69 protein-coding genes, 1 pseudogene and 1 other annotated feature (1 of these 71 running past the window's edge) are annotated in these 55,399 nt (G+C 49.2%); of the genes and pseudogenes, 2 read left to right on the forward strand and 68 right to left on the reverse strand.

The window, feature by feature from the left end; translation table 11 throughout:
- Positions 1-38, reverse strand: partial view of a stage II sporulation protein M gene (locus P0X86_RS29465; RefSeq protein ID WP_009589220.1) — the 5' end (the start) only. 571 nt of this gene lie to the left of the window's left edge; 38 of the gene's 609 nt are visible here — the first part of the coding sequence; the start codon lies at positions 36-38; the stop codon falls past the left edge of the window.
- Positions 39-133: 95 nt separating this feature from the next.
- On the opposite strand from P0X86_RS29465, the gene pdaB reads away from it, so the two are divergent.
- A complete protein-coding gene (pdaB, locus tag P0X86_RS29470; protein WP_277747133.1) occupies positions 134-937 on the forward strand; it encodes a polysaccharide deacetylase family sporulation protein PdaB in 804 nt (267 codons plus the stop codon).
- A 53-nt stretch (positions 938-990) separates the two neighbouring features.
- Here the strand turns inward: pdaB and P0X86_RS29475 are convergent, their stop codons facing one another.
- A complete protein-coding gene (locus P0X86_RS29475; protein ID WP_096777166.1) occupies positions 991-1,584 on the reverse strand; it encodes a KinB-signaling pathway activation protein in 594 nt (197 codons plus the stop codon).
- A 193-nt stretch (positions 1,585-1,777) separates the two neighbouring features.
- On the opposite strand from P0X86_RS29475, the gene gerD reads away from it, so the two are divergent.
- On the forward strand, positions 1,778-2,494 hold the full coding sequence (gene gerD, locus P0X86_RS29480) for a spore germination lipoprotein GerD (protein ID WP_213580997.1): 717 nt from the start codon (positions 1,778-1,780) through the stop codon (positions 2,492-2,494).
- 70 nt (positions 2,495-2,564) lie between these two features.
- On the opposite strand, the gene P0X86_RS29485 is transcribed toward gerD, so the two are convergent.
- The 66 genes and pseudogenes from P0X86_RS29485 to P0X86_RS29810 form a co-directional block, all read right to left on the reverse strand.
- Entirely contained in the window at positions 2,565-3,659 is a 1,095-nt protein-coding gene (locus tag P0X86_RS29485) for an Mrp/NBP35 family ATP-binding protein (RefSeq protein ID WP_015737614.1), read from the reverse strand.
- A gap of 63 nt (positions 3,660-3,722) precedes the next feature.
- Positions 3,723-4,496: an N-acetylmuramoyl-L-alanine amidase CwlD gene (gene cwlD, locus P0X86_RS29490; protein ID WP_009589216.1), complete on the reverse strand. Its 774-nt coding sequence runs from the start codon at positions 4,494-4,496 to the stop codon at positions 3,723-3,725.
- A 70-nt stretch (positions 4,497-4,566) separates the two neighbouring features.
- Positions 4,567-5,736: a sulfate adenylyltransferase gene (gene sat, locus P0X86_RS29495; protein ID WP_015737616.1), complete on the reverse strand. Its 1,170-nt coding sequence runs from the start codon at positions 5,734-5,736 to the stop codon at positions 4,567-4,569.
- 56 nt (positions 5,737-5,792) lie between these two features.
- On the reverse strand, positions 5,793-6,485 hold the full coding sequence (locus P0X86_RS29500; RefSeq protein ID WP_277747134.1) for a phosphoadenylyl-sulfate reductase: 693 nt from the start codon (positions 6,483-6,485) through the stop codon (positions 5,793-5,795).
- A 196-nt stretch (positions 6,486-6,681) separates the two neighbouring features.
- Positions 6,682-8,328: a DHA2 family efflux MFS transporter permease subunit gene (locus P0X86_RS29505; RefSeq protein ID WP_096777169.1), complete on the reverse strand. Its 1,647-nt coding sequence runs from the start codon at positions 8,326-8,328 to the stop codon at positions 6,682-6,684.
- 9 nt (positions 8,329-8,337) lie between these two features.
- Complete coding sequence (locus P0X86_RS29510; RefSeq protein WP_096777170.1) at positions 8,338-8,787, reverse strand: MarR family winged helix-turn-helix transcriptional regulator; 450 nt, start codon at positions 8,785-8,787, stop codon at positions 8,338-8,340.
- Between the two features lie 429 nt (positions 8,788-9,216).
- Positions 9,217-9,609, reverse strand: coding sequence for a 30S ribosomal protein S9 (gene rpsI, locus P0X86_RS29515; RefSeq protein ID WP_006212891.1), 393 nt, complete (start codon positions 9,607-9,609; stop codon positions 9,217-9,219).
- A 20-nt stretch (positions 9,610-9,629) separates the two neighbouring features.
- Positions 9,630-10,067: a 50S ribosomal protein L13 gene (rplM, locus tag P0X86_RS29520; protein ID WP_009589234.1), complete on the reverse strand. Its 438-nt coding sequence runs from the start codon at positions 10,065-10,067 to the stop codon at positions 9,630-9,632.
- Positions 10,068-10,368: 301 nt separating this feature from the next.
- Complete coding sequence (gene truA, locus P0X86_RS29525) at positions 10,369-11,160, reverse strand: tRNA pseudouridine(38-40) synthase TruA (RefSeq protein ID WP_192570481.1); 792 nt, start codon at positions 11,158-11,160, stop codon at positions 10,369-10,371.
- A gap of 326 nt (positions 11,161-11,486) precedes the next feature.
- Complete coding sequence (gene rplQ, locus P0X86_RS29530; RefSeq protein ID WP_009589203.1) at positions 11,487-11,852, reverse strand: 50S ribosomal protein L17; 366 nt, start codon at positions 11,850-11,852, stop codon at positions 11,487-11,489.
- Between the two features lie 37 nt (positions 11,853-11,889).
- Positions 11,890-12,834 (reverse strand): DNA-directed RNA polymerase subunit alpha, encoded by a 945-nt coding sequence (locus tag P0X86_RS29535; RefSeq protein WP_006212895.1) that lies wholly within the window; start codon positions 12,832-12,834, stop codon positions 11,890-11,892.
- A 134-nt stretch (positions 12,835-12,968) separates the two neighbouring features.
- On the reverse strand, positions 12,969-13,364 hold the full coding sequence (rpsK, locus tag P0X86_RS29540; protein ID WP_009589209.1) for a 30S ribosomal protein S11: 396 nt from the start codon (positions 13,362-13,364) through the stop codon (positions 12,969-12,971).
- A gap of 19 nt (positions 13,365-13,383) precedes the next feature.
- The gene (rpsM, locus tag P0X86_RS29545) at positions 13,384-13,752 is read right to left on the reverse strand and encodes a 30S ribosomal protein S13 (RefSeq protein WP_006212897.1); all 369 of its coding nucleotides are present in this window, start codon (positions 13,750-13,752) and stop codon (positions 13,384-13,386) included.
- Positions 13,753-13,772: 20 nt separating this feature from the next.
- Positions 13,773-13,886 (reverse strand): 50S ribosomal protein L36, encoded by a 114-nt coding sequence (gene rpmJ, locus P0X86_RS29550; RefSeq protein WP_003333770.1) that lies wholly within the window; start codon positions 13,884-13,886, stop codon positions 13,773-13,775.
- Between the two features lie 131 nt (positions 13,887-14,017).
- The gene (gene infA, locus P0X86_RS29555; RefSeq protein ID WP_006212898.1) at positions 14,018-14,233 is read right to left on the reverse strand and encodes a translation initiation factor IF-1; all 216 of its coding nucleotides are present in this window, start codon (positions 14,231-14,233) and stop codon (positions 14,018-14,020) included.
- A gap of 2 nt (positions 14,234-14,235) precedes the next feature.
- Entirely contained in the window at positions 14,236-14,547 is a 312-nt protein-coding gene (locus P0X86_RS29560) for a KOW domain-containing RNA-binding protein (RefSeq protein ID WP_015737620.1), read from the reverse strand.
- 4 nt (positions 14,548-14,551) lie between these two features.
- The gene (gene map, locus P0X86_RS29565; RefSeq protein ID WP_277747135.1) at positions 14,552-15,304 is read right to left on the reverse strand and encodes a type I methionyl aminopeptidase; all 753 of its coding nucleotides are present in this window, start codon (positions 15,302-15,304) and stop codon (positions 14,552-14,554) included.
- Between the two features lie 5 nt (positions 15,305-15,309).
- Positions 15,310-15,954, reverse strand: a complete 645-nt coding sequence (locus tag P0X86_RS29570; protein WP_009589204.1) for an adenylate kinase — start codon at positions 15,952-15,954, stop codon at positions 15,310-15,312.
- A gap of 89 nt (positions 15,955-16,043) precedes the next feature.
- Positions 16,044-17,342, reverse strand: a complete 1,299-nt coding sequence (gene secY / locus P0X86_RS29575; RefSeq protein WP_277747136.1) for a preprotein translocase subunit SecY — start codon at positions 17,340-17,342, stop codon at positions 16,044-16,046.
- Positions 17,342-17,782: a 50S ribosomal protein L15 gene (gene rplO / locus P0X86_RS29580; protein WP_006212903.1), complete on the reverse strand. Its 441-nt coding sequence runs from the start codon at positions 17,780-17,782 to the stop codon at positions 17,342-17,344. The genes secY and rplO overlap by 1 nt, the downstream gene beginning before the upstream one ends.
- A 46-nt stretch (positions 17,783-17,828) precedes the next feature.
- On the reverse strand, positions 17,829-18,014 hold the full coding sequence (gene rpmD / locus P0X86_RS29585) for a 50S ribosomal protein L30 (protein WP_006212904.1): 186 nt from the start codon (positions 18,012-18,014) through the stop codon (positions 17,829-17,831).
- Between the two features lie 12 nt (positions 18,015-18,026).
- Positions 18,027-18,524, reverse strand: a complete 498-nt coding sequence (rpsE, locus tag P0X86_RS29590) for a 30S ribosomal protein S5 (protein ID WP_009589212.1) — start codon at positions 18,522-18,524, stop codon at positions 18,027-18,029.
- Positions 18,525-18,550: 26 nt separating this feature from the next.
- Entirely contained in the window at positions 18,551-18,919 is a 369-nt protein-coding gene (gene rplR, locus P0X86_RS29595) for a 50S ribosomal protein L18 (RefSeq protein WP_009589217.1), read from the reverse strand.
- Between the two features lie 112 nt (positions 18,920-19,031).
- The gene (gene rplF, locus P0X86_RS29600; RefSeq protein ID WP_071221018.1) at positions 19,032-19,574 is read right to left on the reverse strand and encodes a 50S ribosomal protein L6; all 543 of its coding nucleotides are present in this window, start codon (positions 19,572-19,574) and stop codon (positions 19,032-19,034) included.
- 29 nt (positions 19,575-19,603) lie between these two features.
- Positions 19,604-20,002 (reverse strand): 30S ribosomal protein S8, encoded by a 399-nt coding sequence (gene rpsH / locus P0X86_RS29605; protein ID WP_006212908.1) that lies wholly within the window; start codon positions 20,000-20,002, stop codon positions 19,604-19,606.
- A gap of 33 nt (positions 20,003-20,035) precedes the next feature.
- Positions 20,036-20,221, reverse strand: coding sequence for a type Z 30S ribosomal protein S14 (locus P0X86_RS29610; RefSeq protein ID WP_013312154.1), 186 nt, complete (start codon positions 20,219-20,221; stop codon positions 20,036-20,038).
- A 46-nt stretch (positions 20,222-20,267) separates the two neighbouring features.
- Positions 20,268-20,810, reverse strand: coding sequence for a 50S ribosomal protein L5 (gene rplE / locus P0X86_RS29615; protein WP_007132558.1), 543 nt, complete (start codon positions 20,808-20,810; stop codon positions 20,268-20,270).
- Between the two features lie 28 nt (positions 20,811-20,838).
- A pseudogene (gene rplX, locus P0X86_RS29620) lies at positions 20,839-21,196 on the reverse strand (50S ribosomal protein L24).
- Positions 21,197-21,273: 77 nt separating this feature from the next.
- Positions 21,274-21,642: a 50S ribosomal protein L14 gene (gene rplN, locus P0X86_RS29625; RefSeq protein ID WP_006212911.1), complete on the reverse strand. Its 369-nt coding sequence runs from the start codon at positions 21,640-21,642 to the stop codon at positions 21,274-21,276.
- Positions 21,643-21,678: 36 nt separating this feature from the next.
- Positions 21,679-21,945: a 30S ribosomal protein S17 gene (gene rpsQ, locus P0X86_RS29630; RefSeq protein ID WP_009589223.1), complete on the reverse strand. Its 267-nt coding sequence runs from the start codon at positions 21,943-21,945 to the stop codon at positions 21,679-21,681.
- A 44-nt stretch (positions 21,946-21,989) separates the two neighbouring features.
- Positions 21,990-22,187 (reverse strand): 50S ribosomal protein L29, encoded by a 198-nt coding sequence (gene rpmC, locus P0X86_RS29635; RefSeq protein ID WP_007132561.1) that lies wholly within the window; start codon positions 22,185-22,187, stop codon positions 21,990-21,992.
- Positions 22,177-22,611, reverse strand: a complete 435-nt coding sequence (gene rplP, locus P0X86_RS29640) for a 50S ribosomal protein L16 (protein ID WP_009589221.1) — start codon at positions 22,609-22,611, stop codon at positions 22,177-22,179. Before rplP ends, rpmC begins: the two co-directional genes overlap by 11 nt.
- 2 nt (positions 22,612-22,613) lie before the next feature.
- A complete protein-coding gene (rpsC, locus tag P0X86_RS29645) occupies positions 22,614-23,279 on the reverse strand; it encodes a 30S ribosomal protein S3 (protein WP_006212915.1) in 666 nt (221 codons plus the stop codon).
- 13 nt (positions 23,280-23,292) lie between these two features.
- On the reverse strand, positions 23,293-23,625 hold the full coding sequence (rplV, locus tag P0X86_RS29650; RefSeq protein WP_015737624.1) for a 50S ribosomal protein L22: 333 nt from the start codon (positions 23,623-23,625) through the stop codon (positions 23,293-23,295).
- Positions 23,626-23,661: 36 nt separating this feature from the next.
- Positions 23,662-23,937, reverse strand: a complete 276-nt coding sequence (gene rpsS / locus P0X86_RS29655; protein WP_006212917.1) for a 30S ribosomal protein S19 — start codon at positions 23,935-23,937, stop codon at positions 23,662-23,664.
- Positions 23,938-24,010: 73 nt separating this feature from the next.
- Entirely contained in the window at positions 24,011-24,841 is an 831-nt protein-coding gene (rplB, locus tag P0X86_RS29660) for a 50S ribosomal protein L2 (protein ID WP_009589218.1), read from the reverse strand.
- A 29-nt stretch (positions 24,842-24,870) separates the two neighbouring features.
- Entirely contained in the window at positions 24,871-25,164 is a 294-nt protein-coding gene (gene rplW, locus P0X86_RS29665) for a 50S ribosomal protein L23 (RefSeq protein ID WP_006212919.1), read from the reverse strand.
- Entirely contained in the window at positions 25,164-25,787 is a 624-nt protein-coding gene (gene rplD, locus P0X86_RS29670) for a 50S ribosomal protein L4 (protein ID WP_277747137.1), read from the reverse strand. The genes rplW and rplD overlap by 1 nt, the downstream gene beginning before the upstream one ends.
- 26 nt (positions 25,788-25,813) lie before the next feature.
- On the reverse strand, positions 25,814-26,437 hold the full coding sequence (rplC, locus tag P0X86_RS29675; protein WP_009589211.1) for a 50S ribosomal protein L3: 624 nt from the start codon (positions 26,435-26,437) through the stop codon (positions 25,814-25,816).
- Positions 26,438-26,478: 41 nt separating this feature from the next.
- Positions 26,479-26,787, reverse strand: coding sequence for a 30S ribosomal protein S10 (gene rpsJ / locus P0X86_RS29680; RefSeq protein ID WP_009589214.1), 309 nt, complete (start codon positions 26,785-26,787; stop codon positions 26,479-26,481).
- Between the two features lie 192 nt (positions 26,788-26,979).
- Positions 26,980-28,299 carry a globin-coupled sensor protein gene (locus tag P0X86_RS29685; protein ID WP_277747138.1) on the reverse strand — a complete coding sequence of 440 codons (1,320 nt, stop codon included), beginning with the start codon at positions 28,297-28,299 and terminating at the stop codon, positions 26,980-26,982.
- A gap of 314 nt (positions 28,300-28,613) precedes the next feature.
- Positions 28,614-29,804, reverse strand: coding sequence for an elongation factor Tu (gene tuf, locus P0X86_RS29690; RefSeq protein ID WP_009591967.1), 1,191 nt, complete (start codon positions 29,802-29,804; stop codon positions 28,614-28,616).
- Between the two features lie 97 nt (positions 29,805-29,901).
- The gene (gene fusA, locus P0X86_RS29695; RefSeq protein ID WP_009591969.1) at positions 29,902-31,983 is read right to left on the reverse strand and encodes an elongation factor G; all 2,082 of its coding nucleotides are present in this window, start codon (positions 31,981-31,983) and stop codon (positions 29,902-29,904) included.
- Positions 31,984-32,031: 48 nt separating this feature from the next.
- Positions 32,032-32,502 carry a 30S ribosomal protein S7 gene (gene rpsG, locus P0X86_RS29700; protein ID WP_006212929.1) on the reverse strand — a complete coding sequence of 157 codons (471 nt, stop codon included), beginning with the start codon at positions 32,500-32,502 and terminating at the stop codon, positions 32,032-32,034.
- A 53-nt stretch (positions 32,503-32,555) separates the two neighbouring features.
- The gene (rpsL, locus tag P0X86_RS29705; protein ID WP_006212930.1) at positions 32,556-32,975 is read right to left on the reverse strand and encodes a 30S ribosomal protein S12; all 420 of its coding nucleotides are present in this window, start codon (positions 32,973-32,975) and stop codon (positions 32,556-32,558) included.
- A 139-nt stretch (positions 32,976-33,114) separates the two neighbouring features.
- On the reverse strand, positions 33,115-33,366 hold the full coding sequence (locus P0X86_RS29710) for a ribosomal L7Ae/L30e/S12e/Gadd45 family protein (RefSeq protein ID WP_277747139.1): 252 nt from the start codon (positions 33,364-33,366) through the stop codon (positions 33,115-33,117).
- A 168-nt stretch (positions 33,367-33,534) separates the two neighbouring features.
- Complete coding sequence (gene rpoC, locus P0X86_RS29715) at positions 33,535-37,149, reverse strand: DNA-directed RNA polymerase subunit beta' (RefSeq protein ID WP_096777174.1); 3,615 nt, start codon at positions 37,147-37,149, stop codon at positions 33,535-33,537.
- 93 nt (positions 37,150-37,242) lie between these two features.
- Positions 37,243-40,788, reverse strand: coding sequence for a DNA-directed RNA polymerase subunit beta (rpoB, locus tag P0X86_RS29720; RefSeq protein WP_036662748.1), 3,546 nt, complete (start codon positions 40,786-40,788; stop codon positions 37,243-37,245).
- Between the two features lie 348 nt (positions 40,789-41,136).
- The gene (locus tag P0X86_RS29725; protein WP_192572746.1) at positions 41,137-41,742 is read right to left on the reverse strand and encodes a class I SAM-dependent methyltransferase; all 606 of its coding nucleotides are present in this window, start codon (positions 41,740-41,742) and stop codon (positions 41,137-41,139) included.
- Positions 41,743-41,926: 184 nt separating this feature from the next.
- On the reverse strand, positions 41,927-42,289 hold the full coding sequence (gene rplL, locus P0X86_RS29730) for a 50S ribosomal protein L7/L12 (RefSeq protein WP_009591984.1): 363 nt from the start codon (positions 42,287-42,289) through the stop codon (positions 41,927-41,929).
- A 68-nt stretch (positions 42,290-42,357) separates the two neighbouring features.
- On the reverse strand, positions 42,358-42,861 hold the full coding sequence (gene rplJ / locus P0X86_RS29735) for a 50S ribosomal protein L10 (RefSeq protein WP_009591975.1): 504 nt from the start codon (positions 42,859-42,861) through the stop codon (positions 42,358-42,360).
- A gap of 58 nt (positions 42,862-42,919) precedes the next feature.
- Positions 42,920-43,078: a sequence feature (ribosomal protein L10 leader region), on the reverse strand.
- 69 nt (positions 43,079-43,147) lie between these two features.
- Positions 43,148-43,840, reverse strand: a complete 693-nt coding sequence (gene rplA / locus P0X86_RS29740; RefSeq protein WP_009591966.1) for a 50S ribosomal protein L1 — start codon at positions 43,838-43,840, stop codon at positions 43,148-43,150.
- Positions 43,841-43,920: 80 nt separating this feature from the next.
- Positions 43,921-44,346: a 50S ribosomal protein L11 gene (rplK, locus tag P0X86_RS29745; RefSeq protein ID WP_006212938.1), complete on the reverse strand. Its 426-nt coding sequence runs from the start codon at positions 44,344-44,346 to the stop codon at positions 43,921-43,923.
- 72 nt (positions 44,347-44,418) lie between these two features.
- On the reverse strand, positions 44,419-44,952 hold the full coding sequence (gene nusG / locus P0X86_RS29750) for a transcription termination/antitermination protein NusG (RefSeq protein ID WP_006212939.1): 534 nt from the start codon (positions 44,950-44,952) through the stop codon (positions 44,419-44,421).
- 21 nt (positions 44,953-44,973) lie between these two features.
- On the reverse strand, positions 44,974-45,165 hold the full coding sequence (secE, locus tag P0X86_RS29755) for a preprotein translocase subunit SecE (RefSeq protein WP_006212940.1): 192 nt from the start codon (positions 45,163-45,165) through the stop codon (positions 44,974-44,976).
- A gap of 24 nt (positions 45,166-45,189) precedes the next feature.
- Positions 45,190-45,339, reverse strand: a complete 150-nt coding sequence (gene rpmG / locus P0X86_RS29760; RefSeq protein WP_006212941.1) for a 50S ribosomal protein L33 — start codon at positions 45,337-45,339, stop codon at positions 45,190-45,192.
- A gap of 560 nt (positions 45,340-45,899) precedes the next feature.
- Positions 45,900-46,544: an RNA polymerase sporulation sigma factor SigH gene (sigH, locus tag P0X86_RS29765; RefSeq protein WP_006212942.1), complete on the reverse strand. Its 645-nt coding sequence runs from the start codon at positions 46,542-46,544 to the stop codon at positions 45,900-45,902.
- Between the two features lie 205 nt (positions 46,545-46,749).
- Positions 46,750-47,268, reverse strand: a complete 519-nt coding sequence (locus tag P0X86_RS29770) for an NYN domain-containing protein (protein WP_036662755.1) — start codon at positions 47,266-47,268, stop codon at positions 46,750-46,752.
- A 5-nt stretch (positions 47,269-47,273) separates the two neighbouring features.
- Positions 47,274-48,026, reverse strand: coding sequence for a 23S rRNA (guanosine(2251)-2'-O)-methyltransferase RlmB (gene rlmB, locus P0X86_RS29775; protein WP_096777192.1), 753 nt, complete (start codon positions 48,024-48,026; stop codon positions 47,274-47,276).
- Between the two features lie 92 nt (positions 48,027-48,118).
- A complete protein-coding gene (locus P0X86_RS29780) occupies positions 48,119-48,562 on the reverse strand; it encodes a Mini-ribonuclease 3 (protein ID WP_009591968.1) in 444 nt (147 codons plus the stop codon).
- On the reverse strand, positions 48,559-49,965 hold the full coding sequence (gene cysS, locus P0X86_RS29785; RefSeq protein WP_277747140.1) for a cysteine--tRNA ligase: 1,407 nt from the start codon (positions 49,963-49,965) through the stop codon (positions 48,559-48,561). The genes P0X86_RS29780 and cysS overlap by 4 nt, the downstream gene beginning before the upstream one ends.
- Before the next feature lie 154 nt (positions 49,966-50,119).
- Positions 50,120-50,809 (reverse strand): serine O-acetyltransferase, encoded by a 690-nt coding sequence (gene cysE / locus P0X86_RS29790; protein WP_277747141.1) that lies wholly within the window; start codon positions 50,807-50,809, stop codon positions 50,120-50,122.
- Between the two features lie 690 nt (positions 50,810-51,499).
- Complete coding sequence (gene gltX, locus P0X86_RS29795; protein WP_192570476.1) at positions 51,500-52,963, reverse strand: glutamate--tRNA ligase; 1,464 nt, start codon at positions 52,961-52,963, stop codon at positions 51,500-51,502.
- A 68-nt stretch (positions 52,964-53,031) separates the two neighbouring features.
- Positions 53,032-53,520 (reverse strand): 2-C-methyl-D-erythritol 2,4-cyclodiphosphate synthase, encoded by a 489-nt coding sequence (ispF, locus tag P0X86_RS29800; protein WP_009591976.1) that lies wholly within the window; start codon positions 53,518-53,520, stop codon positions 53,032-53,034.
- Positions 53,517-54,212 (reverse strand): 2-C-methyl-D-erythritol 4-phosphate cytidylyltransferase, encoded by a 696-nt coding sequence (gene ispD / locus P0X86_RS29805; RefSeq protein WP_277747142.1) that lies wholly within the window; start codon positions 54,210-54,212, stop codon positions 53,517-53,519. The genes ispF and ispD overlap by 4 nt, the downstream gene beginning before the upstream one ends.
- Before the next feature lie 76 nt (positions 54,213-54,288).
- The gene (locus P0X86_RS29810; protein ID WP_015737636.1) at positions 54,289-55,377 is read right to left on the reverse strand and encodes a PIN/TRAM domain-containing protein; all 1,089 of its coding nucleotides are present in this window, start codon (positions 55,375-55,377) and stop codon (positions 54,289-54,291) included.
- Positions 55,378-55,399: the final 22 nt, after the last annotated feature.

A 55,399-nucleotide genomic window follows, 5' to 3' on the forward strand; every position in this document is an offset into this window, starting at 1 on the left:
GATCTTAAATCTCTAAGAAAAATGCTAAAACGTAACATTCGAGAACCTCCTAAATTGGTATAACTCGCAAGTACGAGCATATGTTGAAAGTAAACAAGCTATTGCACACTGAAGGGAGAGGGGCGCACGTATTATGAATTCTTTTTATGTATTCAACGGCAGAAAGATTAAGCGGTTTTTCTTCGTTCTTGCCGCGGCGATCTTTGGAATCGGCGTTATTTATGTGGAGAGTGACAACATCTCGGTCTTCTCCGAGGACAACCCGTCAGCGATTTACAGCGTGTCTACGGACAAGAAACAGATTGCGTTGACCTTTGACATCAGCTGGGGCGAAAAACGCGCAGAGCCCATTTTACAGGCCTTAAAGGACAATGGAGTTCAAAAGGCAACCTTCTTCCTGTCTGCGCCATGGAGCAAAACGCATCCCGATATCGTGAATGCCATCAAGGAAAGCGGATATGAAATCGGGAGCCACGGCTTCAAGCACGATAATTACAGCACGCTCACCGACGAGGAAATACGCAAGCAGATTTCTTCGGCACACACTATTTTAACCGCAATGACCGGACAAGAACCCAAATTGATACGGATGCCGAACGGGGATTTTGACAAAAGAGTCCTCAGCATCGCCCAAAGCCTGAACTACACGGTGATCCAGTGGGATACCGACTCCAGGGATTGGAAGAACATCGGCGTCGAGAAAATCGTCGATCGCGTCGTCTCCAAAGCCCATCCGGGAGATATCGTGCTGATGCACGCCAGCGATTCGGTGAAGCAAACCCATGAAGCGCTGCCTCTCATCATCAAGGAACTTCGCAATCAAGGCTACGAGTTCGTCACGGTCACCGATCTGCTTCAACAGGGCAGCACCCAAGGCACCGAGGTCCGCGATCACGCTTCATTGCAGAAGAGCATCGAAGACGCAGGCGGGCTATGACTCATGAAGACCCTTAACATTAAATAATGCTTAACAAAAAAAGAGCTAAGGCGTTAGCTCTTTTTTTCGTCTTGTGTAACTTTATGAAGCGTCAGAATCTGGTATGCATTACAGATCAGCAACGGTACAACCATAAAAATCGTGGCGTTGCTCACTCCGATTTGCAGCACGCCGATAATCTCTACGATGGAAATGGCCATCATGAAGAACAGCGTCGGGATCCATGCGTTGGCATTTGTGCTCTTTACTTTGAGGTAAGCAACGACAATGGCAATGACCAGTATGGAGATACCCAGAATCAAATCCTGCTGCAGGCTGGTGGATCCGCCGACAAACGTACGGAAGAACATCAGCTCCAGCAATGCCAGTACAGCCAACACGATCTGAATGTATTGCCAAGTCTTTCTTCGGAATATGCCAATCCCCATATAATTTAACGTCAGGTATGCAAAAAAGCCCATCTGGGAGTATACGCTCACCAGCGCCCCAGAGCCTAACAAAATCAGCGGGTATATCAATAAATCGGCCATTCCCGTGAACTCGATAGCGCCATTAAACAACTGCAGGACCAGACCTACGATCAATGCCGCCACTGCCCCGACGAGCAGCGTTTTCAAAAACAATTTGGACCACTTACGTAAGCTCAACTAACTTCCACCCCCACAGATCATTATTTTACCAACGTTCACAATAAAAAACCATTCTGAATCCGACATATTTCTGCAAATCCATCGCATACTATGCGAAGACCCGTAAGAAAAATGACATTCAACTTACTTTCACGAAAAGACAGACCGCACGCAGAAGGATTTTTCTTGCGAAAAAAGGAGGACAACGGTAATGAAGTGGCCGTTATTTCGTTTATGTATTATCGTCTTCGTTGCTGCCATGGTGCTTACCGCTTGTGGCGTAGAACAAAGCTCGTCCCCGCAGCTTGGCTATAAAGAAATCAAGTCTATGGTGGTCGACATTCTGAAAACCGACGAAGGCAAAAAAGCGGTGGAAGAAGCGATGGGGGGCGGAGCCGGCGGTTCCTCAGGCAGCGGAGGCTCAATGGGAATGCGGATGATGTCCGCCCAATCTGGCGATCAAATTCGGATGGCTGTTAAGGATACGCTGGTGTCGGATGAATATAAGAAGGAAATTGAGAAGATCATGACCGATCCGCAATTCGCCGGCGATTTTGCCAAAGCCATTAATTCCGAGAGCAAGCGGCTGCATATGCAGCTGATCAAGGACCCTACGTATCAAAAGGCTATTCAGGATATGTTAAAATCACCGGATGTGATGAAATCGTTTCTTGAATTGACCAATACGCCGGACTATCGCAAACAGTCCATGACCGTGATGCAGGAAGCTATGCAAAATCCGCTGTTCCGCATGGAGGTTCTGGAACTGCTCAAAACGGTCGTGAAAGATGAACTTCAGCCTAAAGTGGAAAAGAAAAAACAAGGCGAGGGACAAGGCCAAGAAGAGCAAGGCGGTGGCGGCGGTGAAGGTAGCAGTGAAAGCGGCGGCGGGGAAGAAGGCGGCGGTGATGGCGGCGGCGGCGGTTAAAGCATCCATTCCGAAAAATAGAACAAGCTCCCTGCAGAGGGAGCTTGTTTCGTCATATTATGAGTTGGTCTTAAACGGATCCTTCAAGCTTAGCCGCGATTCGTGAGGCGATCTCTTCGTAAATCGCTGCGCTCTCGGTCCCCGGTTTATAAACCGATGGCGAGAAATCCGGCTCCGAAGGGTGATTATCCGGGGCCCCCAACGGAAGCTGCGCGAGAAGCTCCGTATGAAGCGTCTCGGCAAGCTTGCCTCCGCCTCCACGACCGAACACATAATCCTTCTCACCGCCATGGGAGCAGACATAATAGGACATGTTCTCGACGACGCCTAGAATTTCATGATCGGTCTGCAAGGCCATCGCACCCGCTCTGGCGGCAACAAACGCCGCCGTAGCATGCGGGGTGGTTACGATGATCTCTTTGCTCTGCGGAATCATCTGATGCACGTCCAGCGCCACGTCACCGGTTCCTGGCGGCAGATCAAGCAGCATGTAGTCCAAATCCCCCCAAGCGACATCGGTGAAAAATTGACGCAGCATTTTGCCAAGCATCGGTCCGCGCCAAATCACCGGACTGTTCTCACGGATGAAGAAGCCCATCGACATGACCTTGACGCCAAAGCGCTCAACCGGGTGAATGACGCCGTCTTCGGTTACGGAGGGCCCTTCCTCAATACCCATCATGTCCGGCACGCTGAATCCGTAAATATCCGCGTCGATCAGACCGACCCTCTTCCCTTGTCGGGCCAAAGCTGCGGCTAAATTCACCGTAACGGTGGATTTGCCGACGCCGCCTTTGCCGCTTGCGATCGCAATGAAATGAACGCCGGATTGTTCGCTTAGAAGCGTATTCTGCTCCATGCCGGCAGCATGCCCTTTTGTCAGCTTGTCGCGATCGTTGGCTTCCTCGCGGTTCGCTTGGTTTGAGGCATTGTCCAGGGGACGCATGCGGATATGAATATCCTCTGCCCCCATCGCCTCCAGAATTTCTCTGATCTGCGCTTCCAGGGAAGCGCGTACATCTTCGCTGCTGTACGTCACGGATAGTCGAACCGTGCGTTCCTTGACTACAATATCTCGAATACGCTGGAGCTCCATCAGGCTCTTCCCGGTTTCGGGATCACGTAAAGGCTGGAGTATCTCCTGTACCGTTTCTCTAGTCAGCATATAAGCACCTCTGCTCTATGTAATGGAATAGACAATGTTTCGTTATTCGTGTCTATTATACCATTACTCTGCAGCTTGTGACGACTCGCTGATGGACTCTCCGGAGGTATACCGCAAAATGCCGTTATACACGGAAGCTGCGACCTTCCTCTGGTATTTCTCGTCCCGAAGCAATTCGGATTCCTGCGGGTGGGACAAGAAACCGACCTCGACCAGGGCGGATGGCATGCGCAGGGCTTGGAGCAAATATATCTTGTCGTCCGTTTTGGCCAGACGCTGCGTATTCTCCAGGTTATGCCTAATTTCAGCTTGGATCAATTCGGCAAGTTTCTTGCTGTCCTCGTTATTCGGCGGGAAAAAGGTCTGCGCGCCTCTCCACCGATTGGACGGAATGCTGTTCAGATGCATGCTGATAAACAGGTCGGCCTTGCTGTCCTCGATCATCCGCACGCGTTGTTTGAGGTCTTCCGTTTTCCGCTTGGAATATCCCTTGGTGCTTTCCGCCGCCAGGTCGTAGTCTCCTTCTCTTGTCATAATGACAAGCGCGCCTGCTTGCTGCAAGTAATCACGTAGATACAAGGTGATGGCCAGGTTTACATCCTTCTCTATGACGCCTTGGCGGCTTACTGCTCCCCCGTCTGGCCCGCCATGGCCTGCATCAAGGGCAATGACTTTGCCGGCAAGCGGCAGGCTCCAGGTATTGGACGTTTTGGCAGAGGGGATTTCGTACGTCACTACGATAATGAGCAGTGCCAGTAGTACGGCACCAATCAGGGTTTGTTTGATTCTCTTCAACGATATCCATACCGTAACCTTGTCCGTTCTCCGCCTGGACATAACAAAACCACCTCGTCCCATGAGTTGTTCTACTCCATCATATGGGACAAGGTGGTTATTTATGCCTTCGTTATACCGTGATCTGCTCTTTCATGCCTTCGATCAGTACTTGCGCAACTTCCGGGCGCGTAAATTCCGGCGGCGGGCACTGCCCCTCGCGAAGCAAGCCGCGAACCTTCGTTCCCGACAAGGTCAGATGGTCCTCCTTAGGATGCGGGCATGTTTTGCTCGAGGCCATGTTTCCGCACGTTGTGCAGAAGAAGCTGTGCTCGAAGAACAGCGGGGTAATGCCTAACTCTTCCGCAGTGAAATTCTTGAAAATTTCCTGTGCCTCGTAAGTGCCGTAGTAATCGCCGACTCCGGCGTGATCCCGGCCCACGATAAAATGAGTGCATCCATAATTTTTACGAACCATGGCATGGAATATGGCTTCCCTTGGGCCTGCATAACGCATGGCAGCCGGAAATACGCCCAGGAAGGTACGATCCGCGGGGTAATAGTTCTCTAGCAAGGTGAGGTAGCTCTTCATCCGCACGTTGGCAGGAACGTCATCCGATTTGGTCTCTCCCACGAGCGGATTGAGGAATAGCGCATCTACGATTTCCATTGCGCTTTTCTGAATGTACTCATGTGCACGGTGGACCGGATTTCGGGTCTGAAAGCCGACAACCGTATTCCAGCCCTTGGCTTTAAAATGTGCGCGTGTTTCTGCCGGATCAAAATAAAACTCGCCAAAACGTTCCGGCTGTGGACGATTCAATACTTGAATCGGACCTCCAACATACGTCGCAGGTCGTTCCAAAAGCTTTTTCACGCCTGGATGTTCCGGATCATCGGTCTTGAATACTTGTACAGCCTCGACTTGCTGATCGACCTGGTAGACGCTCTCGACATCGATGACGCCATAAACGACGCCGTCTTCTTCTCCTACAAGCGCCGCCTTCTCGCCGACTACGAGCTTCGCCGCCGTGTCTTCATCTACGGCCAGCGTGACCGGTATGCTCCACACCGTTCCGTCAGATAAACGCATATTGGAAACGACCGATTTGTAGTCCTGCTCGTTCAGAAATCCCTGCAATGGCGAAAATGCTCCGACCCCGATTAGATCCAAGTCCGAAATGCTCCAGGCGTTTACAGGGATCTTATGAAAGGTGTCAACCTGCTTCAACAAAGCTTCACGTTCTTCTCCTTGGGCTACCCGCTGTACCAGCGTACCGCCATGAGGGAGTATGGCTGTCATGAATAATTCCTCCTTCTTATGCTGCAACTGTGATAAGGCAAGTGGTTCTTATCTGTTTATTTATGAAGCCCGCACTCCGTCTTCTCATGCCCGGACCAGCGTCCTGCACGTGGATCTTCTCCCGGCATGACCTGCCGCGTGCAGTATTCGCAGCCAATGCTCGGATAATTCTGATCATGCAGCGGGTTGTAGATGATCTCGTTCGTGCGGATGTAATTCCACACATCCTCACTCGTCCAGCCCGCGATCGGATTGAACTTCACCAAACCGAACTTGGTATCATATTCAATCTTCTTCGAGTTCGCCCGGGTAGGGGCTTGATCTCTTCGTATGCCTGTGATCCAAGCCTCGTATTGAGACAGAATCCGGGTCAACGGCTCTACCTTGCGGATGTTGCAGCATTCGTTCGGGCTGACGCTCCATAATGCTTCGCCATGCTGAGCCGCTTGCTCTTCCGGCGTGATGAGCGGAGATACGCGCACAAATTCCAGCCCATAACGTTCTGCCATACGATCCCGCGTTTCATATGTCTCCTTGAAATGAAAGTCGGTATCCAGATAAAAAATATCCGTCGACGGACTGATCTTCTGAATCATATCGACCAATACCACATCTTCTGCTCCAAAGCTGCAAGCAAACGTTATGTTAGGAAACGTCTTGATAGCATATTCGATGACTTCCTCAGCCGATGCGTGCTCAAGCTCTTCAGCTTGCACTCTGATCAGATCTTCTTTCTCCAGCAAATTCATGATTGGATGCCTCCCCCATTTTTCATTAATCCCGATAATCCTACTGAAATAATATGAATTAAATACAGTATAAAACATTCCTAATAAATGTCAACCATCAAATCGTTACCATAAAAAACGAAAAAACCCTTCCTGCGCAAGCAGGAAGGGGCTTCTCTCTATTCTATTTTCCAAACATTATGACAAGTCTTGGACCTTACTCCGATGCTACGGATACCTCTTTGGCTCTCATGCCTGCACCGGCACTTTTTCCTTCCGAATCCTCGGACTTGGGAGCCGATGCCTGATTCGTTGTCCGCAGCGGAATTTCCTTCAAGAAGAATACGAGCAGCAATGCGACCACAAGCACCAGCATCCCGGTAAGGAATACCATGGATAGCGTATTTCCGAGCGCATCGCGAATGCTGTCTATCATCTGCAGGAATAATGGCTGCACATCTGCAGGAAGGCTTGCTTGCGTCTGTTCGATCAACGGCTTATTCATCAGCGTCTGCGGATTCGCGAACGATAGCATCTGCTGGGCCATCTGCGGATCCAAGGAGCTGAAGTCAGGCGCGCTCTCCGACTGAAGTGCATCCTTCAAATTCTTCGTCAGGTTATTCGACATAACCGTACCCATAACCGCGATACCGATCGTACCGCCAAGATTACGGAACAATTGGGAAGAAGCCGTCGCTACGCCAAGCTCTTTGTGCGATACCGCATTTTGCGTGGCCAGCGAGAATACCGGCATGCCCAAACCAAGACCGACACCGAAAATGATGGTACTGACCACGGTCAGCCACAGGTTATCCATGAATACCATGATACCCATGCCCACAATCATGATCGGTACGCCAAGCAGCGCGTAACGTTTGTACTTGCCGCTCTTCGCGATCAGCTGGCCCACGACGGCGCTCATTCCCATCATGAAGACCGACATCGGAATCGTTACATACCCGGCATAGGTAGGCGAAATGCCGAGTACGCCCTGCACGTAGAACGAGATGTAAATCATCGCGCCCATCAAACCGAAGTTCATAATGAATCCAATCAGATTGGAAACCGTAACGACGCTGTTCTTAAACAAACTCAGCGGCAAAACCGGTTCCTTGGCCTTTGTCTCAACAAATATAAAGATGATGGCCGATACGACCGAAGCCGCTATGAGACCGATAATCTCCGGCGATCCCCAAGGATATTCCGTACCTGCCCAAGAAAAGGCAAGCAGCAACGGAACGATGGCCGTTGTCAGGAATAAGGAGCCCAAATAATCGATGGATTGACCCGGTTTGCGTTCGACCTTAGGGAACAATGTCATGATCATGATAAAGGCAACGACGCCCAGCGGCAGGAAGATCCAGAATAACCAGCGCCATTCAATGTTATCGACCAGGTAACCGCCAAGCGTAGGACCCAGGACACTGGAAAAACCGAATACCGCCGTCATCAGGCCCATCCATTTACCACGTTCCCGCGGCGGGAATAAGTCCCCGACCGACATAAATGCCGTTGACTGGATAATGCCGGCACCGATACCTTGAATACCGCGATAAATGATAAACTGATACACGTCTGTTGAAGTACCCGTCAGGAAAGCCCCTAACATGAAAAACAATATACCTATCATTATAAACGGCTTACGTCCGAACATGTCGGACAGCTTGCCAACCAGTATGGTAGCGATCGTTGATGTTAACAAATAAATGTTGATGGTCCATGTATAATAATCCATGCCATCGAGAATGGCGATAATCCGCGGCATCGCGGTGCTTGTTATCGTCTGGTTAATGGCTGCGAAGAACATCGCAGCCATGATCGCGATCATAATCGAAACTTTACGTTTAAGCGTTAAATGCTCCATGCTCCACCTCTACCCGTTGTGATTGTTTTTATCTATGTTTGACAGCATCAAGGAGAAGATTCTTCTTAAATGCTGAATGTCTTCCTCTGAGAGGAAGTCAAAAAATCCCTGGATCATTTCTTTTTGATCCTTCTTCACTTTCTTAATGATCTCAAGCCCCGGTTCCAAGAGCGTGATGTTGACAACTCTGCGGTCATCCTCGGCGCGTTCTTTCTGCAGATATCCTTCTGCAACCAATTTATCCGTCAGTCCGGTTATAGCCGGCGGCGTCAAAGACAAAACTTCAGCAAGCTCCGAGACCTTTAGAGGTCCTCTCATCTTTAATACATACAGCACCTGAAATTGAGGGAAACTTAAATTGTATTTCCCGGCGCTCGACTTGTTCCATTCTTGAGAAATGTTCTTCAGCAGCGCCCGGAACATCGACGACACCTTAAAAATCTCTTCATTGCGATCCAACCATATCACCCCTTACTGCTCCAAGAAATTACTTATCTAATTAATGATTAAATATTAATTATTTAAGTGCTTAATTAATTTGCAATTAATAATATATCTCTATTTACATATGAAGTCAAGTGGTTAACGATGTCAGATGATCATGCTCGGAAGCCAGCTTCATTCTTTCTATCCTCAACCTGTGCACATGATGTGAACAACATGCCCCAAAACACGCGAACGTATCCCTAATGTGCTCACCATGATGTGCATATCTTTGTGGACAACCTGACTACAATTGTCTTGTCCACTTTTCCAACACAGTAGACAGACTTCGTGCAGAGGACGGTGTGTTGCCATAACCGGGAGACCTATGCTTCGAGAATTATGCTTTCAGACACCACAAAAAAGCCCTTGACCGTAATGGCCAAGGGCTTGGTAAATCGAATATTAACGTTTGGAGAACTGAGGCGCGCGACGAGCTGCTTTAAGACCGTATTTCTTACGTTCTTTCATACGAGGGTCGCGAGTCAGGAATCCAGCTCTTTTCAGAGAAGGACGGAATTCAGGATCTGCTTTCAGAAGAGCACGGGAGATACCGTGACGGATTGCTCCAGCTTGACCGGAGATGCCGCCACCGTGAGCGATGACAAGCACGTCATATTTGCCCAGTGTTTCTGTCAGATTCAAAGGTTGTTTAACGATCAGTTTGAGTGTTTCCAAACCGAAATATTCATTGATATCACGTTTATTGATGACAATGCGTCCTTCACCCGGTACGAGGCGTACACGTGCTACCGAGTGTTTACGACGACCTGTCCCATAGTATTGTACTTGTGCCATGAAACTGTCCTCCTTTTTAATTAACCGCGAAGTTCGTAAACTTCTGGTTTTTGTGCTTCATGTGGATGTGCCGTGCCTGCGTATGCTTTCAGTCTCAGCTTCATTTTCTCGCCCATGCGAGTTTTAGGAAGCATGCCGTGAACCGCGCTTTCGATTACACGCTCTGGGAATTTAGCAATCAGGTCTTGAGCTGAAGTTACTTTCAATCCACCTGGATGCAGGGAGTGACGATAGTATTTCTTGTTCTCCATCTTTTTGCCAGTGAGGTGGATTTTCTCGGCGTTGATAACAACCACGAAATCCCCTGTGTCAACATGTGGAGTGAATTGAGGCTTATGTTTGCCGCGGATCAGAGCCGCAACTTCACTTGCCAAACGGCCAAGCGTTTTGCCTTCGGCATCAACGATGTACCATTTGCGCTCAACTTCATTTGGCTTCGCCATATAGGTGGTACGCATGTATAGTTCCTCCTTGTATTCGTCCGAAAATCATCATTAATTTTCATCATTTATCTTCGTTCATGTGTAAAGCATTTTCATGGTGTTGCTGTCTTGCTATTGGCATTCTCTTAACCGGGGCTGTGGGAGAGCCGTTAAGAAAACACAACTTATATAATACAGGATTACGCCCACTTCCGCAAGTGTTTTTTGCTTTTCTAGCTTACACCCTGCGGTTTGATTCAAACAAGCCGCCAAACGCATCCCGAACGCTTTCCGGTTCTTTGGGGAACAGCCGTCTGCGTGGCACGTATCGCGTCAGTCATTGCAGCTTCTCTTGGCCGGCGATATCGTAATCCACTTCCCATAACATCAAGCCCTTGCCCATCGCTGTGGGACCGGCTGCCGCCCGATTTTGGGCTTCCAATATGACCTTCATATCATCCGGATGGCGCTTGCCTTCCCCTACCTCAATCAACGTTCCCATAATGATCCGGACCATGTGCTGCAGAAACCCGTTCCCGGATATGAACGTATGAATGATTCCTTGATCTCTGGTGCCTGGACGGCACATGGATGTATCCTTCTCGATCCAAGCATCAAAAATCGTACGGACATGGGACGGCTTCGTCGACTTTCGTGACGCAAACGTTGTAAAGTCATGCGTTCCGATCAGATGAGAAAGTCCCTGCTCCATCGCTGCGATATCCAGTTTTCCATGATGATGGATCTGGTACCGCCGGTTGAATAGATCCGGATATTGATTCGCATTGATGGTAAAACGATAGGTTTTGCGTTTCGCTGCATGGCGGGAATGGAATTCCATCGGTACCTCCATTGCATCCGAAACCACGATATCTTCCGGCAGCCAAGTGTTTAATGCCATGCACCAACGCTCCACGGGAATGGGGGAAGCCGTGTAAAAATTAAATACCTGGGCGCGGGCATGCACCCCGGCATCTGTCCGGCCGGAAGCCGTAATCTTGAGCTGCTCTCCGGACAAGCGGCGAATGGCTTCCTCCAAATAGTCCTGAATCGTGTGGCCACCGGGCTGGGTCTGAAAGCCGTTATAATCGGTACCGTCGTAACTGACCTTCATCAGAAGATTACGCATTGCTTGCCTCCTGCGTGCTTTCATCGAATGATTCCGCAACGAAACTTGCGATTTAGAACCTCATCAGCTTCGCTGATAACTCATGAGTTCCATATCTATCAAAAAAAGAGCCCCATAGGAGCTCCTTTTCATCATGTTAAGCCGAACCCTTCGAGTCAGCCACATGACTAGAAGGTCCCCGTTATCGTAGCCCATGGAGTAGTCGAGACGAGTCGAACCAAATGATCGACTATATCTCGCACCACTTCCCGTTCATGGCCCCTAGAATAAACATCTGATGAGCCGGGCATACATAACTTCAGTCACTTCAATGGAACAAAACGAAATTACGCGCGATCTACCAGTTCCAAATAAACCATTGGAGCTGCGTCACCACGACGAGGACCCAGTTTCAGGATACGCGTGTATCCGCCTGGACGCTCTACGTAGCGAGGAGCGATTTCGGAGAACAATTTTTGGATTGCATCTTGTTCACCGTCAACCGTTTCACGACGCACGAATGCAGCTACTTGACGACGAGCGTGCAGATCACCTTTTTTTGCTTTTGTGATCAGTCTCTCAGCGATCGAACGAACTTCTTTCGCTTTGGCTTCAGTCGTTTGAATACGCTCATATAAGAAAAGGTCGGTTACCAGGTCACGGAACAACGCTTTACGCGCACTGGAATCGCGGCCCAACTTTTGGTATGCCATGTGTTTTTCCCTCCTTTGCTAAGCTAAGCCGAATCTGTTATTCTTCCGTACGAAGTCCCAGGCCCAACTCTTCGAGCTTCTCTTGAACTTCCTCCAAGGATTTGCGTCCGAGGTTCCGGACTTTCATCATATCCTCTTCGGTTTTCGTAGTCAGCTCTTGTACCGTATTAATGCCGGCACGTTTCAAGCAGTTGTAGGAACGAACGGAAAGATCCAGCTCTTCGATCGTCATTTCAAGCACTTTTTCTTTCTTGTCTTCTTCTTTCTCGACCATGATCTCCGCATCCTTCGCTTCGTCGGTCAGACCCACGAAGAGGAACAGATGCTCAGTCAAGATTTTCGCGCCGAGACTAACGGCTTCTTCTGGGCGGATGCTGCCATCCGTCCAAATTTCAAGCGTCAGTTTGTCGTAGTTGGTTACTTGGCCAACACGCGTATTTTCCACGCCGTAGTTAACACGGCTAATCGGAGTGTAGATCGAATCGACGGGAATGACGCCGATAGGCTGGTCATCGCGTTTGTTCCGATCCGCCTGGACATAGCCACGACCGCGACTGGCAAAAATACGCATATGAAGTCTTGCACCAGGGCCCAGCGTCGCAATATGAAGATCCGGATTCAGAATCTCCACATCACTATCCGCACGGATGTCACCAGCAGTAACAACCCCTTCACCCTCCGCATCAATCTCGAACACTTTCTCTTCATCGGAATGAATTTTCAGAGACAAAGCTTTCAGGTTCAGGATGACCTCGGTCACGTCTTCCATGACACCCGGAATCGTGGAGAATTCATGAAGCACGCCATCGATTTGAATCGATGTGACGGCTGCACCCGGGAGTGAGGATAACAAGATGCGGCGAAGCGAGTTCCCCAGCGTCGTGCCATATCCTCTCTCTAGAGGCTCAACAACGAATTTCCCATAGGTTCCTTCTTCATTGACATCAACGGTCTCAATTTTCGGCTTTTCGATTTCAATCACGCAAGTACCCCTCCTTCAAACGTCGCTCCTATATGAAACTGTCATCTTATCCAGTAATCCATGTAGTAGTATGCCTAAACAACCATTATTAGCAGATTGCAACGGATTTATACCACATTAACAGGATGACTTCATTATACGCGACGACGTTTTGGTGGGCGGCATCCGTTATGTGGAATTGGTGTTACGTCTTTGATCAGGTTCACTTCGAGACCTGCTGCTTGCAGGGAACGAATTGCTGCTTCACGACCAGCACCAGGACCTTTAACCATGACTTCCACCGCTTTCATACCGTGTTCCATAGCCGCTTTGGCAGCTGTTTCAGCAGCCATTTGCGCAGCGAACGGGGTCGACTTACGGGAACCTTTAAATCCAAGGCCGCCGGAGCTTGCCCAAGAAATCGCGTTTCCGTGAGGATCCGTAATCGTTACGATTGTATTGTTGAACGTGGAGCGGATATGAGCCACGCCACTTTCAATATTTTTGCGGTCACGACGTTTAGTACGTACGACTTTTTTTGGTTTAGCCATTGTCTATTATCCCCCTTTCTTATTTCTTCTTGTTCGCTACGGTACGACGAGGACCTTTACGTGTACGAGCATTCGTTTTAGTACGTTGACCACGAACAGGCAATCCACGACGGTGACGAATACCGCGGTAGCAACCGATCTCCGTGAGACGTTTAATATTTAAGGAAATTTCACGACGCAGGTCACCTTCTACCTTAACCATACCATCGATCGTTTCGCGCAATTTGCTGACTTCATCTTCTGTCAAATCACGGACACGAGTGTCTGCATTGATTCCAGTTTCTTTCAATACTTTCTGGGAAGTCGTTTTACCGATTCCGAAAATGTAAGTCAAGGCGATCTCAACGCGTTTGTCACGTGGCAAATCCACACCAGCTATACGAGCCATTTTACGCTACACCCCCTTCTTTAACCTTGTTTTTGTTTGTGTTTCGGATTTTCACAGATAACCATTACGTTCCCTTTGCGGCGAATGACTTTGCATTTTTCGCAAATAGGCTTTACAGAAGGTCTTACCTTCATGCTAATTACCTCCTCCAAGTTTTACGTTGTAAAACCAGCTTCGAAACTAAAGTAGTTTGTTACCGCTGCTGAGTTTTACGTCAGTAAAACCGCTTCGCAGCTTTCCTTGATTCCCCGGGGGAACCTTGAATCTATTTACGGTACGTGATACGACCTTTGGTTAAATCGTACGGCGAGAGTTGAACAACCACTTTGTCTCCTGTAAGGATACGGATAAAGTGCATCCGCAGCTTTCCGGAAACATGAGCGAGAATCTGGTGACCATTCTCCAGCTCGACTTTAAAGGTAGCATTCGGCAACGGCTCGATGACCGTTCCTTCGACTTCAATGACATCTTCTTTAGCCACAGTTAGTCTCCTTTCTGATCTGCCTTGGATTTATCGGATACAAATTGGCCAAGTGCGAAACGCAGTTTACCGTTTGTAACCCGACCGCTTTCTTGCAAACTGTTTACCACTTCACTGCTAATGTAGGATTGAGGTTCAAGATGAAGAACATTCTTCTTCTTGGCCCCGTCAAACTTGCGTTTGTCCCCATCCGCGATCCACACGAACCTGCTGTCCTCAATCGAAACGATAACGGCATACTGTCCGGCATCTCTGCCCTTCAGTATCTTAACAATCTGACCGGGTTGAAGCGTGATTTCATGATTCAATGTCATCACCCTATTCCGGCAGCTTCGTCAAAATTTCCATGCCATCCGGCGTGACTGCTACCGTATGCTCGAAGTGAGCACATAGTGAGCCGTCAACCGTAACAACCGTCCAGTTGTCTTCCAGCGTCTTGACATGCCGTTTCCCGGCATTGACCATCGGCTCAATCGCGAGCACCATGCCCGGTTTGAGTCTTGGTCCGCGGTCAGGAATGCCATAGTTCGGAATTTGCGGATCCTCATGCAGATCGGTACCCACGCCATGACCAACGTACTCCCGGACGACAGAGAAACCTGCATCCTCGATATGACGCTGAATGGCATGAGAGATTGTAAACAAGCGGACATCGGGTTTGACTAGCGCAATTCCAGCATAGAGCGATCCTTCCGTAACGTCCAGCAAACGCTGGGCCTCTTCGGAAATTTCTCCTACAGCGTAGGTCCATGCCGAGTCACCATGGTAACCCTGGTATTGCGCGCCGATATCAAACGTAACGATATCGCCCTCGATCAATTTGCGTTTGCCTGGAAATCCATGCACCAATTCTTCGTTGACTGATGCGCAAATGCTGGAAGGAAATCCGTTGTAGCCTTTAAAAGATGGCACAGCGCCTTGGCTTCGAATGAACTTGTCGGCCATCAGGTCCAGTTCCCCGGTCGTAATGCCCGGTTCAACATGAGCGGCAAGGAGTTTGTGGCATTCCGCCACGATCCTTCCTGCTTCTCTCATCAAGCTCAGTTCCGTTTCGGATTTACAAATGATCATTATACTTAACCTCTCAGTATAGACGCAATTTGTGATGAAACCGCGTCGATTTCCTGATCACCATCGATTTGACGCAAAAGACCTTTGTTCTCATAAAACGTGAGGAGTGGTGCTGTTTTGTTGATATATTCGTCTAAACGAATGCCGACGCTCTCTTCGTTATCATCGGAGCGCTGGTACAATTCGCCGCCGCATTTATCACAAATGCCTTCCTGTTTAGGAGGATTAAAGATCACATGATAAGTCGAACCGCAGTTTTTGCAAATCCGGCGGCCGGTTAGGCGGGCCAGAAGCTTCTCCCGATCCACTTTCAGGTTGATGACGTGATCGAGACCAGTATTCAAGCGGGCGAGAATGTCATCCAGCGCTTCCGCTTGCGAAAGGGTTCTTGGAAAGCCGTCCAATAAAAAACCTTTTTCGCAATCGGACTGTTGCAGACGCTCTTCCACAATACCAATCGTTACGTCATCCGGTACCAGCAGACCCTGATCCATGAATTCCTTCGCTTTAATCCCGATGGGAGTTCCTTGTTTGATCGCGAGACGAAATGCATCGCCCGTTGAAATATGAGGAATACCGAATTCATTCACGATGTTTTCTGCTTGCGTTCCTTTTCCTGCCCCAGGAGGACCCATGAATAAGATGTTCACCTTACGTCACTCCCTCCCCTAGATTGACTAGCAAGAACAACACAATAGGCGCCGGGAAGCGATACAGACCACTCGCCGGAACCTATCGCCTATTTATTGATAAAACCTTTGTAATGACGTTTGATCAGTTGGCTTTCGATCTGCTTCATCGTATCCAGTGCAACACCGACCACGATCAAGATGGACGTACCACCAATCTGAACCGTACGAGGAAGACCTGCAAGTGATCCGAAGAACACCGGAAGTACGGAGATCACGGCCAGGAACAGAGCCCCTGTCATGGTCAGACGGGTCATAACCCGGGTCAGATACTTCTCGGTAGCTTTACCAGGACGAATGCCCGGCACATAGCCGCCGTTCTTCTTCATATTATCAGCCATTTGGTTCGGATTCATCTGCACGAAGGTGTAGAAGAACGTGAAACCAATGATCATGAGTACATACAGTACCATTCCAAGCGGGCTGTCATAAGCCAGGTTCGCCGTAACCCATTTCGCCCAATTCTGGTGTCCCCAGAAGCTGGCCAGGATAACCGGAAACTGCAGCAGTGACATCGCAAAGATGACCGGAATAACGCCTGCTCCGTTAATCTTGAGCGGAATGTGTGTGTTCTGTCCACCGTACATTTTGTTTCCTACAACACGCTTCGCGTATTGAACCGGAATTTTACGGATACCTTGCTGAATGAATACAACACCGGTAATGATCAGAACCAAAATCAAGAGGATGATGACACCCTTCAGAATGTTCATGAAGACCTGACCATCCTGAATGAAGTTCGATTCAATCGTTGTCCGAATGTGCATCGGAATACCAGCAGCGATACCTGCAAAGATAATGATCGAAATACCGTTACCGATTCCGCGTTCCGTAATCTGTTCGCCGAGCCACATCAAGAATGATGTACCTGCAGTAAGAACGATCGCGATCACGACGAAATCGATAAACGTTGCTCCAGGAACCATATCCATGCCATATATACGGTTAAACCCGATGGACATTGCGAATGCCTGGATCAAACCCAATATTACCGTACCATAACGAGTAATTTGAGCCAACTGCTTCTTCCCGTGTTCCCCTTGTTTGTTCCATTCCGCGAACTTTGGAATGACGTCCATCGACAGCAATTGCACGATAATGGACGAAGTAATATATGGAAATATCGAAAGGGCGAAGATCGAAAACTGCGATAACGCGCCCCCCGAGAACGTGTTAAGAAGACCGAACAACTCATTGCCTGCCTGATTCGTCTGGGTAAAGACATCCTTGTTAACACCGGGAACCGGTACAAAGGATCCGATACGGAAGATGATCAGAACGAATAAGGTGAACAAAATACGCTTGCGAAGGTCCTCGACACGCCATATATTTTTCAGGGTCTTAAACATTAGATCACCTCGGTTTTACCGCCGGCAGCCTCGATCTTCTCTACCGCAGATTGAGAAAACTTATTAGCTTTTACAGTCAAAGAAACGGTAACTTCACCGTTGCCAAGAATTTTGATTCCGCTCTTTGTATTGTTAACAATACCGCTCTCAACCAAAACTTCTGGAGTCACTTCAGTACCTGCTGCAAAGCTGTTAAGTTCTTCGATGTTCACAATCGCGTACTCTTTCCGAGTTGGGTTTACGAAACCGCGCTTCGGAAGACGACGATACAATGGGTTCTGTCCACCTTCGAAGCCTGGACGTACACCACCGCCGGAACGAGAGTTTTGTCCTTTGTGACCGCGACCCGACGTTTTACCCGTACCGCTACTAGTACCGCGTCCAACGCGCTTGCGCTCTTTGCGGGATCCAGGTGCTGGGCTCAGCTCATGTAACTTCATCGTTCGTTGCACCTCCTTAATATGTCCGGGGATAAACTGCCCGGGATTAACCTTCGATTTCTTTAACAGAAACCAGGTGATTTACTTTCTTGATCATTCCGCGAATTGCAGCATTGTCGCTTTGAACCACGGAATGGTTGATTTTGCGAAGTCCGAGTGTTTTCACGGTTGCACGCTGATCCTCTGGACGACCAATCACGCTGCGTACGAGGGTGATTTCAAGTTTAGCCATGAGATTCCCTCCTTAACCCAACAGCTCTTCGACGGATTTGCCGCGAAGCTTGGCAACATCTTCAACACGCTTCAGGCGGGACAAGCCTTCCAAAGTCGCATTGACCATGTTCATGGAGTTCGAAGAACCTAGAGATTTTGTCAAAATGTCGCCTACGCCAGCCAGCTCGAGTACTGCACGAACCGGTCCGCCAGCGATAACCCCAGTACCTTCAGATGCCGGCTTCAACAATACGCGGCCTGCTCCGAAGTGTCCTGTTACGAGGTGAGGAATAGTGGTTCCAACAAGTGGAATGTGAATCAGGTTTTTCTTAGCATCTTCAATACCTTTGCGGATTGCATCCGGTACTTCGCCTGCTTTACCGATACCTGCTCCTACCCAACCTTTGCCATCACCGACAACTACCAGTGCGCTAAAGCTAAAGCGACGTCCGCCTTTTACAACTTTAGCAACGCGGTTAATGTTTACTACTCTTTCAGTCAGTTCTAAAGTGTTAGGATCTACACGCAAGTCGTTTACCTCCTTTTGAAAATATCTTAGAATTCAAGGCCTGCCTCGCGAGCTGCCTCTGCAAGTGCTTGAATACGTCCATGGTACAAATATCCACCACGATCGAATACGATCGATTTATAACCTTTGTCTGCTGCACGTTTTGCAACGAGTTCGCCGACTTTACGAGCGGATTCAACGCTTCCGCCGTTCTTGATGTCGTTAACCAGTTCTTTGTCCAGCGTAGAAGCTGATGCCAAAGTCACGCCAGCCACGTCGTCGATCAATTGAGCATAGATGTGTTTCGAAGAACGGAACACGTTCAGACGTGGACGTTCTGCAGTGCCTTGGATTTTCTTACGGACACGCAGGTGTCTTTTCAGACGAGCTTTGTTCTTGTCTTGTTTCGTGATCATGCTTCCATTTCCTCCCTTCAGTTTTGCCTTAAGAGCTTCACTTTTAGACGCATCGGGTAAGTATGGGAGAAGAGGCAAGTTATCAACCAGGTAGATCCCCAGTCAGCTAACCTTACTTCTTCTTACCAGCTTTACCTTCCTTACGGATAATGCGTTCACCTTCGTATTTAATCCCTTTACCTTTGTAAGGCTCAGGCTCACGTACGGAACGAATCTTAGCAGCGTATGCACCTACGCGCTCTTTATCGATACCGCGAACCGTGATTTTCGTGTTAGCCGGTACGTCGAATTCAATACCTGGCTCCGGTGTAATTTCAACTGGGTGGGAGTAACCCACGTTCAGAACGATTTTATCTCCGGATTTGCTTGCACGGTATCCGACACCAACCAACTCAAGGTTTTTCGAGAATCCTTCAGTTACACCGTTGACCATATTCGAGACAACGCTGCGGGTCGTGCCGTGAAGAGAGCGATGTGTTTTGTTGTCGGAAGGACGAACAACATTGATCTCGTTGTTTTCTACTGTAATTTGCATGTCTTTATGCAATTCACGAGTCAAGGTACCTTTAGGTCCTTTTACAGTGATTACAGTGTTATCCAGTGTGACTTCCACACCGTTAGGAATAGCAATTGGTTTACGACCAATACGGGACATTCATTACACCTCCTATCTTGTGACGTTGATTACCATACGTAGCAGAGAACTTCTCCGCCAGCTTTGGATTGACGAGCTTCTTTGTCGGTCATAACTCCCTTAGACGTGGAGATGATCGCAATACCCAAACCACCAAGTACGCGAGGTACTTCGTTGCTCTTCGTGTAAACGCGAAGACCTGGTTTGCTGATTCTTTTCAGACCTGTGATTACGCGCTCGTTGTTGGAACCATATTTCAGGAATACACGAATGATCCCTTGTTTATTGTCTTCCACAAACTCTGCATCACGGATGAAGCCTTCACGCTTCAAGATGTCAGCGATTTGTTTTTTAATCGTCGAAGCAGGCATTTCTACTGTTTCGTGGCGAACCGTGTTCGCGTTACGAATACGAGTTAGCATATCTGCAATTGGATCGGACATAGTCATGTAGGATAAACCTCCTTCCCGTTTATAAACTTCTTACCAGCTTGCTTTTTTCACGCCAGGAATCTGGCCTTTATAAGCTAATTCACGGAAACAAATTCTGCAAATTTTAAACTTCTGCAGTACCGAATGTGGACGACCACAACGTTCACAACGGGTATATGCCCGTACTTTGAATTTCGGTGTACGTTGTTGTTTAACTTTCATCGAAGTTTTTGCCACTTAGCCTGACACCTCCTAAATAGTTTCGGAGAAAAGGACAACCGTCTTATTTCGCGAAAGGCATGCCCAGTTGAGCAAGCAGTTCACGGGATTCTTCGTCGGTTTTAGCAGTCGTTACGATAACGATGTCCATACCGCGAACCTTATCCACTTTGTCATACTCAATTTCAGGGAAAATGAGCTGCTCTTTCAGACCGAGCGTATAGTTACCGCGTCCGTCAAATGCTTTGGTGGACACGCCTTGGAAGTCACGTACACGTGGAAGTGTAACGTTGAACAGCTTGTCGAGGAAGTAGTACATACGCTCACCGCGCAGCGTTACCTTCACACCGATCGGCATGTTCTCACGCAGTTTGAATCCCGCGATGGATTTCTTTGCACGGGTGATAACCGGTTTTTGACCAGCAATCAGCTGCATGTCGTTCACAGCGGAATCAAGCACTTTCGAGTTGGCTACAGCGTCACCCACACCCATGTTGATGACAACCTTCTCGATTTTTGGTACTTGCATTACTGTCTTATAGCTAAACTTCTGCATCAGAGCAGGAGTTACTTCGTTCAAAAAACGCTCTTTCATTCTTGCTGCCATGATTCAAGGACCTCCTTTCTAAACCGTCTTATTTATCGATAACTTCTCCGGATCTTTTAGCTACGCGAACTTTTTTACCGTTGTCCAGTACTTTGTAACCGATACGAGTTACTTTTTCCGCTCTTCGGATCAACGTGCATAACGTTCGATACATGGATCGGAGCTTCCTTCTCGATGATACCGCCTTGTGGGTTCATTTGGTTTGGCTTCTGGTGCTTCTTGATCATGTTCACACCTTCAACCAAAACACGATTTTCACGAGGGTACGCTGCGATGACACGGCCTTTTTTGCCTTTGTCTTTACCGCTGATGACGATAACTGTATCATCTTTTTTCACGTGCAGTTTGTTGCTATGGGATTCCAGAACTTTTTTCACTTTAGGCATTCGTTACACCTCCTATGACTAGCCAGTTCAACTATTTATCGGGTTCCCGAAAAGTTACGTCACTTTTTGGGGTGTTATTAGATTACTTCCGGAGCCAAGGAAACGATTTTCATGTAGTCTCTTTCGCGAAGTTCGCGAGCAACTGGTCCGAAAATACGAGTTCCGCGTGGGCTTCTGTCGTCTTTAACAACAACAGCTGCATTCTCGTCAAATGAGATGTAAGATCCGTCTTTACGACGTACAGAACGCTTCGTACGAACGACTACCGCTCTTACTACATCACCCTTTTTGACAACGCCGCCTGGTGTTGCTTGTTTGACGGAACATACGATCAAATCACCGATTTGAGCTGTACGACGACCAGTACCACCCAATACGCGGATACACATCAGTTCCTTCGCACCGGAGTTGTCAGCAACAGCTAAACGTGTAAATGGTTGAATCATTTAAATTTCCTCCTTCCATCAAAAACTGATCATATCTTAGATGATAACCGCTTTTTCAACCACTTCTACCAGTCTCCAGCGCTTGTCTTTGGAGAGAGGGCGAGTTTCCATGATTTTAACGGTATCTCCGATTTGAGCTTGATTGTTCTCATCATGCGCTTTAAATTTTTTCGTGTATTTAATGCGTTTGTGATACAAGTCATGCTTCTTATAAGTTTCAACAGCTACAACAATGGTTTTATCCATTTTATCGCTGACAACTTTACCGATTTGCACTTTACGAGCATTGCGTTCTTCGCTCATTTGTTAGCCTCCTTCCTGAATACAGAACATGACGTTCCATTTCATTAACTAATCCCAAGTTCTCTTTCACGGATAACGGTTTTAGCACGAGCTATTTCTTTGCGAACGTCACGGATCCGAGTCGGGTTATCAAGCTGGCCAGTGGCCAATTGAAAACGGAGGTTAAAGAGTTCCTCTTTAAATCCGGCGATTTTTTGCTCGATTTCTGCAGTGGTTAAGTTGCGCAGTTCATTAGCTTTCATTTGCTTCACCACCCACTTCTTCTCGTTTCACAAACTTCGTTTTTACAGGCAGCTTGTGAGCGGCGAGACGCATCGCTTCGCGGGCGATTTCCTCGGACACGCCTCCAAGTTCAAACATGATCTTGCCTGGTTTTACAACGGCAACCCATTTCTCAACGTTACCTTTACCGCTACCCATCCGCACTTCGAGAGGCTTTTGAGTAATCGGCTTATCTGGGAAAATCTTGATCCATACTTTACCGCCACGACGGATGTAACGAGTCATCGCGATACGAGCAGCTTCGATCTGACGGTTCGTGATCCAGCCAGGTTCTGTAGCTTGCAGACCGAATTCGCCGAAGTTCAGTTCAGTACCGCCTTTCGCTTGGCCTCTCATATGGCCGCGCTGTTGTTTGCGGTGTTTTACACGTTTTGGTACCAACATGATTAGTTGCCTCCTTCCTGAGCAGCTTGTTTCTTAGCCGTAGGAAGAACCTCTCCACGATAGATCCATACTTTCACGCCGATACGGCCGTAAGTCGTATGCGCTTCTGCTGTACCATAGTCGATGTCTGCACGAAGCGTATGAAGTGGAACAGTTCCTTCACTGTAGCCTTCCGTACGAGCAATCTCGGCTCCGCCAAGACGTCCGCTGACCGATGTTTTAATCCCTTTCGCTCCAGAGCGCATAGTTCTTTGAATCGCTTGTTTCAGTGCACGACGGAAAGATACACGACGTTCCAGCTGTTGTGCAATGCTTTCAGCAACAAGAATTGCGTCCAGTTCAGGGTTCTTGATTTCAGAAATGTTGATGTGAACTTTTTTACCGCCGGCGATTTTAGTCACTTGTCCGCGCAGTACTTCTACTTCGGAACCACCTTTACCGATAACCATACCTGGCTTCGCAGTGTGGATCGTCACGTTCACACGATTAGCCGCTCTCTCGATTTCGATACGGGATACAGCGGAGTCTTTCAATTTATTTTTCAGGTATTCACGGATTTTCACGTCTTCCAGCAAAAGATCACCGAAATCTTTGCCTGCATACCATTTGGATTCCCAATCACGGATAATACCGATACGGAGTCCTACTGGATTTACCTTTTGGCCCACACGTTTTCCCTCCTTATTTTTCAGCTACCACCAAAGTAATGTGGCTGGTGCGTTTATTGATCCGGCTTGCACGTCCCATCGCACGAGGGCGGAAACGTTTCATAGTCGGTCCCTGGTTGACATAAGCTTGCGTCACAACCAATTTAGTTACATCCAAAGAGTAGTTATGCTCAGCGTTTGCGATAGCCGAGTTCAAAAGCTTCTCAACAACCGGAGATGCAGCTTTCGGAGTGTGACGAAGAATTGCGATCGCTTCGCCGACTTGCTTACCGCGGATCAAGTCAACAACGAGTTGAGCTTTACGAGGAGCAATACGAATCGATCTAGCATGTGCTTTTGCTTCCATATGTTTAACCTCCTCTCAAACAAAGAGCTTCGTTAATTATCTTCTTGTTTTCTTATCGTCTTCATGACCTTTGTAAGTACGGGTTGGAGCGAACTCACCCAACTTGTGTCCTACCATGTCCTCAGTTACATATACAGGTACATGTTTACGGCCATCGTATACACCGAACGTGTGACCGATAAATTGCGGGAAAATAGTGGAGCGGCGGGACCAGGTTTTGATCACAGCCTTTTTGCTTGCGGCGTTCATATCCTCCACTTTTTTGAGCAGATATCCGTCAATAAAAGGTCCTTTTTTCAAACTACGGCTCATATTGAAATCCTCCCTTCATCAAATTGTCTCGTTACCTTCGGGCCTGACACGAAGTTATGCACTTAAGCGCGCATTACTTCGTGCGGCGGCGAACGATATATTTGTCAGAAGCTTTGCCTTTTTTACGAGTCTTAGCACCAAGGGTTGGTTTACCCCATGGAGACATAGGAGACTTACGTCCGATTGGAGCGCGGCCTTCACCACCACCGTGAGGGTGATCGTTAGGGTTCATGACGACACCGCGTACTTCAGGACGTTGTCCGAGCCAGCGGCTGCGGCCTGCTTTACCGATTTTGATCAACTCATGGTCTTGGTTACCCACAGAACCGATGGTTGCACGGCAAACTTTCAGGATGCGACGAACTTCACCGGAAGAAAGACGAACCGTTACGTACTTGTCTTCTTTACCGAGAAGCTGAGCTTCTGTACCAGCAGCACGAACCAATTGTCCGCCTTTGCCTGGTTTCAATTCGATGTTGTGGATAACTGTACCTACTGGAATGTTTTCCAGAGGAAGCGCGTTACCGATCTTGATGTCAGCACCTACTCCAGATACTACTTGGTCTCCAACTTTCAGACCTTTAGGAGCGATGATATAACGCTTTTCACCATCTACATAGTGAATCAGAGCGATGTTGGAAGTACGGTTCGGGTCGTATTCGATTGTAGCAACGCGACCTGGAATGCCGTCTTTATTCCGTTTGAAGTCGATGATACGGTATTTACGTTTGTGTCCGCCGCCATGGTGACGAACCGTAATTTTACCTTGGTTGTTGCGGCCAGCTGTTTTGCTCAGTGGAGCCAGCAACGATTTCTCCGGCTGATTCGTGGTGATTTCTTCGAAAGTCGACACGGACATGTTGCGTCGAGCCGGGGATGTCGGTTTATACTTTTTAATAGGCACTGAATTTTCCCTCCTTACTTAAGAAATTCTTATTCAACCGATTCAAAGAACTCGAGCGGTTTGCTGTCTGGTGCCAAAGTCACGATTGCCTTTTTCCATTCGGTTGTGTAACCGGAATAACGGCCGTAACGTTTTGGTTTAGCAGGGACACGCATCGTATTCACGTTCGATACTTTAACTTTAAAAATAGATTCGACAGCTTGCTTGATCTCGGTCTTGTTAGCACGGATATCCACTTCAAAAGCATATTTCAGCTCTGCCATGTAGTCAGCCGTACGTTCCGTGATCACCGGGCGCTTGATTATATCGCGTGGGTCTTTCATTACGCGAGCACCTCCTCTACCTTCTGAACTGCTTCCTTCGTAATGATCAGTTGATCGTACGACAGTACGTCAAGAACATTAATGCCGTCAACCGCTACGAATTTCACACCAGGAATATTACGTGCGGAAAGGGCTACATTATCATCATAGCTTGGAGCAACGATCAGAGCTTTACGGCCTACTTTCAGGTTGCTAAGGATGTTAGCAAACTCTTTCGTTTTCGGCGTGTTCAGCGTCAGTTGATCCAATACGATAATTGCGTTGTCAATCACTTTGGAAGACAAAGCGGATTTGATAGCCAAACGACGAACTTTCTTAGGAAGTTTAAACGTGTAGCTGCGCGGAGTCGGTCCAAATACCACGCCGCCGCCTTTCCATTGTGGAGAACGGATCGAACCTTGACGAGCACGGCCGGTACCTTTTTGTTTCCAAGGCTTACGTCCGCCACCGCGTACTTCAGAACGTCCTTTTACTTTGTGGGTACCACGACGAAGGGAAGCGCGCTGCAGCAATACTGCGCTGTGCAGTACGTGAGCGTTCGGCTCGATGCCGAATACAGCTTCATTCAATTCTACTTCGCCAACCTGGCTACCGCTGACATTATAAAGTGCTACTTTAGGCATTGTTTGTTCCTCCTTTCTTTAGGCGATTATTTCTTCACCGTTTCTTTGATTTGAACGAAACCTTTTTTAGGTCCTGGAATGGAGCCTTTAACAAGGATTACGTTACGCTCTGCGTCGACTTTAACAACTTCGAGCTTTTGGATCGTAACTGTCTCATTGCCCATGTGACCTGGCAGACGCTTTCCTTTAGGAACACGGTTTGCCTGGATCGAACCCATGGAACCTGGTCTACGGTGATAACGGGAACCGTGAGACATTGGTCCGCGGCTTTGGCCCCAACGCTTGATTACGCCTTGGAATCCTTTACCTTTGGAAATACCCGTTACGTCAACAAATTCGCCTTCTGCGAAGACATCAGCCTTCAGCTCTTGTCCGACCTCGACACTCGCGAGGTCAACACCGCGAATTTCGCGAACGTAGCGCTTAGGCGCAGTGTTTGCTTTTTTCGCATGGCCTGCTTCTGGTTTGTTAGATCTGTTCTCTTTCTTATCGGAGAAACCAACTTGGATCGCTTCGTATCCGTCGTTTTCCAGATCTTTCTTTTGTAGAACAACACAAGGACCTGCTTCGATAACCGTTACAGGAATTACAACACCCTCAGGGGTAAATACTTGAGTCATTCCGAGCTTTCTACCTAAGATACCTTTCATGTTGACACCTCTTTTCTCTTCTCTAATTCGTTATGCAATGCTTACAGTTTGATTTCGATATCTACACCGGACGGCAGGTCCAAGCGCATCAAGGCATCCACAGTTTGTGGAGTCGGGTTCACGATGTCGATCAAGCGTTTATGTGTACGCATTTCGAACTGTTCCCGAGAATCCTTATACTTGTGCACCGCACGGAGAATGGTAATTACTTGTTTCTCAGTTGGAAGCGGGATCGGACCGGATACACCAGCACCCGAACGTTTTGCTGTCTCAACAATTTTCTCAGCGGATTGATCAAGAACTCTGTGGTCGTATGCTTTCAAGCGAATACGAATTTTTTGCTTTGCCATTTTATTCCCTCCTTCTATCGCCCAATTTGGTATCGGACATACTCCGTGAAAATTTTCCAACCACCCACCTCATGGCAAAGGGGCCGGGTGTGTCGGTAACCTCTCACATCATCGCAACGTCGCAGAACAACATTCACTATTATATATAAAAGATAGGCGCATTGCAAGCACTAATTCATATTTGATATGTATTTACATTCGCTCCGTGCTTTCCTTGAAATTTTCGGCTGAAACCGCAGCTTCGGACGTGGCTTCCCGGATGCTTCCAATCGTCATGGAGAGCAGCTTCATTTCTTTCTCCGCGCTCATCATTCGTTCTGCACCGGACTGTACGGACATCAGAATGCTGGAGAACAGCTTGCTGGATTCCTCGGACTGCCTCTTCCCTTGCATCGTTAGCCCTTGAACCTGGTTAATAGATTCTACCACTTCCGCCGTGATGGATCTCGACTTGGATACGATATCTGCAATTCGGTTCACGGTCGTCCTCGTGTCCTCCGACAGGCGGCTTACCTCTTGGGCTACAACGGCAAAACCCTTTCCATGCTCTCCGGCGCGTGCTGCTTCTATGGTGGCATTTAAGGAAAGCAGCTTGATCTGGGAGGCTATTTCCTGAACATTCACCGCTATAACGGAAATCTGCTTGGAGGATTCCTGAAGTTCTTGCACCGCATGCTGCATCCCGGCCGCGCTTTGGTCAATCGCATTCATTTGATCCTCCAACTCTGCTATTTTTGCTTCACCGGCCCTTGCATCCGATAACGAGCCCTGCGTTGTGGTCGAAGTGCGTTCAAACGTATCAGCCATCTCGCTACTGCTGGTCATCAGGCGTTCTACAGCCTCATTAATATCCAGCGTCAGCCCGGATAATTCGCTAACAAAAGCAGCAATGTTCTGTTTCAGCTCTTTTCTTACCCTATCATACTGGAACTGCTTCTCACTTAAGTTTTCTCTCTCGTAAGCTTCCAGCACTAGCTGCTGCTCCAGGCTAAGCAACTTGGTAATCGTCGACACTAGCCGTATTTGTTGTTCTTCTCCTACAACCTCTCTATAGATCATCTTGAAGAATTCGTTCTGTAAGTTCTGGAAAGCGGACAAGTACCATTTAGGCTCAAGCCCCACGCGCTTATGCACCTCGGCAATGCGCAGCCTTTTTGCCACAAAAGCTTCATTGATTTCTCCATTCCATATTTCGAGAAGATGATCCTTTAATGTCTGCTTTAATCTTTCAATCGTACTGTGTTCCACGATAATCTCCCTTAACTTATCCACACCCACGACAGACTGATAAAATGCTTCTGTTATCTCCTCGAGCCTCTCCTCCATTTGCGGACGGAGCTGCCTCAAAAGCTGAAGATCCCCCTCGGTAAGGCCAATCATCCGCATTTGATCATTCAACTCGCCTAATGGTTCTTGATACACATAACGGGCCTCTTCTGAATTGCGCAGTTCTACTTCAGGCTGAACTTCATCTTCCAAACTCCTCTTCACCCATGCAAACGGACATTTCATACAGGCTGTGATCTCCATTCTATATAATAGATAGTTTCTAATTCCTTAACTGACTTCAATCAAAGATTGTAATCATACTGGAACCAAATAAATAGAATGAATCCTTCAATATATGGCATATTCTGTACAGTAAGCTTGACTAATTTTCTACAAATCCTACACTTAAGCCTTTAGTTTAGCCGCAAAGATTACAGGGGTATCACTACAAATAGAAAAAGAGCCCGATCCAAGGGATCAGACTCTTTTATCAGGACATCACATTGTTGCTCGTTACAATACACTGTTGCTATATGCAAGGCTGTTCGAAGCCTTAATTATTTAATGATGGAAGCAACGGAACCAGCACCTACGGTACGGCCGCCTTCACGAATGGAGAACTTAGTTCCTTCTTCGATCGCGATTGGGCTGATCAGGTTAACCGTTACAGTGATGTTATCACCAGGCATAACCATTTCAGAACCTTCTGGCAAGTTGATCACACCAGTTACGTCCGTAGTACGGAAGTAGAACTGTGGACGGTAGCCAGTGAAGAAAGGCTTATGACGTCCGCCTTCTTCTTTGCTCAGTACGTATACTTGAGCTGTGAACTCAGTGTGTGGTTTAACGGAAGCAGGCTTAGCAAGTACTTGACCGCGCTCGATTTGAGTACGCTCAACACCACGAAGCAATGCACCAATGTTGTCACCAGCTTGTGCGGAATCCAGCAATTTACGGAACATTTCAACGCCCGTAACAACGGATTTCTTAGTTTCTTCAGCGATACCAACGATTTCGATCTCGTCACCAACTTTGATCGTACCACGCTCTACACGACCTGTAGCAACGGTACCACGACCAGTGATGGAGAATACGTCCTCGACAGGCATCAAGAAAGGCTTGTCAGTGTCGCGCTCAGGCAATGGGATGTACTCGTCGATTGTTTTGAACATTTCAACGATTTTTTGTGCCCATTCGCCTTCTGGGTTTTGCAGAGCTTCACGAGCGGAACCACGAGTGATCGGAGTGTCGTCGCCTGGGAAGTCGTACTCGCTCAGAAGGTCGCGAACTTCCATTTCAACCAATTCCAAGAGCTCTTCGTCTTCAACCATGTCGCATTTGTTCAAGAATACAACGATGTAAGGAACGCCTACTTGGCGGGACAGCAGGATGTGCTCGCGAGTTTGCGGCATTGGGCCGTCAGCTGCGGATACAACCAGGATTGCTCCGTCCATTTGAGCAGCACCAGTGATCATGTTTTTAACATAGTCAGCGTGACCTGGGCAGTCAACGTGTGCGTAGTGACGAGCATCAGTTTCATACTCTACGTGGGAAGTAGAGATTGTGATACCGCGTTCGCGCTCTTCTGGAGCTTTGTCGATTTGATCGAAGGACATTGCTGCGCCACCGTAAGTTTTGGACAATACAGATGTAATTGCAGCAGTCAAAGTTGTTTTACCATGGTCAACGTGACCGATAGTACCGATGTTAACATGGGGTTTCGTACGTTCGTATTTAGCCTTTGCCATTTGAACAATTCCTCCTTAAGGGGATTATATATGTTGGGCCGGAAGCGGAGTTAACGGGATGTTTGGTCCCGCCTCCTATCCAGCAGGTAAAACGTTATTATTCTCCGCCTTTGATCTTGGACACAATTTCATCGGAGATATTCTTAGGAACTTCTTCGTAGTGGGAGAGTTCCATGGAGAACACGCCGCGTCCTTGTGTACCGGAGCGAAGGGTAGTGGAGTAACCGAACATTTCGGAAAGAGGCACTTTCGCACGGATAATTTGAGTACCACCACGGGAGTCCATACCTTCGATACGTCCACGGCGGGAGTTCAGCATACCCATTACGTCGCCCATGTATTCCTCAGGCACGGTAACTTCAACTTTCATGATTGGCTCGAGCAGGACAGGCTTACACTTGTCTTTAGCTGCTTTCAGAGCCATGGAACCAGCGATTTTAAACGCCATTTCATTGGAGTCAACATCATGGTACGAACCGTCGACGATGGTTGCTTTAACGTCAACAAGCGGGAAGCCGGCAAGTACACCGTTCTTCATTTGCTCTTCGATACCTTGTTGTGCAGGACCAATGTATTCTCTTGGTACAGAACCACCGACAACCTTGCTGTCGAATTGGTTACCGCTACCAGGTTCCAGAGGTTCGAACTCAACCCATACGTGACCGTATTGACCACGACCACCGGACTGACGAACGAATTTACCTTCAACGCGAGCTGGCGCACGGAATGTTTCGCGGTAAGCTACCTGTGGTTTACCCACGTTGGTTTCTACCTTGAACTCACGACGCATACGGTCGATGATGATGTCCAAGTGAAGCTCACCCATACCTGCCAAGATCGTTTGGCCAGTTTCTTCATCGGTATGCGCACGAAGAGTTGGATCCTCTTCCGTCAACTTACCGAGAGCCACACCCATTTTATCTTGGTCAGCTTTTGTTTTAGGCTCAACTGCGATTTCGATAACCGGATCAGGGAAGTTCATGGACTCCAGGATAACCGGGTTTTTCTCATCACATAGTGTATCACCTGTGCCCGTATCTTTCAAACCTACGGCAGCTGCGATATCTCCGGCGAATACTTCGGAAATTTCTTGACGGCTGTTCGCATGCATTTGAAGGATACGACCAATGCGCTCACGCTTGCCTTTTGTTGCATTCAGTACGTAAGAACCGGATTGCAGTACGCCGGAGTATACGCGGAAGAATGTCAGCTTACCAACGTAAGGGTCGGTTGCGATTTTGAATGCCAAAGCCGAGAACGGCTCGTCATCGGAAGAATGCCGAATAGCTTCGGTTCCGTCTTCAAGGGTACCCTTGATGTCTGGAACGTCAGTTGGAGCCGGCAAATAATCGATTACGGCATCAAGCATCAACTGAACGCCTTTGTTACGGTAAGAAGATCCGCAGATAACCGGGAAGATCTTAACTTCGACAACACCTTTACGCAGAGCAGCTTTCAACTCAGCGATGGTGATTTCTTCACCTTCAAGATATTTCATTGTTAAGTCTTCGTCAAGTTCTGCTACCTTCTCAACCAACTCGTTGCGAAGCTCTTCCACTTGATCCTTGAATTCTGCTGGAATTTCGGTTTCTTCGATATTTTGCCCGAGGTCATCCTTATACATATAAGCTTTTTCCTCGATAATATCGATGATGCCAATGAAATCATTCTCTGCACCGATCGGAAGCTGAATTGCTACCGCGTTCGCTTGCAGACGCTCTCTCATATCTTTAACTACGTTCAAGTAGTCGGCACCGATAATATCCATTTTGTTTACGTATGCGATCCGCGGAACTCCGTAACGGTCTGCTTGTCTCCAAACAGTCTCCGACTGAGGTTCAACGCCCTCTTTCGCACTGAATACACCTACTGCCCCATCCAATACACGAAGGGAACGTTCAACTTCTACTGTGAAGTCAACGTGCCCCGGGGTGTCGATAATATTAACGCGATGACCCTTCCAAGAAGCGGTAGTCGCAGCGGACGTAATCGTGATACCGCGCTCCTGCTCCTGTTCCATCCAGTCCATTGTAGCTGCACCCTCGTGAACTTCCCCGATTTTGTGCGTACGGCCCGTATAGAACAAAATCCGCTCTGTAGTGGTCGTTTTACCAGCGTCAATATGCGCCATGATCCCGATATTACGTGTATTTTTCAAGGAGAACTCTCTTGTCGCCATGCGAATAGTCTCCCTTCAAAATTTGAAGTATAAATTAGTTGCTGAATCCTACCAGCGGTAGTGAGCAAACGCTTTGTTCGCTTCAGCCATTTTGTGCGTGTCTTCGCGTTTCTTAACGGAAGCGCCCGTGTTGTTGGAAGCGTCGATGATCTCAGCCGCCAAACGCTCTTCCATCGTCTTCTCACCGCGGTTGCGGGAGTAGTTTACGAGCCAACGTAATCCAAGGGATGTACGTCTCTCTGGTTTAACTTCGATCGGAACCTGGTAGTTAGCACCGCCGACACGACGAGCTTTAACTTCCAATACTGGCATGATGTTCTTGATAGCTGCTTCAAACACTTCCATCGGATCATTACCAGTACGTTCCTTGATGATGTTGAACGAATTGTAAAGGATGCTTTGAGCAACACCTCTTTTACCATCCAACATGATGCGGTTGATCAGACGAGTTACCAGTTTGCTGTTATACACCGGATCTGGCAGCACGTCTCTTTTAGTTACTGGACCTTTGCGTGGCATGGATATCCCCCTTTCTTCAGTCATGAGTCATGTTAAGAAAACATGAGCATCAATTAGCTTTTTGCTTTCGGACGCTTCGTGCCGTATTTGGAACGAGCTTGCATCCGGTTGTTTACACCAGCGGTATCAAGTGCGCCGCGAACGATATGGTAACGTACACCCGGAAGGTCTTTTACCCGTCCACCGCGAACCAATACAACACTGTGCTCTTGCAAGTTATGTCCGATACCCGGAATGTAAGCCGTCACCTCAATGCGGTTCGTCAAGCGAACACGAGCATATTTACGAAGTGCGGAGTTCGGTTTTTTCGGCGTCATCGTGCCTACACGAGTGCATACACCGCGTTTTTGCGGAGCGCTCAAGTCGGTCTCCTCACGTTTCAAAGCGTTAAAACCTTTTTGAAGAGCTGGAGATTTCGATTTGTAAACTTTAGCTTGACGGCCCTTGCGAACCAGTTGGTTAATTGTTGGCATGCTAGCCACCCCCTTCCCGTATTTATCATTCGATTACGAACCCGTTTAAGTCCACAGACCCAGGCGGTTCATAAAAGAACAAATGAAAAGTTTTTGCCGAGAGAAGTAACGCCTTCTCCAACAAAAACGATTTCTCAAATCATGATTTCAAGACAGCTACCATAGCTGCACCGACTTCAATACCGCATGCTTCCCCAAGTTCTGTCATCGTGGGTACATAGTTGATATGCACGCCATTCTTATCACACTCGGATACGACTTTTGAAATCAAACGCTGGTCGCAATCTTCAGCCACGTAAACCTCAGCGGCCAGACCAGATTCAACGACCTTCATCGTTTGTTTGGTGCCAATCTTGATGTGTGCATCCTGTAATCCTTTATCATTAGACACAAGTCATTCCTCCAAAAGAACAGGGAACAAAGAAACTATTCACGCACCTTTGCTATATTAGCATCTGCCTTAAACGATGTCAAGCTATTAAATCAGGAAAAAAGAAACATTGGAACAGGGAGATTCATCGTCTTACGACGCGTCATCTCCCCGTCACCTGACTGTCTCTTAATCTATAGAAGCTGTTTCGAGTTCCTGACTTTCGTCATTCACATCGTCCTGTCCCGCGAACTTCACACTGCGATATCGGTTCATACCGGTTCCCGCAGGGATCAGCTTACCAATGATAACATTCTCTTTCAGACCAAGCAGCTGATCGACTTTACCTTTAATGGCAGCGTCGGTCAACACGCGAGTCGTCTCCTGGAAGGAGGCCGCCGACAAGAACGAATCAGTTTCGAGAGATGCCTTCGTAATACCGAGGAGAACCGGTTTGGCAACCGCTGGTTCTTTCCCGGAAAGAATAGCGTCTTTATTAGCTGTCTCGTATTCATGCATATCCACGAAGGAGCCTGGCAGCAGGTTGGTATCTCCCGCATCCACGATACGGAATTTACGCAGCATCTGTCTGATCATAACTTCAACGTGTTTATCGTTAATTTCTACGCCTTGGTTACGGTATACGCGCTGAACTTCCTGAAGGATGTAGTTCTGCACGCCACGGATACCCTTGATGCGAAGCATCTCCTTCGGATCAATGGAACCATCGGTCAGCTCATCCCCAGCTTCGATGTGCTTGCCTTCGCTTACGCGCAGACGGGAACCATAGGTAACCGCGTAAACTTTGGTTTCAGCTTCACCTTGAATTTCGATTTCACGACGGTCCTTCGTTTCACGGATCTCTTTAACCACACCGTCGATCTCACTAATGGTTGCTTGACCTTTAGGATTACGGGCTTCAAAGAGCTCCTGGATACGCGGAAGACCTTGCGTAATATCATCACCGGCAACGCCGCCTGTGTGGAACGTACGCATCGTGAGCTGTGTCCCCGGTTCGCCGATAGATTGCGCCGCGATAATACCAACCGCTTCACCAATCTCAACATGCTTACCAGTAGCCAGGTTACGACCGTAACATTTTTTGCAGACGCCATAACGTGCACGGCAGCTCAAGATGGAACGAATTTGAAGCTTCTCGACGCCAGCTGCCACGATTTCTTCAGCTTTGTCGGAGTCAATCAATTCGTTGCGGTTTACGATGATCTCTTTGGTTTCCGGATGACGAACGGTTTCAAATGCATAACGTCCCTCGATACGGTCATAGAGATCCTCGATCACTTCCTTGCCGTCCTGAATACGGCTAACCATAAAGCCTTTATCCGTGCTGCACTCGTCTTCGCGAACGATGACATCCTGGGCCACGTCGACAAGTCGACGAGTCAAGTAACCGGAGTCAGCGGTACGAAGCGCTGTATCGGCAAGACCTTTACGCGCACCGTGCGTGGACAGGAAGTACTCGAGTACCGTCAGTCCTTCACGGAAGTTCGATTTGATCGGGAGTTCGATGATACGGCCCGACGGGTTCGCCATCAGACCCCGCATGCCACCGAGCTGGGTGATCTGCGATTTGTTACCCCGCGCCTTGGAATCCACCATGAGCATGATGGAGTTAAAGCGATCCATCGACTTCATGAGTACATCCGTAATATCGTCTTTGGTCTTGGACCAGATGTCGATAACGCGGTCATAACGTTCTTCGTTCGTGATCAAGCCGCGGCGATATTGGTTCGTTACCACTTTAACCTTCTCGTCGGACTCTTTCAGGATTTCATTCTTCTCGTCAGGTACGATAACGTCGGATACCGCAACGGTTACGCCTGCACGGGTAGAGTATGTGAAACCGATCTGCTTGATTTTATCCAAAATCACAGAGGTTTCCGTTGTATGGTACGTTTCGAAACAGCGTGCAATGATGGAACCCAGGTATTCCTTGCCAACGGCTCCGCTGACCGGCAGTTCCTGGATCACTTTTTGAATATCTGCACCCTTCTCGTATACGAAATACTTCTCAGGCGTGCCTTGCAGCAGGTTCGTACGAGTCGCTTCATTGATGTACGGGAAGCTGGCAGGGAAAATCTCGTTAAAGATAATCCGGCCGATCGTCGTAATCAAAATCGCATCCTGCTGTTTGTCGGTGAAGCTGGTTTTGCCAAGGGCTTTAACCGGAATCGCTACGCGTGCATGCAGACCGGCTGCTTCACGCTGATAAGCGGAAACCGCTTCGTTCACGCTGCCCAGAATCATGCCGGTACCTTTCTCTTCCTTGTTATCCATTGTCAGATAGAAGGAACCCAGTACCATATCCTGAGACGGCGTAACAACCGGCTTACCGTCTTTCGGGTTCAAAATGTTGCCCGATGCCAGCATCAACAGACGCGCTTCAGCTTGGGCCTCAGCGGACAAAGGAACGTGAACCGCCATTTGGTCACCGTCAAAGTCAGCGTTATACGCCGTACATACGAGCGGGTGAAGACGGATCGCATGGCCCTCAACCAGAATCGGCTCAAATGCTTGAATACCGAGTCTGTGAAGCGTCGGTGCACGGTTCAGAAGAACCGGATGCTCTTTAATGACTTCCTCGAGCACATCCCATACTTCTGGACTTACACGTTCTACTTTGCGTTTCGCACTCTTGATATTATGTGCCAGGCCTTTGTTGACCAGTTCTTTCATCACGAACGGCTTGAAGAGCTCGAGCGCCATTTTCTTAGGCAGACCGCATTGGTACATTTTCAGGTAAGGACCTACGACGATAACGGAACGACCAGAGTAGTCAACCCGTTTACCGAGCAAGTTCTGACGGAAACGTCCTTGTTTACCCTTCAGCATGTGGCTGAGGGATTTAAGCGGACGGTTACCCGGACCTGTTACCGGACGGCCGCGGCGGCCGTTGTCGATCAGTGCATCGACAGCTTCCTGCAGCATGCGCTTCTCGTTTTGAACAATGATATCCGGCGCGCCGAGATCCAGCAGTCTTTTCAGACGATTGTTCCGGTTAATAACACGGCGGTACAGATCGTTCAAGTCGGAAGTCGCAAAGCGTCCGCCATCAAGTTGAACCATCGGACGAAGCTCCGGCGGAATGACCGGCAGCACATCCATGATCATCCATTCCGGATTGTTGCCGGAGTTGCGGAACGCCTCAATCACTTCCAGGCGTTTGATCGCCCGGTTGCGGCGCTGACCTTGTGCAGTGCGCAGTTCTTCCTTAAGGAATTCAAGCTCCTTCTCAATATCGATGTCTTGAAGAAGTTTCTTGACCGCTTCAGCACCCATGCCCGCTTGGAAGCCGTAGCCGTACTTCTCACGGTAGCTGCGGTATTCCTTCTCGGACAGCAATTGCTTCTTCTCCAGCGGCGTATCTCCTGGATCGGTTACAACATAAGATGCGAAGTAAATGATCTCCTCAAGAGATCTTGGGGACATATCCAGAGCCAGACCCATGCGGCTTGGAATGCCTTTGAAATACCAAATGTGCGATACAGGAGCTGCGAGCTCGATATGGCCCATCCGTTCGCGGCGGACTTTGGCGCGCGTGACTTCAACGCCGCAGCGATCGCAGACTACTCCTTTATAACGGACACGCTTATACTTACCGCAATGACATTCCCAGTCCTTCTGAGGACCGAAAATACGCTCGCAGAAGAGGCCTTCTTTCTCCGGCTTCAATGTACGGTAGTTAATCGTTTCCGGCTTCTTCACCTCTCCGCGAGACCAAGAACGGATTTTTTCCGGTGAAGCAAGACCGATTTTCATGTACTCAAAATTGTTAACGTCCAACAAGGAGCAACCCTCCTCAACCTAGTCCTATTTATGTGCTGTACGACCATAACACCACCGCCGACTAATCAGCCGACGGGGGTGAATGATTGACCGTTATTCCACTCCGACTTCAGCGCCTTCCAAGTTAAGGCTCAGTTTATCACCTTGAGCATCGTCTTCGTCATCGAGTTCTTTCATCTCGATTTCCTCTTCGTTCTCGCTCAGGATTTTAACGTCCATACCGAGAGACTGAAGCTCTTTAATCAATACCTTGAACGATTCAGGAACACCCGGTTCCGGAACGTTCTCGCCTTTGACGATCGATTCGTAGGTTTTCACCCGGCCGACCACGTCATCGGACTTGACGGTAAGAATTTCTTGCAGCGTATAGGCAGCACCGTAAGCTTCAAGCGCCCATACTTCCATCTCACCGAAGCGCTGTCCGCCGAACTGGGCTTTACCACCCAGCGGCTGCTGCGTAACGAGGGAGTATGGTCCCGTGGAACGGGCGTGAATTTTATCGTCAACCATGTGCGCGAGCTTGATCATGTGCATGACGCCGACGGTAACTTCACGTTCAAAACGTTCGCCCGTCCGTCCGTCGTACAACACGGTTTTACCATTGCGCTGCATGCCTGCTTCTTCCATCGTATCAAACACGTCATACTCGCTTGCACCGTCGAATACCGGTGAAGCCACGTGAATGCCGAGCTGGAGCGCAGCCATACCCAAGTGAACCTCAAGCACCTGACCGATGTTCATCCGTGATGGAACCCCCAGAGGATTCAACACAACTTGAACCGGCGTGCCATCCGGCAGGAACGGCATGTCTTCTTCAGGCAAAATACGGGCAACGACACCTTTGTTACCGTGACGTCCGGCCATTTTGTCGCCTTCGGAGATTTTACGTTTCTGTGCGATGTAGACGCGAACCAATTGGTTGACGCCCGGCGGCAATTCGTCGCCGTTCTCACGCGTAAACACCTTCACGTCCACGATGATTCCGTCACTACCGTGAGGAACGCGCAGCGAGGTATCGCGCACTTCGCGAGCCTTCTCACCGAAGATCGCATGCAAGAGACGCTCCTCTGCCGTCAGCTCGGTTACGCCCTTAGGCGTTACCTTACCGACGAGAATGTCGCCAGCGCTGATTTCGGCACCGATGCGGATGATTCCGCGCTCGTCAAGGTTCTTGAGCGCTTCTTCCCCTACGTTAGGAATATCGCGCGTGATTTCCTCCGGACCGAGCTTCGTGTCACGAGCCTCGGATTCGTACTCCTCGATATGGATCGAAGTGTACACATCCTCTTTGACCAGCTTCTCGGAGAGAAGAATCGCATCCTCGTAGTTGTAGCCTTCCCAAGTCATGAACGCAACGACGACGTTGCGGCCCAGTGCCAATTCGCCCATCTCGGTGGATGGTCCGTCTGCCAGGATGTCACCTTTTTTGATCACATCGCCGCGCTTGACGATTGGACGCTGATTGATGCATGTTCCTTGGTTCGAACGCATAAATTTGTGTAATTTATATTTAACAATATCGCCTTTGACTTCTTGTCCGTCGATATTTTCCACGCGGCGGAGCCAGATTTCGTTGGCGGATGAACGTTCAATAATCCCGTCGTATTTGGATACAATACATACACCGGAGTCTTTCGCAGACTTATGCTCCATCCCGGTTCCGACGAGCGGAGCCTTAGGAATAAGAAGCGGAACAGCCTGCCGCTGCATGTTCGATCCCATCAGCGCGCGGTTGGAGTCATCGTTCTCGAGGAACGGGATGAGCGCCGTCGCCACCGACACGACCTGCTTAGGCGATACGTCCATGTAGTCTACACGGTCGCTCGGCATCGGAAGGATGTTGTCGGATTGCTTGTTATAACGGACGATTACCATTTCGTCAGCGAAGGTACCGTCTTCGTTGAGTTCGGCGTTTGCCTGGGCAACGATGTAGTTATCCTCTTCGTCTGCAGTCAGGTAATCGATTTGGTCCGTGACTTTACCGGTCTTCGGATCCACCCAACGGTACGGAGCTTCGATGAAGCCATACTCGTTGATGCGCGCAAACGTCGACAAGGAGTTGATCAGACCGATGTTCGGCCCCTCCGGCGTCTCGATCGGACACATACGGCCATAGTGACTGTGGTGAACGTCCCGCACTTCAAAGCCCGCGCGCTCACGCGTCAAACCGCCCGGTCCGAGTGCAGACAGACGACGTTTGTGCGTCAGTTCCGCTAGCGGGTTAGTCTGATCCATGAACTGGGACAACTGGGAGCTGCCGAAGAACTCTTTGATCGATGCGATAACCGGACGGATGTTGATGAGCGCCTGCGGCGTAATCACGTTCGCATCCTGGATCGACATTCTCTCGCGAACAACGCGTTCCATCCGGGACAAACCGATACGGAACTGATTTTGGAGCAATTCGCCCACAGAACGCAGACGACGGTTACCCAGATGATCGATATCATCCGTATTGCCGATTCCATGCAGCAGGTTGATGAAGTAGCTGATGGAGGAAATGATATCCGCCTGCGTAATATGCTTCACGGATTTATCGATGTTTGCGTTCGCGATGACCTTCACGACTTTTCCGTCCTCGATCGGAGAGAATACGTCGATCGTTTGCAGCGGGATATCCTCGCTGTCCATCACGCCGCCGGCAACATGATAATTCTTGAAGCCTACGCTCTTCTCAAGGTAAGGCATAATCTCGTCCAAAAGACGACGGTCTACGGTTTGACCGGCTTCCGCAACGATCTCACCCGTATCGATGTCTATCAAACTTTCTGCCAAACGTTGATTAAAGAGACGGTTCTTAATATGAAGCTTCTTGTTGATCTTATAACGACCAACGTTAGCCAGATCATAACGCTTCGGATCGAAGAAACGGGCAACGAGAAGGCTCTTCGCATTCTCCAGTGTCGGCGGCTCGCCCGGGCGAAGGCGTTCATAGATTTCAATGAGCGCTTTTTCCGTGGAGTCCGTGTTGTCTTTATCCAGCGTATTTTGAATATATTCATCATTGCCCAGAAGATCCAAAATCTCGGCATCCGTGCCAAAACCAAGCGCACGTAAAAGCACCGTTACAGGGATTTTACGGGTGCGGTCGATCCGGACATAAATAATGTCCTTCGCGTCCATCTCCAGTTCCAGCCAAGCGCCGCGGTTAGGGATAACTGTTGCAGTGTACGTCGTCTTACCGTTTTTATCCACTTTCGTGCTGAAATAGACGCTGGGAGAGCGAACCAACTGGCTGACAATAACCCGTTCGGCACCATTGATAATGAATGTTCCGGTTTCCGTCATTAACGGGAAGTCTCCCATGAACACTTCCTGCTCCTTGACCTCTCCGGTCTCCTTGTTAATGAGCCGGACTTTCACGCGGAGCGGCGCCGCATAAGTAACGTCGCGTTCTTTCGCGTCATCGACGGTGTATTTCGGTTCTCCAAGGCTGTAGTCAATGAACTCTAGCACCAAATTGCCCGTGAAATCCTGGATCGGCGAGATGTCCTGGAACATTTCGCGGAGTCCTTCCTCCAAAAACCATTCATAAGATTTTTGTTGGATTTCAATCAGGTTCGGAACTTCGAGTACCTCGTTAATACGAGCATAACTTCGCCGAGTGCGTCGACCATATTGAACAAGATGTCCTGCCAACTTAAACTCACCCCTCATGTCTACTCACTTTAAAAATTTCATTGCGAACCTCTGTTTGTAACACTATAATGGAACATACAGAGGACACTCCCATAAATAGAGAAAAGCCCTTATCGAATACCTTTTCGAAAAAAGAGCAGCTTATCCATGGTTATGATAATCATCTCATATCCTGTAGATTTGCCCAAAATGTACATATTATACGTCAATATGACCGACTTTATGCGTATTTCCGCATAATAAGTCTTGACATTTCAGCCAACTAAAGACAAAGAGACCATCCTAATACTGACATTTTATAATAATACCATACCAGCATACCCAAGTCAACAGCCTAGTCGAACTATTTTAAGAAGATTTCGTCGCTTTGAATATTCGGTACCCTTTATCCTTCGTTACTTCCTCAACCCGTTCAAATAAACTCTCCAGCTTCGCTTTGGCCGAAGGCGCACCCTGCTTCTTCTGAATCACAACCCACAACTGTCCATTCTCGCGCAGATGTTTCCACGATTCCTCGAATATGGCATGCACCGTTTCTTTTCCCGCACGAATCGGCGGATTGGTCAGAACCACATCAAATTGCTGATCCTTCACCGCCTCAAACAAGTCGCTTTCTAAGATCGTAACGTTGATTATACCGTTGCGCTTCGCATTCTCTTTGGCCAATTCGACAGCCCGGCTATTGATGTCGATCATCGTCACATGGCCTTGTGTGGCCATTCTTGCCGCCGTTAGACCGATCGGGCCGTACCCGCACCCTACATCCAGCACTTGGGCATCCTGCCCGAAGTCCATGGCGTCTATCAACACCTTGCTGCCATAATCCACGCCGCCCTTGGAGAATACGCCAGCGTCGCTGACCAAACTAAATGACTGCCCCCGAAGTTCCGTCTTTAGCTCCTTACGATCATGAGCAATCTCCGGCTGGTTTGAGTAATAATGTTGATTCGGCATCATTTCCTCCGTCTTGAATCAAATTCTGCCCGTCTAAGGCATATCGGCCTTAAGCGCTCCATTATTCCAGTATAACCTTTCCTGCGGAGAATCAGTACGCGTTGAACTCCCCGCCACAATAACAAACCCCTTGAACAAATATTCAAGGGGTTTGCTTCTTGCTGACATTCATCTAGAGAAGTAATTACTTCACTTCTACGGATGCGCCTGCTTCTTCCAATTTAGCTTTAACAGCTTCAGCTTCTTCTTTAGCTACTTTTTCTTTCAATGGTTTTGGAGCGTTGTCAACCAGTTCTTTTGCTTCTTTCAAGCCAAGACCTGTGATTTCGCGAACCACTTTAATTACGTTGATTTTGGACGCCCCTGCGCTAGTCAGGATTACGTCGAATTCGGATTGCTCTGCTTCAGCAGCTGCACCAGCGCCACCTACAACAGCTACTGGAGCTGCAGCAGTTACACCAAATTCTTCTTCGATTGCTTTTACGAGATCGTTCAGTTCCAGAACAGACATACCTTTAATTGCTTCCAAGATTTGCTCTTTGCTCATTTAAGTTGAACCTCCATTTATTATTAAGATTTGATAGTTGTTGTTACACAGCTTCAGCAAGACAAGGCTTATGCGCCTTGTTCTTCCTTCTCAGCAACGGCTTTAACTGCAAGCGCGAAGTTGCGCACTGGAGCTTGAAGCACGCTGAGGAGCATGGAAAGAAGACCTTCGCGGGACGGAAGTTCTGCCAGAGCTTTGATTTCGCTCTCTCCGATTACACGGCCTTCAACTACGCCGCCTTTCAATTTCAACGCGTCGTTTTTCTTAGCAAAATCGTTGAGGATTTTTGCTGGAGCGACAGCGTCATTGGTACCAAAAGCAACAGCTGTAGGACCAGTCAGGACTTCGTCCAGATCAGTCAGCTCTGCTGCCGCAGTTGCACGGCGAAGCAGCGTGTTTTTCAGTACTTGGAACTCGACGCCAGCTTCACGAAGCTGCTTACGAAGTTCAGTTACTTGCGCAACGTTCAGTCCGCGATAGTCAGCAACTACTGTAGATACGCTCTCGCGCAGCTTAGCAGCAACGACATCAACCGCTTCTTGTTTCGCTTGAATCACTTTTGCGTTTGCCAATGATTACACCTCCTGGTTGTATTAGTAGCGTAAGAGCACCAAGCTCTCCGCTCTTCCTACGGGCACTAAAAAAGCCTCCGTAGAATCACGAAGGCCTGATGAATCATCATTTGGCCGGTACAACCGGACAAATTGTTGACGTTCTATCATAACACCTCGGTAGGAAATTAAGCCTGCTTAGGGCACCTACTGTCTACGGTAAGCATATTCAACTTTAAGGGTCAGTCTCGAAGACTCACAACTGTTACATAATATCAAACCTCATCGACTAAAGTCAATGGTAATATTATCTGTAAACGGTTGTGTTCACGCGAGCGCTTGGTCCCATCGTCGAGGAAACAGCGATGCCTTTCAGGTATACACCTTTAGCAGCAGCTGGCTTCGCACGATTCAATGCATCGATGAGAGCTTTGAGGTTCTCATTCAATTGAGCTGCATCGAAAGACACTTTACCGATTGGCGCGTGAATTTGACCTGCTTTGTCCAGACGGTACTCGATTTTACCGGCTTTGATTTCTTGAACAGCCTTGGCAACATCGAATGTAACCGTACCAGCTTTAGGGTTAGGCATCAGGCCTTTACCACCGAGCAGACGGCCAAGTTTACCGACTTCACTCATCATATCAGGTGTAGCTACGCAGACATCGAACTCGAACCAGCCTTGTTGGATTTTGTTGATCATGTCCTGATCGCCAACAAAATCAGCGCCAGCCGCTTCAGCCTCTTTCGCTTTTTCACCTTTTGCAAATACCAGAACGCGTTGTGTTTTACCTGTGCCGTGAGGCAAGACAACAACACCACGAACAGCCTGGTCTTGTTTACGCGGGTCTACGCCCAAACGTACAGCCGCTTCAACAGTTTCGTCGAATTTGGCAGTTGCAGCCTTCTTCACAAGCTCTACAGCTTCCAAAGGCTCATAAGTTGCTTCGCTGTCAATCAGCTTGGCAGCTTCAACGTATTTCTTGCCGTGTTTAGCCATGTTTGTTTTCCTCCTTTGTGGTGTTAGCGGAAATTCCTCCCACATAATCCGGACCTCGTCCGGTTTCAACCGAAAGACGATTAGTCTTCGATTGTGATACCCATACTACGGGCAGTACCTTCTACCATCTTCATTGCAGCTTCAACGGATGCAGCGTTCAGGTCAGGCATTTTTTGCTCAGCGATTTGACGAACAGCGTCACGCTTAACGGTAGCCACTTTCTTCTTGTTAGGCTCGCCGGATCCTTTTTCGATCTTAGCAGCCACGCGAAGCAGAACAGCAGCCGGTGGAGTTTTCGTGATGAACGTAAAGGAACGATCTTCAAACACCGAAATTTCAACCGGAATGATCAGACCAGCTTGATCAGCAGTACGTGCGTTGAATTCTTTACAGAATGCCATGATGTTGACACCCGCTTGACCCAATGCAGGACCTACTGGAGGAGCCGGGTTCGCTTTACCTGCAGGAATTTGCAGTTTCACAATCTTGATAACTTTTTTAGCCATGGTTGACACCTCCTTGCATCAATAGTGGTAGACGGACGCGTATTTACGCCCTCCCACAAGAAACCTGAAGAATCAGATCTTCTCCACTTGAGTATAATCCAACTCCAGCGGGGTTTCCCGTCCAAACATGTTGACGTGAACTTTCAACTTGCTCTTTTCAGCCAAAATCTCTTCCACGGAGCCCACAAAATTCGCAAAAGGACCAACCTTGATACGAACGGATTCCTTGATGTCGAATTCGATCTTCGGTTTCGGCTCTTCCATGCCCATATGCTTCAGAATCTGTTCCACTTCTTCCGGAAGCAAAGGCGTCGGTTTAGAACCGGACCCTGTCGAACCAACAAAACCGGTCACTCCTGGCGTATTGCGGACAACATACCAAGAATCATCGGTCTGAATCATTTCGACCAAGACATATCCCGGGTAAACTTTACGCATGACGGTTTTTTTCTTGCCGTCTTTGTTTACGATTTCTTCTTCCATCGGAACAAGAACGCGGAATATTTTGTCCTCCATGCCCATGGACTCGACACGTTTTTCCAAATTGGCTTTGACTTTATTCTCATACCCAGAATAGGTATGAACTACGTACCATCTTTTTTCCATATCAAGCCACCTGGGACCCTTCTAAATTATCGCTTCGATCACAGCGGAAATACCGATGTCTACAACCCAAAAATAAATCGTGACAAACACAATGGTGCCTAGAACAATGAGAGTATAGTTCGTCAGTTCTTTACGATTGGGCCAGCGAACTTTTTTAAGTTCCGCCCAGCTTTCAGAGAAAAAGGAAAACAGAGACTTGAAACCACGTTTCACGCCGACTACACCTCCAAAAGAAAACTATCTGGTTTCGCGATGAGGAGTTTGCTCGTTACAGAACTTGCAAAATTTCTTCATCTCCATGCGGTCGGGGTGATTTCGCTTGTTTTTGGTGGTTGTGTAGTTTCTTTGTTTGCAGCTTGTACAAGCCAAAGTGATAATTACCCGCATGATGTGCACCTCCCGAAGACGTCCTTCTTTGTCAGAAGAATCGATATTGATCCTAGTAGAAACAACCTTATTCTCATCGAAAACCGGTTATTTCTGCGAGATGAATAAAACCGTTGTTCCAAAAGCTGTAACAACGATCCATTCATAAAACACGCGAATTTAGGCCTACCTAAAACACTTTATCACAAGGATAGCGCCATTTCAAGCCTTTTTCTCTCTGATTGCGGGCTGCAATAAATGCCATTGCCAGCTAAACCAGGGAATAAGTCCCCGGCTTATTGTACACCTTCCGCTGTAAAAAACTGTGGCGTTTCACAGTCTTTGTCCATCTTGCATAGCATTTAGCCTATATCCAGTATGTTCAATCTTCCAACAGATGAAACACCAAATATTACACATAATGCGAAAATGGACATCTCTGAATTGCGTCCTATCACGTCTGCCGTCAAAGATCATGGCGGTAAAGCATGCAAAGATCCTTCACCGGCCATCCCGAAATACGATGCTGCAATTAAAAAAAGGCTCAGATTGAGCCTTCTGCTTCTTGTCCGACATTTGCTTTAATTATCCCTGACCTCCAGATAACGCTCAAGCTTTCGCTTTACCCGCTGGAGGGCATTGTCAATCGATTTCACGTGACGCCTCAAATCTACCGCGATTTCTTGATAGGAACGACCGTCCAAATAAAGCATCAAGACTTTCCGTTCCAGATCGCTTAAGATCTCTGACATCTTGTCTTCCAGGCCGACAAACTCCTCTTGATTGATGATCAGTTCCTCCGGATCGCTTACCGCTGTACCACAAATGACATCCAGCAGCGTACGGTCCGAGTCCTCGTCATAAATCGGCTTGTCCAAAGAGACATACGAATTGAGCGGAATATGCTTCTGTCTCGTAGCGGTCTTGATCGCCGTAATGATCTGCCTGGTAATGCAGAGCTCGGCAAAGGCCTTGAACGAGGACAGCTTATCCCCTTTAAAATCACGAATTGCCTTGTACAGCCCGATCATGCCTTCCTGGACGATATCCTCCCGGTCGGCCCCAATCAGAAAATAGGAACGGGCTTTAGCACGTACAAAATTCCGGTACTTATTGATCAAATACTCCAGCGCCCCGCTGTCACCCTCGCGGACCGCCTCGACAATGTCTTCATCGCTTATCACATCATACCCTGACAACATGACTTCCTTGAGGTCCACACTCAATAGAATCCCTCCGGCCCGGAACGCACGGTAGCCCGTCACTCGCTTGAAATATATGACAAGTATATATGATGTCTACTAGACCGTCAACCACGTTCTACCTAAAATAGACCGATAATAACATTTAATGTAAACTATTTCGTAGATTCATATATTGTTTCATTTTCCAAATGAGCCGACCTTTCGTCCCTCATGGTGTAAAACTGTGTTACTCCCTTCGCCAGCGCTCGAACGCCTGTCTCACATCCGGCGGCAGCTTCCCGTCAAGCGTATTTCTGCTCTTGGTATGCTCTTTCGTAATCTTCTGCTTCACTTCGCGCTCGCTCTGCTCGACCTCGCTCAGCAATTCCCGGGCGGACAGCCGGAGTGCTCCTCTAGCAAAAATGACGTGCTGCTCGATTAAATCGCTGGTTGCCACATAAATTTTACGCCGTCGATGGCTAAACTCGCCGACAAGCCGCTCAATACACTCATCGGCAGTTTCCTTCTCTTTCGTAAAAAACACCTGCACCTTGCCTTGCGTGTAGGATTTCCCCAAGCCCGGGACCCGGTACGCGTCAAAAATCACCACGACTCTGAGCCCAGAATACGCTTGGTAATCCGCTAATTTCTCAAGCAGCAAGTCCCGCGCTTCGTGCATGCTGCTATTGGCAAGCTTCGCAAGATGCGGCCAGCCGCCGATCATGTTATAACCGTCGACCAGCAGCACATCCCGCCAATCGGCCATCATCGCTAACCTTGCAGGCGGCGACGGCGAAGCACTTCGTACATGACGACGCCTGCGGCAACCGAGGCGTTAAGCGAATTGATTTTTCCGGCCATCGGCAGTTTCACAAGCACATCGCATTTCTCGCGGATCAGACGCCCCATCCCTTTATTCTCATTGCCGATAACGATGGCGACCGGCCCGTCGAAAACCTCGGTATCATACAATTCCTGAACGGCATCGACCACGGTTCCGACAACCCACACGCCCATTTCCTTCAGCTGATCGATGGTTTGGCCCAGATTGGTCACTCTGGCTACAGGAACATACTCCACCGCGCCGGCCGATGTTTTGGATACCGTTGCCGTTATCTGCGCGGATCTGCGCTTAGGCAATATGACGCCGTGAGCGCCCGTGCAGTCGGCCGTTCGGAGAATCGATCCCAGATTGTGCGGATCCTCGATCTCGTCCAGAAGCAGCAGGAAAGGCGGCTCGCCTTTTTCCTCCGCGGCCTTCAGCAAATCGTCCACTTCCACATAAGCGTAGGGTGCCGCCTGGGCAACCACGCCTTGATGCTGGACTCCGGGAACCATCTGATCCAGCTTCCGTTTGTCCACATGCTGAACGACGATGCCCAGCTTCTTCGCTTCCGCGATGATCGGCAGGGTCAGATGCTTTTGCGCGTTTTCGGCAATCCATATTTTATTGATCGTGCGTCCGGATTTGAGCGCTTCCGTGACGGAATGCTTACCGGCTACTACTTCCTCTTCTTGCATCATGTAGGTCTCCTCCTGCATATCAGCCGGCGTCCCCCTCGCTTGGGAAAAACCGGCTGTATCGTTTCATGTTGATGCCTATATTGCCACACGGTTTATTTAACGGACCCCTCGATAAACTCGATGCTCTTTCCGATGAGTTCACGGAGACGGTCCTGCTCTCCCGCATAATATAAATACCCAACCAGCGTCTCGAATGCCGTTGCATGCCGATATTCCAGCACGTCGGCATTCTTCGGTATGCTGCCTGATTTGGCATTGCGCCCCTGACGCACCACATCGCGCTCTTCCTCCGTCAGCTCCGGATCCAGAAAAGCCAATATCCGGCTCTGCGCCTTCGCCGAAACGAAGCTCGTGGCCGAACGGTGCAAGTGATGGGGACGGAGATTGGCCCGTGATATCAGAAACTGCCTCACCGCCACCTCATAAATGGCATCCCCGATATAAGCGAGCACGATGGGCGGGATTAAACGGGCCGGCTTCGACGGCGGAAAATCAAACCAGCCTACTGCAGGATCCTGATGCTTATCCCCGCTCATTTACGCCGCCAGCGCATGCCCTGCGCCGTATCCTCCAGCACGATGCCTTCGTCCGCCAGCTTGTCGCGGATTTCGTCCGCTCGGGCCCAGTTTTTATTCTTGCGGGCTTCGACACGTTCGGCAATCAGCGCTTCGATTTCCTCATCCAGCAATTCATCCGTACCTGTGTTCACGATGCGGAGCACGCCGTTCATTTCGTTGAAAGCACGCAGCACTTCATGCAGATCCGCGGCAGGAATCGATGCTTCCTTCAGCAGCTGATTCGCCTCGCTGGCCCATTGGAACATCGCGGTGATGGCGTCCGGCGTGTTGAAATCGTCCTGCATTTTCTCGTGAAATTCGACAAGCACGGCCGATATTTTGTCGGCTACGTCCTGGCTGACTTGATCGTCCTTGGAGCCGATCGCCGTGCCCAATCGATGTTCGACGTTTGCCGCCGCATTCGCGAGGCGTTCCACGCTGTTCTGTGCCTGTTCCATCACCTCGTCGCTGTAATTCAGCGGGTTGCGGTAGTGGGTGGACAACATGAAATAGCGAACGGCTTCTTTCGTATACTGTTCGCGAAGTTCCTTAACCAATACGCCGTTGCCCAGCGATTTCGACATTTTCTCGTTGTTGATGCGGATATATCCATTATGCATCCAATAGTTCGCGAGCGGTTTGCCCGTCAATGCCTCGGACTGCGCCACTTCGCATTCATGGTGCGGAAACTGCAGATCCTGGCCGCCGCCGTGGATATCCAAGGTATCCCCGAGATAGCGGCGAGCCATGGCGGAGCACTCGATATGCCAGCCCGGGCGGCCGTCGCCCCATGGACTGCTCCAGTAGATCTCTCCCGGCTTCGCGGCTTTCCACAGCACGAAGTCCTCTGGATTTTCCTTCCGCTTATCCACTTCGATCCGGATCCCGAACTGGAGCTCATCGAGGTTCTGCTGGGACAGCTTGCCGTAGTCGTCGAACTTGCGGGTCCGGTAGAATACGTCTCCGCCGTTCTCATAAGCAAAGTCGCGATCAATGAGCTCCTGGATGAATTCGATGATGCTCTCCATATTGTCCGTTACCCGCGGATTCAATGTCGCTCTGGGTATGCCGAGACCGTCCAAATCCTCGTAATAGGCGCTGATGAACTTCTCTGCAACCTCCGGAACGGTCGTCCCGGTTTGCTCCGCTTTCCGAATCATTTTGTCATCCACGTCCGTGAAGTTCACCACGTAATTCACGTCGTTGCCCTGATTCTCGAAGTACGCTCGAACCACGTCGAAAAAAATCATCGGGCGGGCATTGCCGATATGGATATAGTCGTACACGGTAGGACCGCATACGTAGATCTTTACCTTACCGGGTTCCTGGGCAACAAACGTTTCTTTCATGCGGGTTAGCGTGTTATAGATTTGCAGTGCCATATTGTATCATCTCAATCCTTTCGTTCCATCGCTTATTGTCTTTTACTTCAAAGCCTGCGTAACGCATTGATTCATGTTGAAGATGATGTATCGAAATCGCTATATGAAGTCAGGCTATGCATCGTCCAAGGCATCCAAGGTTATGGGAGTTCTTCTATTCTTCCTTGGCCGAAGACACGACAGCCTCGGAAACCATCGCTTGATGCCGGCTTCCCTTGCTCTCATCCAGCTCCGCCCGGAGCTGATTGATCTCCTTCTGCATCGAACGGAGCGTATCGACAATCGGATCGGGCAGGTTCGTGTGATCCAGCCGGTCGCGCACCCGCTCCCCGTTCTGTTTCACGACTTTGCCGGGATTGCCAACGACGGTGCTGTTCGGGGGTACGGGCCTTAATACGACCGCGTTGGATCCGATGTTACAGTTATCCCCAATCGTAAAAGAACCTAGCACTTTCGCTCCGGATCCGATGACCACGTTGTTGCCGATGGTCGGATGCCGCTTGCCTTTTTCCTTACCGGTTCCGCCAAGGGTCACCCCCTGGTAGATCACCACGTCGTCTCCGATCTCGCAGGTCTCTCCAATGACAACCCCCATGCCATGGTCGATGAACAGCCGACTCCCGATACGGGCGCCCGGATGAATCTCGATGCCTGTCATGAACCGGCTGATCTGAGATATGATCCGTGCCAGCGTATACCACCGCCGCTTAAATAATGCATGAGCCACCCGGTGCGCCCACAGGGCGTGAAGTCCCGAGTAGGTGAATACCACTTCAAAAAGTCCCCGGGCGGCCGGGTCATTCTCGAACACTGTCCGAATATCCGATTTCATCTGTTTAAACATGAACGCTCCCTCTTTCCCCTCTTCCAATCGCGCATGCAACTTGCTATCCATCGTTATTCCTGTAATAAAAAACGCCCCTGCAGCTTATCGCTGCAGAGGCGCTAGACCGCGGTTCCACTCTGCTTCGAACCGGCACAAGACTCCTCCCTTCGTCAGGGACGGATTCTACCGATTCTCTTCATGTCATTAACGGCAGACGACCGGCATGATCTAACGATTGCGTTCGCTTCAACCATGCAGCTCACAGGTGCATTTCCGCTGCAGGCGACGGGACAACTCTCAGCCGGCAGATTCAAGTGGTTCTTGTCTTCTGCCGATTGTCCTCTCTGGAACGTGCCTGTTTTACGCGTACTTCTCCTGATCGTAGCTTTTTAAACGTTTATAGTTGTTGATCCAGACTTTATAAATGACCGCGTGGCTCACTAGAGACGCTGCGCTGACGGCTTGTGCTTCCGATCGCTGTTGCCTTCCGATTTCTTTAACGATATTAATTAGGTTGAAATCGGAAGGCAAAGGCGAACGCTTCGCTTCTCCAGAACGATTCCGTCCTCTCCGCTACTTCCCTGTATGAGTATAAATGCACCATTTAATAAAACCCTAGATCTAAGAATATTTCACTTCTAGTTTGGTGTAATTATAACTGATGATATACGGGCTGACAAGGAACGTTTATTGCGGATGCCGCCCGAGTTATGCGCCCTTGATCTGGGAACGCAAACGGTCAAGCACGCGGTCCCTGCCAAGCAGCCAGATCGTCTGGTTCAAGTCGCGGCCATGGGTTTGTCCCGTCAGGGCTACGCGGATCGGCATGAAGAGCTGTTTGCCCTTAAACCCGGTCTCCTTCTGGACTTCCTTGATCATGGCGGCGATCTTCTGCGCGTTAAACTCATCGGACTGTTCGATCTTCGCCAGGAATGCGGACAGTACGGCAGGCACCTGCTCGCCGCCCATCACTTCGATCCCCTCGGCATCCAGCTCCAGGTGCGTTCGGAAGAACACTTCCGACAGATCCACGATATCCGAAGCCGCCGTCATCTGCTCCTGATAGAGCGCCACGAGCGCGCGTGCCCATTCCTCCTGCTCGGCCGTAAGCTTGGACGGCAAACGGCTGGCTTTCTGCAAATGCGGAATGGCCAAATCGGCGATCCGGTCCGGATCCGCGTTCTTAATGTACGTGTTGTTCATATGAGCCAGCTTGTTCGTGTCGAATACCGCCGGGCTCTTGGACAAGCGATGCTCATCGAAGATCGAGATCAGCTGCTCTTGGGAGAACACTTCCTCTTCCCCTTCCGGAGACCAGCCCAGCAGCGAGATGAAGTTGAACAGCGCTTCAGGCAAATAACCAAGCTGGTCATACTGCTCGATGAACTGGATGATCGATTCGTTGCGCTTGCTCAGCTTCTTGTGATCCTCGCCCACGATCAGGGTCATATGCCCGAACTGAGGGGGCTCCCACCCGAAGGCTTCATAGATCATCAGCTGACGCGGCGTATTGGAGATATGATCCTCCCCGCGCAGCACATGGCTGATCTTCATGAGATGATCATCCAAAGCTACCGCGAAATTGTAGGTAGGAATGCCGTCTTTTTTGACGATGACGAAGTCGCCCGTCTCTTTGCTGTTAAACGAAATCGTGCCCTTCACCATATCGTCGAACGTGTAGACGCGGTCTTCCGGCACGCGGAAGCGGATGCTCGCCACGCGGCCTTCAGCCTCAAGCGCCTGGCGCTGCTCTTCGGTCAAATCGCGATGCTTCCCGGAATAGCGCGGCGTTTCGCCCCTAGCCATCTGCTCTTCCCGCTCCTGCTCCAGCTCTTCCTCCGTGCAGTAGCAGCGGTAAGCAAGCCCGCGATCCAGAAGGTCCTGCCAATATTGTTTATAAATATCAAGACGCTCGGTCTGGCGGTAAGGTCCGTACTCGCCCCCGACATCCACGCTCTCGTCCCAATCCATGCCCAGCCACTTCAAGTACTTCAGCTGGCTCTGCTCGCCGCCTTCCACGTTGCGTTTCACATCCGTATCCTCGATGCGGATAATGAATTTCCCGTTGTTCTTGCGGGCGAATAAATAATTGAATAATGCCGTTCTGGCATTGCCGATATGTAAATGTCCCGTTGGACTCGGTGCATAGCGCACGCGGACTTCTCCGGTCATTGTAACCCCTCCGCTTCCCTATTCTACAAAGTTTCCCAGTTCAAAAACTCCCTTTTTGAACGCATACTTCAAGATGATAGCACACCTTTTACAAGGCAGACAACCGACTGCGCGGCGATTCCTTCGCCCCTGCCGGTAAACCCGAGCTGCTCGGTGGTGGTCGCCTTCACGTTCACCTGATCCACCTCGGCATCCAGCGCTTTGGCGATCACTTCCGCCATTTGCGGAATGTATGGCGCCATCTTCGGCTTCTGGGCAATAATCGTGGAATCGATATTACCAAGTCTATACCCGCGTTCCTTTGCCATGACCCATACCTGTTCCAAAAGCTTCAGGCTGTCGGCGTCTTTAAAGGCAGGATCGTTATCGGGAAAATGGCGTCCGATGTCGCCAAGCCCCAGCGCCCCCAGGATCGCGTCCGTCACGGCGTGCAGCAGCACGTCGGCGTCGGAGTGCCCGAGCAGACCTTTGTCATGCGGAATCGTGACCCCTCCGATGATGCACGGCCTTCCTTCTACGAGCTGATGTACGTCAAACCCTTGTCCTACTCGAATCATTCCATGTCCTCTCCCTTACGTTTCTGTAAAAAAGCCGCATATTCCAGATCCTCCGGCGTGGTGATTTTGATGTTGCTGTATTTCCCCTCCACCACGGTGACCGGATGCCCTGCCCGCTCCATCAGCATGGCGTCGTCGGTGCCGACGAATCCCTCCTTCGCCGCAGCTTCATGCGAGGACAGCAGGTCGGAAAGACGAAAAGCCTGTGGGGTCTGGACGGCCCACAGACTTTGACGGTCCGGGGTACCTGTAATCAGCCCCTTACCGTTCACCTGCTTAATCGTATCCTTCACGGGAACCCCGAGTACCGAGGCGCCTTCGCGGATCGCCGCATCGCGGCAGGCTTCAATTTCCTCTTGCGTTACGAACGGCCTTACGCCGTCATGTATCATTACCCATTCTGAAGAGATTTGCTTGATGCCTTGATATACGGACTGTTGTCTCTCGCTTCCGCCCGGGATTACGGCAGACACCTTATCCAAACCGTATTCCTGCACCCAGGACTGGCAGCGAGAAACATCATCCATCCCCGTTACAAGCACAATTTCCTGCAGCCATGGTATCCGGCTGAATGCTTCAAGCGTATGAACGATAATGGGCTTACCGTCCAGAACCAAGTACTGCTTGCTCTCCCGGGTGCCCATCCTCGTTCCTTTTCCCGCCGCTACGATGACGGCGCCGAAGTTACTCATCACACACCAAACTCCTGTCTCACCCAAACGCCACAAAAGGACGAATACCGGATATGTATATCCCCATCATACCCCTTTACTGGGCTTTTTCCAACAGTTTTGGTTTCGCGAAGATCATCCGGCCCGCCGAGGTTTGCAGCACGCTGGTAACCAGCACCTCCATCATTGTGCCGATATACTCGCGTCCGCCCTCCACTACGATCATCGTGCCGTCATCCAGATATGCGACGCCCTGACCATGCTCTTTGCCGTCCTTGATTATCTGCACCAGAATTTCTTCCCCTGGCAGAACCACCGGCTTCACCGCGTTGGCCAGGTCGTTAATGTTCAACACCGACACGCCCTGCAGCTCGCAAACCTTGTTCAAGTTGAAATCATTCGTGACCACTTTGCCTTGAAGCACTTTGGCGAGTTTCACCAGCTTGCTGTCCACTTCGGATATCTCCTCAAAGTCGCCTTCGTAGATAAGCACCTTTACATCCAGTTCCTTCTGGATTTTGTTCAAGATATCAAGCCCGCGCCGGCCGCGATTTCGCTTTAGAAGATCCGAGGAGTCCGCAATATGCTGAAGCTCCTCCAGGACGAATTCGGGAATGACAATCGTTCCTTCAATAAATCCGGTTTTGCAAATATCTGCGATCCTGCCATCAATAATAACGCTTGTATCCAGAATTTTATGTTCCTCCACGCGCCGGCCTTCCGGCTCGGCGGTTTGGCTCCACTTCCCCGACATCCATAGGGAAGCCAGTTCATCCTTCTTCTCCAATCCAATGCGTAAACCGATGTAGCCGCCGAGCAGGGTGATGCCAACCTGCAGCAGCTGCCCTGCTTGTCCGAGCAAGGATAGCCCCGGTGAGAGCAATAAAGACAGCAGCAAACCGCTTAACAATCCCGCCGTTCCCGCGGCCAGCTCATTCATCGGGATCCGGGAGAACGAAGAGATCAGGCTGTGCAGCCATCTCGTTACCCGGTCCGCCGACAGCACGCCGATCATGCCAAACAATAATCCTCCAAGCACCGCGAAGGCTCCGCTTCCCGCTGCAAATATTCCTTGTCCAAACATAGGCGAGAGCCCTGAGAAAGACCGTTCCATTGTATGATATAACGTATACCCGCCCCATGCTCCGCATAATACCGTAAATGCTAAGATAGCTTTTTTTAACATGAGCTTCCGCACACCTCCTTTT

Origin of the sequence: Paenibacillus sp. BR1-192 (assembly GCF_029542445.1) — a bacterium.
GTDB classification, from domain to species: domain Bacteria; phylum Bacillota; class Bacilli; order Paenibacillales; family Paenibacillaceae; genus Paenibacillus_AQ; species Paenibacillus_AQ lautus_A.

What these genes read in the sequence shown, in the direction of transcription:
- pdaB (WP_277747133.1), top strand. Translation starts at nt 134, where the DNA reads ATGAATTCTTTTTATGTATTCAACGGCAGAAAGATTAAGCGGTTTTTC.
- gerD (WP_213580997.1), top strand. Translation starts at nt 1,778, where the DNA reads ATGAAGTGGCCGTTATTTCGTTTATGTATTATCGTCTTCGTTGCTGCC.
- P0X86_RS29485 (WP_015737614.1), bottom strand. Translation starts at nt 3,659, where the DNA reads ATGCTGACTAGAGAAACGGTACAGGAGATACTCCAGCCTTTACGTGAT.
- cwlD (WP_009589216.1), bottom strand. Translation starts at nt 4,496, where the DNA reads ATGTCCAGGCGGAGAACGGACAAGGTTACGGTATGGATATCGTTGAAG.
- sat (WP_015737616.1), bottom strand. Translation starts at nt 5,736, where the DNA reads ATGACAGCCATACTCCCTCATGGCGGTACGCTGGTACAGCGGGTAGCC.
- P0X86_RS29500 (WP_277747134.1), bottom strand. Translation starts at nt 6,485, where the DNA reads ATGAATTTGCTGGAGAAAGAAGATCTGATCAGAGTGCAAGCTGAAGAG.
- P0X86_RS29505 (WP_096777169.1), bottom strand. Translation starts at nt 8,328, where the DNA reads ATGGAGCATTTAACGCTTAAACGTAAAGTTTCGATTATGATCGCGATC.
- rpsI (WP_006212891.1), bottom strand. Translation starts at nt 9,609, where the DNA reads ATGGCACAAGTACAATACTATGGGACAGGTCGTCGTAAACACTCGGTA.
- rplM (WP_009589234.1), bottom strand. Translation starts at nt 10,067, where the DNA reads ATGCGTACCACCTATATGGCGAAGCCAAATGAAGTTGAGCGCAAATGG.
- truA (WP_192570481.1), bottom strand. Translation starts at nt 11,160, where the DNA reads ATGCGTAATCTTCTGATGAAGGTCAGTTACGACGGTACCGATTATAAC.
- rplQ (WP_009589203.1), bottom strand. Translation starts at nt 11,852, where the DNA reads ATGGCATACCAAAAGTTGGGCCGCGATTCCAGTGCGCGTAAAGCGTTG.
- rpsK (WP_009589209.1), bottom strand. Translation starts at nt 13,364, where the DNA reads ATGGCTAAACCAAAAAAAGTCGTACGTACTAAACGTCGTGACCGCAAA.
- rpsM (WP_006212897.1), bottom strand. Translation starts at nt 13,752, where the DNA reads ATGGCTCGTATAGCTGGTGTGGATTTGCCACGTGACAAACGCGTTGAG.
- rpmJ (WP_003333770.1), bottom strand. Translation starts at nt 13,886, where the DNA reads ATGAAGGTAAGACCTTCTGTAAAGCCTATTTGCGAAAAATGCAAAGTC.
- P0X86_RS29560 (WP_015737620.1), bottom strand. Translation starts at nt 14,547, where the DNA reads ATGACATTGAATCATGAAATCACGCTTCAACCCGGTCAGATTGTTAAG.
- map (WP_277747135.1), bottom strand. Translation starts at nt 15,304, where the DNA reads ATGATCATTTGTAAATCCGAAACGGAACTGAGCTTGATGAGAGAAGCA.
- secY (WP_277747136.1), bottom strand. Translation starts at nt 17,342, where the DNA reads ATGTTTAAGACCCTGAAAAATATATGGCGTGTCGAGGACCTTCGCAAG.
- rplO (WP_006212903.1), bottom strand. Translation starts at nt 17,782, where the DNA reads ATGAAGTTACATGAGCTGAGCCCAGCACCTGGATCCCGCAAAGAGCGC.
- rpmD (WP_006212904.1), bottom strand. Translation starts at nt 18,014, where the DNA reads ATGGCTAAACTTGAAATCACCCTCGTACGCAGCGTGATTGGTCGTCCA.
- rplR (WP_009589217.1), bottom strand. Translation starts at nt 18,919, where the DNA reads ATGATCACGAAACAAGACAAGAACAAAGCTCGTCTGAAAAGACACCTG.
- rplF (WP_071221018.1), bottom strand. Translation starts at nt 19,574, where the DNA reads ATGTCCCGTATTGGTCGTAAACCAATTGCTATTCCTAACGGTGTGGAA.
- rpsH (WP_006212908.1), bottom strand. Translation starts at nt 20,002, where the DNA reads ATGACTATGTCCGATCCAATTGCAGATATGCTAACTCGTATTCGTAAC.
- rplE (WP_007132558.1), bottom strand. Translation starts at nt 20,810, where the DNA reads ATGGCAGCAAGAATGAAAGAGCGTTTTTTGAACGAAGTAACTCCTGCT.
- rplN (WP_006212911.1), bottom strand. Translation starts at nt 21,642, where the DNA reads ATGATTCAACCATTTACACGTTTAGCTGTTGCTGACAACTCCGGTGCG.
- rpsQ (WP_009589223.1), bottom strand. Translation starts at nt 21,945, where the DNA reads ATGAGCGAAGAACGCAATGCTCGTAAAGTGCAAATCGGTAAAGTTGTC.
- rpmC (WP_007132561.1), bottom strand. Translation starts at nt 22,187, where the DNA reads ATGAAAGCTAATGAACTGCGCAACTTAACCACTGCAGAAATCGAGCAA.
- rplP (WP_009589221.1), bottom strand. Translation starts at nt 22,611, where the DNA reads ATGTTGGTACCAAAACGTGTAAAACACCGCAAACAACAGCGCGGCCAT.
- rplV (WP_015737624.1), bottom strand. Translation starts at nt 23,625, where the DNA reads ATGGAAGCAAAAGCACATGCTAGATCGATTCGTATTGCTCCTCGTAAA.
- rpsS (WP_006212917.1), bottom strand. Translation starts at nt 23,937, where the DNA reads ATGAGCCGTAGTTTGAAAAAAGGACCTTTTATTGACGGATATCTGCTC.
- rplW (WP_006212919.1), bottom strand. Translation starts at nt 25,164, where the DNA reads ATGAAAGACCCACGCGATATAATCAAGCGCCCGGTGATCACGGAACGT.
- rplD (WP_277747137.1), bottom strand. Translation starts at nt 25,787, where the DNA reads ATGCCTAAAGTAGCACTTTATAATGTCAGCGGTAGCCAGGTTGGCGAA.
- rplC (WP_009589211.1), bottom strand. Translation starts at nt 26,437, where the DNA reads ATGAAAGGTATCTTAGGTAGAAAGCTCGGAATGACTCAAGTATTTACC.
- rpsJ (WP_009589214.1), bottom strand. Translation starts at nt 26,787, where the DNA reads ATGGCAAAGCAAAAAATTCGTATTCGCTTGAAAGCATACGACCACAGA.
- P0X86_RS29685 (WP_277747138.1), bottom strand. Translation starts at nt 28,299, where the DNA reads ATGAAATGTCCGTTTGCATGGGTGAAGAGGAGTTTGGAAGATGAAGTT.
- tuf (WP_009591967.1), bottom strand. Translation starts at nt 29,804, where the DNA reads ATGGCAAAGGCTAAATACGAACGTACGAAACCCCATGTTAACATCGGT.
- fusA (WP_009591969.1), bottom strand. Translation starts at nt 31,983, where the DNA reads ATGGCGACAAGAGAGTTCTCCTTGAAAAATACACGTAATATCGGGATC.
- rpsG (WP_006212929.1), bottom strand. Translation starts at nt 32,502, where the DNA reads ATGCCACGCAAAGGTCCAGTAACTAAAAGAGACGTGCTGCCAGATCCG.
- rpsL (WP_006212930.1), bottom strand. Translation starts at nt 32,975, where the DNA reads ATGCCAACAATTAACCAACTGGTTCGCAAGGGCCGTCAAGCTAAAGTT.
- P0X86_RS29725 (WP_192572746.1), bottom strand. Translation starts at nt 41,742, where the DNA reads ATGCCGAATCAACATTATTACTCAAACCAGCCGGAGATTGCTCATGAT.
- rplL (WP_009591984.1), bottom strand. Translation starts at nt 42,289, where the DNA reads ATGAGCAAAGAGCAAATCTTGGAAGCAATTAAAGGTATGTCTGTTCTG.
- rplA (WP_009591966.1), bottom strand. Translation starts at nt 43,840, where the DNA reads ATGGCTAAACACGGCAAGAAATACGTTGAAGCTGCCAAGCTGATTGAC.
- rplK (WP_006212938.1), bottom strand. Translation starts at nt 44,346, where the DNA reads ATGGCTAAAAAAGTTATCAAGATTGTGAAACTGCAAATTCCTGCAGGT.
- nusG (WP_006212939.1), bottom strand. Translation starts at nt 44,952, where the DNA reads ATGGAAAAAAGATGGTACGTAGTTCATACCTATTCTGGGTATGAGAAT.
- rpmG (WP_006212941.1), bottom strand. Translation starts at nt 45,339, where the DNA reads ATGCGGGTAATTATCACTTTGGCTTGTACAAGCTGCAAACAAAGAAAC.
- P0X86_RS29770 (WP_036662755.1), bottom strand. Translation starts at nt 47,268, where the DNA reads ATGGCCGATTGGCGGGATGTGCTGCTGGTCGACGGTTATAACATGATC.
- rlmB (WP_096777192.1), bottom strand. Translation starts at nt 48,026, where the DNA reads ATGATGCAAGAAGAGGAAGTAGTAGCCGGTAAGCATTCCGTCACGGAA.
- P0X86_RS29780 (WP_009591968.1), bottom strand. Translation starts at nt 48,562, where the DNA reads ATGAGCGGGGATAAGCATCAGGATCCTGCAGTAGGCTGGTTTGATTTT.
- cysS (WP_277747140.1), bottom strand. Translation starts at nt 49,965, where the DNA reads ATGGCACTGCAAATCTATAACACGCTAACCCGCATGAAAGAAACGTTT.
- cysE (WP_277747141.1), bottom strand. Translation starts at nt 50,809, where the DNA reads ATGTTTAAACAGATGAAATCGGATATTCGGACAGTGTTCGAGAATGAC.
- gltX (WP_192570476.1), bottom strand. Translation starts at nt 52,963, where the DNA reads ATGACCGGAGAAGTCCGCGTGCGCTATGCACCGAGTCCAACGGGACAT.
- ispF (WP_009591976.1), bottom strand. Translation starts at nt 53,520, where the DNA reads ATGATTCGAGTAGGACAAGGGTTTGACGTACATCAGCTCGTAGAAGGA.
- ispD (WP_277747142.1), bottom strand. Translation starts at nt 54,212, where the DNA reads ATGAGTAACTTCGGCGCCGTCATCGTAGCGGCGGGAAAAGGAACGAGG.
- P0X86_RS29810 (WP_015737636.1), bottom strand. Translation starts at nt 55,377, where the DNA reads ATGTTAAAAAAAGCTATCTTAGCATTTACGGTATTATGCGGAGCATGG.